The sequence below is a fragment of the Afipia sp. Root123D2 genome (assembly GCF_001425835.1).
GTDB lineage: Bacteria > Pseudomonadota > Alphaproteobacteria > Rhizobiales > Xanthobacteraceae > Afipia.
This window is the reverse complement of record NZ_LMDP01000001.1, coordinates 57,672-114,161: the sequence shown is the minus strand read 5'-3', so window position 1 is coordinate 114,161 and position 56,490 is coordinate 57,672. Positions and strand designations below refer to the sequence as shown.

Sequence of the window (56,490 nt, the reverse complement as noted above, 5' to 3'; positions counted from 1 at the left end):
CCCGCGAGATCGAGGCACTTGCCGGTAACAGCAAGCTCGCCGTGCTCTGTCTCGACCTCGACCGCTTCAAGGAAATCAACGACCTGTTCGGCCATGCCGCAGGCGACAAGGTGCTGCAGACGGTTGCGACCCGGATCAGCGCCCTGCTTGACGAGGGCCAGATCATGGCGCGTCTCGGCGGCGACGAATTCGCCATCCTGTTGCCCGGCGTGCCGGACGTGAACGCGGCGCGGCGCTTCGCCGATCGCGTTCTCGGCGCGCTGCGCGTCCAGGGCGACACGCCGGAAACCGACAGCATCTCATGCAGCGTCGGCATCGCGATGTATCCCGATGACGCCGACGACCGCGAAACCCTCCTGACCCATGCCGACACCGCGCTCTACCGCGCCAAGACCGACGGACGGAACACCTATCGCGTGTTCGAAGCCAAAATGGGCGCGGCGGTCCGCGAGCGGCGGCTGATCGAGCACGATCTGCGCCACGCGATCGCGCGCGGCGAAATGCGGCTGGTCTATCAGCCCCAGAAGGATCTCAAGACCGGCGACGTCAGCGGGTTCGAGGCCCTGCTGCGCTGGAAGCACGCCACCCGCGGCGACATCTCGCCGACGATCTTCATTCCGATCGCCGAGGAAGCCGGCGCGATCCTCAACATCGGCGAGTGGGTGCTGCGAACCGCTTGCCAGGAAGCCGCAACGTGGCCGCAGCCGCTGACCATCGCGGTCAACGTCTCGACGCTGCAGATCTACGATGCCAGTTTCGCGCAGACGGTTCACGGTATTCTGCTCGAGACCGGCCTTCCGCCGAGCCGCCTCGAACTCGAGATCACCGAAACCGCACTGGTGCGCGATCTCAATCGCGCCCTTGCGACCCTGCGCCAGATCAAGGCGCTCGGCGTCCGTATCGCGATGGATGATTTCGGCACCGGCTATTCGTCGCTGTCCAACCTGCGCGCCTTCCCGTTCGACAAGATCAAGATCGACGGCTCGTTCATCAAGTCGGTGGACAGCAACGAGCAGGCAGCGGCGATCGTACGCACGGTGCTCGGCCTCGGACGCGGACTCGGTCTTCCGGTGCTCGCCGAGGGCGTCGAGACACCCGGCGAAATGCAGTTCCTGCGCGAGCAGGACTGCGACGAGATTCAGGGCTATCTGATCGGGCGTCCGGCGGCGATCGAGAAATTCCGCGACCTGACCCATGACGGCGACTGGTCGGCGCTCGATGTCGATGACACCGTGATCGAGATGAAAATCGCGTGAGGACAGCCGGTTTTGGCCACGAGTGATCAAAGGCGATCAAGGGTGGTACAGTTGGGTGGGCTCGAACCACCGACCTCCGGATCCACAATCCGGCGCTCTAACCAACTGAGCTACAACTGCATGTTCTGGCGCCCGCTGAGGGGCTGCCCGAATTCGCGGGAAACTAGGTGCAACGCCGCGCTTTGGCAAGACCGCTAAGCCGGTTTCAGCCCGGTGCTTCCACCGTCATTTCGGATATCCGGCCAATAAAAAATCCGGGCCACCCGGCCCGGATTTCAGTATCTGCGAACCGCCGTCAGGCGACGGTCGTGAACATCTTCGACGCGCTGGCCTTGATCGGCTCGACCGCTTCGGCCGCGACCTTCTGGCCGAATTCGGCGAGGTCGGTCGATTGCGCCGTCAGGACCTCGAATTGCTTGCGGGCGTGGCTGTTCACCAGCTCGAAAGCCTCCGGCAGCGACGTCACGCCGAACAGGGACTGCGCGAAATCGAACGCCGAGGTGGTGTTGACCCGGGCGATCTCGACCAGCTTGGCGGTCAGATCGGCCGCGCCCCTGGTGGCGGAGGAACAGGCGGCCTCGATGGCCTCATTGTTGGCTTCAGCGGCAAATTTGAGTTTCTGGTAGCCGTCGCGCGCCTGCGTCACGCCCTGCTCCGCGAATGCCCGAACCTGCTCGGGAACCTGGAGCGGGACGACGGTGGAAAACGGATCGGTGCTCATGATTGGCTTCCTCTGAAGGGTTCAGATGGGCTGATCCGGGCCGGCGGATCACCGCCCGGAATCGATCACGGCACCTCGGGTACCGCACGGAAGACCGGATTATAGGTCCGGACTTGTGCGACGCAACATAATCTGCGGCCCAATAGCGCATGGCTAATACGCAGATACCGTTGGAACTTTTCCAGATGACCACCAAGGGCGGCTGGCGGCCAACCCGGGCTATTTCAGCTTGGTCGAATCCAGCGCCGCCTTGGTGACGGCCTGCCCCATTTCGCTGGCCTGCTCGGCCAGGGCCCGCATCTGAGCCTGCACATATTCGGTGTGGAGACGCATTACCTCGGTCAGGTCCTTGGCGTGGATCAGCTGCTGGGCGTAGGCCAGCGAGGCCTGCACATTCTTCTCGGCGAACGAAATCGCCTTGGTACTGATGTCCCGTGCACTGGCGCGGGCCGCCTCGCCGGTACCGCCGAACGAACTCGCGGTCTGCTGGGCGCTGCCGATGAAGCTCTCAAATGCCTTGCGGGCCTGGTCGAAGCTGGCCTCAGCCATGGAGCGCATTTCCTTGGGGATTTCGAAGCGGTCGTTGCCTTCAGCCATTTGAGCACTCCTGTTGATGTCCGGTGAGGTCGCCGCGGCATTCCGCCGAATCCGCCCTGCCTGCGTCAGCATGGCCTGTCGCGATGACAGTTCCCATGATGCCTATCGTGACCTTTTGAATTTCTTTTGCAACACGGCCAACGCCGCAGCGCGCGTTAAGGTTCACAGCACCGCGCCGAATTAAGGTTATCTGGGGTTTCAGCGGCATGGCTGGCGTAACCCCGTGGACCCGCTGGCAGCCGCCCCATAATAATCATTTGTTAAGGCTGTCGCCCCTTATGGCCGCCGGTATCCGGTGCCAATGAAAGCGACAGCGCGGGAAGTAAAACGGCATGACCGACCTCGACTTTCAACTGCTGGCGATCCGCGACCCGCGACTGGCGGTTCATGCGGCGAGCGCCCTGCCGGCATGGCTGTGGTCGACGGACGGCGCGCGCATCCTGTGGGCCAATCCCGTCGCGGCCCGCCTGTTCGGCGCGCCCAATACCAGCGTCCTTGCCGCGAAACCGGTCGGGCCGGCCGATCCGCACCGCCGTCAGGTGATGCGGCTGGCCGGACGGCTGTCGCCCTCGGGCGCGACACGGCTGGAGCGCCTGAGCGGATTCGGCGCGACGCTTGGCCGCCTCGTCACTTGCGCTTGTGCCCGGCTTACCTTTGACGGAGACGCGGCCGTTTTGGTCGTGGCCACCGAATTCGCCGGACGGACGATGCCGCTGGCGGAACGCCTCACGCGTCTGGTCGAGGCGTTCGAGACTCCAGCCGTGGCATTTTCCGGCGATGGTGCATTCGCCGGCGCGAGCGACAGCTCAAAAGCCCTGCCGAATGTTTTCAACGCGACCGCCGATCTTGTCACCGACAGCGTCCGCCGCGAGGTGATGACCGAAGGCCGCGCCGACATGCGCAGCGACCTCGGACGGATCGCCCTGCATCGCGTCGGCATCGGCGCCGATACCGGCATCGTCGCACTGATTTCGCCGGTGATCGTTGTACCGCCGCTGGTGATCGAGCCCGCGCCGGAGACGCTGGTCGAGCAGCCCGAACTGCCGCCGGAGATCGCGCCGGTCGTGGCGGCGAGGGCGCCTGCCGAAGCAAGCGCGCCACCCGACGACCTGCCCGCCGCGACACTCGATCCGCCCGAACCGGACCAGACCATCGCGCTGCTCGCCGACGCACCGGAGGGCGATGCGTTGCCGGACATCAGCGCCGCCGATGTCGAGGGTATCGGCGATGACGTTCCAGTCGTTGCGCAGTTCTCAACGGACGTGGCGCAGCCGGTGCACGCCGGGCAGACGGACGACAGCGCGGATGCAGACGTCGAGTCGCCATCAGATTCCGCCGCAGCGGAAACGCCTGCGGATGACATTCCGGCGGCGCCCACCGCGATCGAGCCCTCTGTAACGCCTGACGCGCCGGAGCCCGCCCCCGACGCGCATCAATCCCCCGAACATCTTCTCGCCAACGAGCCGCCGCTGTCGCCGCGACGCCATCCGCTGCGCTTCATGTGGCAGATGGACGAGCATGGCCGCTTCTCGTTCGGCTCCGACGAATTCACCCGCCTGATCGGCATCCACACCGCAGCGGCGTTCGGACGGCTGTGGAGCGAGATCAACGATGTGCTGGGCCTCGATCCCGAAGGCAAGGTGGCGGCGGCCATCGCGACCCGCGATACCTGGAGTGGCATCACGCTCGATTGGCCGGTCGACGGAACGGGCGCGCGATTGCCGGTCGAACTGTCCGGCCTGCCGATCAACGATCGCAACCAGCAGTTCCGGGGCTATCGCGGATTCGGCGTCTGCCGCGATGTCGACGGCCTGGCGCAGCTCGCCGCGCAGCGGCGTGACGATCTTTTGTACGGTACACAGCAATCCACAGGGCCGGCCCCGGCCCACGAGACAGCGGCGGACAACCATGCGACGGTCCAACCGGAACGGGAAACTGACACCGTGACCGAACCCACATCACCACCAGACGAGCCGGACCGCGCCGTGGAACCACCGATCAATGTCGTGCCGTTCCGCCCCGCGGGCGACGCGAAATCGCCCACCCTGACGCCGGTCGAAAACAACGCCTTCGCCGAGATCGCGCGGCAATTGTCGGCGCGCCTCGAGGGCGACAACACCAACGCGGCGCCCGCCGCGCCGGATATCGCCGCCGACGACCTCGATGCGGCAATGGAGATCAACACCGACGAAGCCCCGGCCGCGCCACAGCCCGACACGCCGCCGGACGTCGAAGCTGCCGCCCTGATGCAAGACCCGCCCGCAGATCAGGTCGGTGCCGACGAACTGTCGGCAATCCTCGACACCGCCGCCGAAGGCATCCTGATTTTCGACGGCGAAGGAAAAATCCATTCCTGCAACCGCAGCGCCGAAGCGCTGTTCGGCCTCAGCGACAGCGAGATCAACAGGCGTCCTCTCGCCGATCTGTTCGCGCCGGAAAGCCAGCCCGCCATTCTCGACTATCTGCACGCTGTCCGGGATGCCAGCGTTGCGAGCCTGCTCGATCATGGCCGCGACGTGCTGGCCCATGCCCGCGACGGTGGCGCCATTCCCCTCTCGGTGACGATAGGGCGGACGCGCGCTGACGGCGCGCGCTACTTCGCGATCTTCCGCGATCGGGCTCCGCTACGGCCGAACGAAAGCGACGTTCTGCAAACCCGGCGATCGCGCGAACGCATCGCGACCGCCAAGGCCGACGTGCTGGCGCGGATAAGCCACGAGGTCCGCACTCCGCTCAACGCCATCATCGGCTTCGCCGAGGTGATGATCGAGGAGCGTTTCGGCACGCTCGGCAACGAACGCTATGTCGACTACATGAAAGACATTCGCGCATCCGGCGAGCGCGTGATCGCGATCATCGACGACCTGCTCAACCTGTCGCGGATCGAATCCGGCAAGCTCGACCTTTCGTTCGCGAGCCAGGATCTCAACGGCATGCTTGAGCAGTGTGTTGCCGCGATGCAGGCCCACGCCAACCGCGAGCGCATCATCATTCGCACCTCGCTGGCGCACGCACTGCCCAGCATCAACGCCGATGCCCGCGCGCTGCGCCAGATCGCGCTCAACCTTATCGGCAATTCGATCCATCTCGCCAATGCCGGCGGACAGGTGATCGTCTCCACCGCCGTCACCGATCACGGCGACGTGGTGCTGCGGGTGCGCGACACCGGCCATGGCATGAACGACAACGAGATCGCGGCGGCGATGGCGCCGTTCCGCACCCCGGCGGCGGCCGACCTGATCGACGACAATTCAGGATCGAACCTGTCGCTGACCAAGGCGCTGGTCGAAGCCAATCGCGCCCAATTCCACATCAAGAGCGCGCCGAACTCGGGCACGCTGATCGAGATCGTGTTCTCGCGCGCGGCAGCGATCGCATGATCGGCGCTTCGTCGTCCTGACATTGGAATAACTCTAAATCACACGCATCGCGACAACGCGCCGCGCAAGCGCACCGTATGCGCTGCGCTACGACTGAGCTTCGCGCCATCGTCTTTGCCGGAGCACATCATATGTCCCGATTCCGCACCGTTGCTGCCCTCATTGCGCTCGCAACGCCGTTATCCGCTCACGAAGCGCTGGCCCAAGCCGGCGAGGTCAACGTCTACACCTATCGTGAGACCAGGCTGGTGCAGCCGCTGTTCGACGCCTTCACCAAGGACACCGGCATCAAGGTCAATGTCGTGTCGGCAAGTTCGGGTCTTGAACAGCGCATCAAGGCCGAGGGCACCAACAGCCCGGCCGACGTGCTGCTGACGGTCGACATCGGCCGCATCGACGAAGCGGTGCAGGCCGGCGTAACCCAGCCGATCACCTCCGGTGTCATCGACAGCACCGTACCCGCGCAGTATCGCGATCCCAACGGCCATTGGGCCGGCATCTCGATGCGCGCACGCGTGATCTACGCCTCGAAGGATCGCGTCAAGCAGGACGCGATCACCTACGAAGAACTCGCCGATCCGAAATGGAAGGGCAAGATCTGCATCCGCTCCGGACAGCACATCTACAACAACGCGTTGTTCGCGGCTTACGTCGCCCATCACGGTGAAGCGAAAGCCGAGGAGTGGCTACGCGGCGTCAAGGCCAATCTCGCGCAGAAGCCGTCGGGCGGCGACCGTGAAACCGCGCGCGATGTCGCGGCGGGCAAATGCGATCTCGGCATCGGCAACACCTATTACTGGGCGCTGATGATGAAGGACCCGGACAAGAAGGCATGGGCCGAAGCGACCAAGGTCATCCTGCCGACCTTCGCCGGCGGCGGCACCCACGTGAACCTGTCCGGCGTGCTGCTGGCGAAGAACGCGCCGAACAAGGCCAACGGCATCAAGCTGATCGAATGGCTCGCCGGCGAACACGCCCAGCAACTTTATGCCGACGCCAATTATGAATATCCGGTCCGCGCCGGCGTCGCGGTCAATCCCGTGATCGCCGGGTACGGCAAACTGAATGCCGACGCGCTGCCGGTCAGCAAGATTGCCACAAGCCGCAAAACAGCGTCTACGCTGGTCGACAAGGTCGGGTTCGATCAGTGAGCCACAGATAGAAGTTCGTCATGCCCGGCCTTGTGCCGGGCATCCACGTCTTTCCGTATCCAACGCGAAGAAAACATGGATGGCCGGGACATGGGCGAGCGAAGCGACGCCGTTCTTCGAGCGGCTACGCCCGGTCATGACAGGAAGATTGTCCATCATCCTGTCTCACTCCCCGCAAACGGGGCGTGGGAGCGATCCAGTATGACCCGCGCGCGCGGCGCGGAGCCGCTTGTCGCTGCCATCGCACTTCTCACTGCGGCCGCCGTTGCGTTGCCGGTCATTGCGATCGTCATTCTCGCGCTGCAACCGGTAGCGGATCTGTGGCCGCATCTCGTCGCCTATGTATTGCCGCAGGCGATTGTCGATACTGCACTGCTGCTGGCAGGAGTCGGTGTGATCACGTTGCTGCTCGGCGCCGGCACCGCATGGCTGATCTCGTTGCACGACTTTCCCGGCCGCGCCATGCTGGTGTGGCTGATGCCGCTGCCGCTGGCGATTCCGACCTACATCGCGGCCTACGTCTATGCCGATCTGTTCGAGCCGCTCGGCCTCGCCCACCGCGCATTGACGTCGTGGCTTTCGCCCACCGAGGCCATGGCGGCACTGCCGCGATTGCGCTCGCTGCCCGGCGCGGTGTTCGTGTTCGGCATCGTGCTCTACCCTTATGTCTATCTGTCGGCGCGGGCGATGTTCCAGTTGCAAAGCGCGGAGTTCACGGAAGCCGCGAAAACCCTCGGCGCCAATCTCTGGGATCGGCTGTGGCGTATCTCGCTGCCGATGGCGCGCCCGGCGCTTGCGGTCGGGCTTGCGCTGGTGTCGCTGGAAACGCTGAACGACATCGGCGCCAGCGAATATCTCGGCGTCCGCACCCTGACGCTGTCGATCTTCACCACTTGGCTCAATCGCGGCAGTCTCGCCGGCGCGGCGCAACTGTCCTGCCTCCTGCTCGTCATCGCGGCCGGGCTGATCGCAATCGAACGTTACGGCCGCCGCAATGCCATCACCGAATTTTCCGCCGAAAGCCCGCGGCTGATGCCGCGCACCACGTTTCATGGCCTCAAAGGCTGGGCGGCGACGGCCGCCTGTCTTGTGCCGGTGCTGCTCGGCTTTCTCGTGCCGCTGCTGTTTCTGACCCGGCAAAGCCTGCAACGCGGGCTGTTCGCGCACTTCGACAATGCGCTGTGGCACAATACGCTGCATTCCGTCACCTTCGCTGTTCTCGCCACGCTGATCGCGCTCGGACTGGGCTTCGCCACCACGCTCGCCGTCCGGTGGCGGCCCACACCGTTGACGTCGTTCGCGTCGCATGTCGCGCAGACCGGCTACGCCCTGCCCGGACTGGTGCTTGCGCTCGGGCTGCTGACGCCGGTGCTCGCGTTCGACAACGCATTGAACGCCGTCGCCGGAGGGCTTGGCGCCCCACTGCCCGGCCTCGTGGTGATGGGCTCAGGTGCGGCGCTGGTGATCGCCTATGTCATCCGGTTTCTCGCGATCCCGACCGGATTCATCAGGGCCGGCTTCGAGCGTATTCCACGCGACTACGACGACAGCGCCCGTGCGGCGGGCGCGAGCCAAATGACGTCGATGCGGCGCATCTATCTGCCATTGCTCCGCCCGGCGCTGCTCGGCGCAGTCATCGTGGTCTTCGTCGATTGCCTGAAGGAGCTGCCGGCGACGCTGCTGCTGCGGCCGCTCAATGTCGAGACGCTGGCGACGTCGATCTACCAGCACGCCAGCCGCGGCAGTTTCGAGGACGGCGCACTCGCAGCGTTGCTAATCGTCGCCGTCAGCATCGGGCCGGTGATCTGGCTGACGCGATTTTCGGACATGCCGCAGGGGCCGGCCTAGGCGTCGGCAGAACACCTCTGCGGCGATCAGGCCGTTCCGGGTTGATCGTTCTTCCGCGATACCGAAAAAATGTCCCACACCGTGATGAACATCGCAGCGATGACCGGGCCGATGACGAAGCCGTTGAGTCCGAAAACTTCGATACCGCCCAGCGTCGAGATCAGCACCACATAATCCGGCAGCTTGGTGTCCTTGCCCACCAGCATCGGGCGAAGCAGATTGTCGACCAGCCCGATGACCAGAAAGCCGTAGGCAATCAGGATCACGCCATAAAGGAACGACCCCGTGGCCAGCAAGTAAAGCGCGACTGGCATCCAGACCAGCCCCGCGCCGATCGCCGGCAACAGCGACAGAAATGCCATCAGCACCGCCCACAGCAACGCCGCGTTGATGCCAAGCAACCAGAAGATCAGTCCGCCGAGCGCGCCCTGCGCCAGGGCAACCAGAAGACTGCCCTTCACCGTGGCGCGGATCACGACGGTGAATTTCTCCAGCAGCGCATCGCGCAACTCGGCGCGCAGCGGAATGCTGTCCTTGATGCGCCGCGACAGCGCGTTGCCGTCGCGGAACAGGAAGAACAGCAGATACAGCATGATCGTGACGCTGACGATGAATTCGAACGTGCTCTGGCCGATGTTCAGCGCCTGGGCGGCGATCTGCTGGCTGCCCTTGAGCAGCCCGGCGGAAATCTTCTCCTGCATTCCGCCAAGGCTGGCGACGCCGAAGTGATCGAGCATGCCGCTCATCCATTGCGGCAGCGCATCGAGAATCTGCTGAAACAGTTTGACGAAATCGAGCTCGCCGGACTGCACCTTTCCGAATACGGCGGCCGCCTGCTGCGTCAACGACGCGGCGATCAGCGTCAGCGGCAGGATAACGATCATGATCACAAGCACGACCATGGCCAGCGCCGCCAGGGTCGGCCGCTGCGGAATCTTCCGCAGCAGCTGCCGGTACAACGGCGCGAACAGGATGGCGATGACGACGCCCCAGAGGATCGCCCCGTAGAACGACCTGAGAATCCAGCCAAAGGCCAGTGACACCACGACGATCAGTATCAAGAAGGCCTTGTCTTCAATACGATCGCGCATGTGGCTGTCCTTGTTCGATCCGATACCGACCCGTCCGGGATAAAAACGCAAGAGCCTCAATGTGGGCAAAGCGAGAACGCCAGCGGAAGGCAGTAGTTTCCCGACAACGTATGCCGGTTGAAACAACCCAGACCGCCATGTCGCGCGCAAGCGCTGCTGCGCAGCGTCCGGGGCACATATACCCAGCCTCATGGTGAGCCAGGAACCATCATGGCCGGATTCATTCCGGCCATCCCGCTTGGGGACGCACCGTGCCAATGAACTGAAATGCCCGGCACAAGGCCGGGCATTTCACATTGAAACGACAGGGATGAAGCTCAGGCGTTCTTCAGCGCGACGCGGAAGGTCGCCTCGGTCTTGGCCTTGACCTCGTCGAGGGTGACACCGTCGGCGAGTTCGATCAGCGCCATGCCGTCCTTGCCGTGCTTGTCGATGGTGAATACCGCAAGATCGGTGACGACCATGTCGACGACCTTCTCGCCGGTCAGCGGCAGATTGCAGCGATGCAAGAGCTTGGCGCCGTCCTTGGCGGTGTGCTCCATCACCACGACGACGCGCTTGACGCCGGCGACGAGATCCATCGCGCCGCCCATGCCCTTCACCATCTTGCCGGGGATCATCCAGTTGGCGAGATCGCCGTTTTCCGCCACCTGCATCGCGCCGAGGATCGACAGATCAATGTGCCCGCCACGCACCATCGCGAACGAATCCGCGCTGGAGAAATAGGCTGTGGTCGGCAGTTCGGTGACGGTCTGCTTGCCGGCGTTGATGAGGTCGGGATCTTCCTCGCCCTCATAGGGGAACGGTCCCATGCCGAGCATGCCGTTCTCGCTCTGCAGGACGACGTCGACGCCGTCCGGAATGAAATTCGACACCAGCGTCGGAATTCCGATGCCGAGATTGACGTAGAAGCCGTCGCGCAATTCCTTGGCGGCGCGGGCGGCCATCTGTTCGCGGGTCCAGGCCATGTGGCTCTCCTGTGATTATCGGTTAGGCGCGCTTGCGCAGGGTGCGCTGCTCGATCCGCTTCAGCTTCGGATCGACCTGGATGATGCGCTTTACGAAAATGCCAGGGGTATGGATGTGATCGGGATCGATCTCGCCGGCCGGTACCAGGTGCTCAACCTCGGCGATGGTGACCTTCGCGGCGGTCGCCATCATCGGGTTAAAGTTGCGCGCGGTCTTGCGGTAGACGAGGTTGCCGGCGGTGTCGCCCTTCCAGGCGTGAACGATCGCGAGGTCGCCGACGAGGCCGGTTTCCATCACGTACTTCTCGCCGTTGAACTCGCGGATTTCCTTGCCTTCGGCGATCAGCGTGCCGACGCCGGTCTTGGTGAAGAATGCCGGGATGCCCGCGCCGCCGGCGCGGATGCGCTCGGCCAGCGTGCCTTGCGGATTGAATTCGAGTTCCAGTTCGCCGGCGAGGAACTGCTGGGCGAACAGCTTGTTCTCGCCGACATAGGACGAGATCATTTTCTTGATCTGCCGGGTTTCGAGCAGGCGGCTGAGGCCGATGCCGTCGACGCCCGCATTATTCGACACCACGGTCAGGTTCTTCACGCCGGATTCGCGCAACGCATCCGACAACGTTTCGGCGATGCCGCACAGGCCGAAGCCGCCCGACATCACCATCATGCCGTCCTTGAGGACACCGGCGAGCGCCGATTTCGCGTCGGGATAGACCTTGTTCATAGCGTGACAAACCTGGTGAGGGAGGAGGGGCGAACGCGACCGTTCGCGGAGGATCGACGGAGTATTAGGCGAAATCGCAAAGAGCCGTCAATCGGACCCACAACGGCAGCCGTACCCTGCCGCCAAACCTTTGATACCCCTTGTGGAACGGCAACGGCCTTGAAAGCGTCAAGAAAATTGATCAAGTTGCGGCCAGACGGCAGCAGCGGGATACCCGCCTGCCCCTCCAGCCCCGTTGCGACCGGATAACCAGTTGACGATAGCCCAAGGGATAAAGCGCCTGGGGATGCCCATTGCGGCATTTCTTGGAATATTGTTGATCGGGCTGTTCGCGGTGTCCTGGCTGGTCGACCGCGACGCCGTCCGGCAGGCTGTGGAAGCGCAGATTCGTGCCGCTACCGGGCTCGATCTGGCGGTCCACGGCGCCACCGAGATTTCGGTTTTTCCGGCAAGCTACGTCCGGCTGCATCAGGTGTCGCTCAAGGGCGGCGCCACCGACAGTGCGCTGACGGTCGACGACCTGACCGCGAATTTGCGCCTGCTGCCGCTTCTGGCGCAGCGTTTCCAGATCGCCGACATCACCCTGACCAGTCCCCGGATCAATGTGACGCGCGATGCCGAAGGAAACAGCAACTGGGCACCGATCATCGAAACGCTGGCGCGGACCCTGAAGCCCGGAGCCGACAGCCCGGTATCGTTCTCCGAAATCCGCATCAAGGACGGCCTGCTCACCTACAAGGATAGCGGACATCACATCGACGAAACCATCGACAGCATCGATCTGTCGCTGGCCTGGCCGTCGATCTCGCGCTCATTCGCGGCCACCGGGCAATTCGGCTGGCGCGGCGAACGCGTCGACGGCAGCGTCAGCGTCGCGGATTTCGTCTCGGCGATTTCCGGCGAGCGCTCCGGCTTCAAGACGCGCATTTCCAGCGCGCCGCTGAAATTCGCCTTCGACGGCGCGATCGCCAACCGCACCAGCCTGATGCTGGAAGGCACGGTGACAGCGGACAGTCCGGCGCTGCGCAACGCTTTGCGATGGGCCGGGCAGAAACCGCCGGGCAGCAGCGGCTTCGGACGCTTCGCGCTCAAGGCGCGCGCCAACGTGGTCGGACAGTCGGTCGCGCTCACCAACGTCAATGTCGAACTTGACGGCAATATCGCCGAAGGTGTGCTGACCTACGACAACAACGGCCGGCAGACGCTGCAGGGCACGCTTGCCGCCGACCAGCTCGATCTCACGCCTTACGTCAGCACGGTCCGCCTGCTCGCGACCGGCGCGCGCGACTGGAACCGGCAGTTGTTCGACCTGCGCAGTCTCTCCACCACCGATCTCGACATCCGGCTGTCCGCCGCCAAGGCGACGCTCGGCCAGTCCCGGCTCGGGCGCACCGCGCTCGGCGCCAATCTGCGCGACGGCACGCTGGCGCTCAGCGTCGGCGAGGCGCAGATTTACGGCGGCATCGTCAAGGGCACGTTCAACGTGGCGACTGCCAATGCGGTCGCCGATATCCGCGCTCAGTTCCAGTTCACCGATGTCGATCTCGAAGCGGCGGCGTCCGAACTGTTCGGCTATCGCAAGCTGACCGGGCGCGGCAACGTCAACGTCGCGCTGGAAGCCAATGGCGGCAGCGCATTCGCGCTGGCGCAATCGGTCGACGGCACCGCGACGCTGCGCGCCCATGACGGCACGCTGGCCGGCTTCAACGTGGAGCGGCTATTGAAGCGGCTGGAACGCCGCCCTCTGTCCGGCGCCGGGAGCCTGCGCAGCGGCTCGACACCGTTCGACCGGATGGACGTCGCGCTGCGCATCAACGATGGCATCGCCACCGCCGAGAAAATCGAGATCAACAGCCCGGCCACGCGCCTGACGATGACCGGCACCGCGTCCGTTCCCGCCCGCGAATACGATCTGAAGGGCATCGCCAGCCTGGTGTCAGCGCCAGGCACGCCGCCGTCGTTCCAGCTGCCGTTCGTCGTGCAAGGCCCGTGGGACGATCCGCTGATCTTCCCGGATTCCGACATCCTGATCCGGCGCTCGACCTTCACCGCGCCGCTGCTCAATTCGCTGAAGGACCAGAAGACCCGCGACAAGGTGCAGTCGGTGATCGACCGTCTCACCGGGGCGAAGAAGCCCGCCGCTCCGGCCGGCAACGGATCGGAAGCCGCCGTGGAAACGCCCACCGACACGCCGGCGGCCAAGCCATCGGCGGCGACCCCGCCTGCGGCATCTCCGCCCACCGCGGCCACGCAGGGCCAGAGAACGAAGACGTCGAACTAGAGTGGCGCGGCGCTTTCGCCCTGCGCGCGCGACAGCTTCGAAGCCAGTGACGCCGCGACAATCACCATCGCCACCGCAGCCACCACCAGCGTGCAGATCGCGTTAATCTCCGGCTTCACGCCGAGACGCACTTCCGAATAAATCCGGATCGGCAGCGTGGCGGAGCCCGGGCCGGTGGTGAAACTCGCGATCACCAGATCGTCCAGCGACAGCGTGAACGCCAGCAGCCAGCCCGCTGCGATCGACGGCCAGATCAGCGGCAGTGTTACCGAGGCGAAAGCGCGCACCGGGCCGCAGCCGAGATCCATCGCCGCCTCCTCTATGCTGCGATCGAGCCCGCCCAGCCGCGACTGCACCACCACCGCGACGAAGCACATCGTCAGCGTGGTATGGGCGATAGTGACGGTCCAGAAGCCGCGCTCCGCCTCGATGGCGACGAACAGCAGCAGCAGCGACAGCCCGGTGATGACTTCCGGCATCACCAGCGGCGCGTAGAGCATCCCGGAAAACAGCGTGCGTCCGGCGAAATTCCGGCCGCGCGACAACGCCACCGCGGCGAGCGTGCCGAGAACCGCCGCTGCCGTCGCCGACACCGCCGCGACCCGCAGGCTGATCCACGCCGCCGACAACATCGCGCTGTCGTTGAAAAACTCCGTGTACCACCGCAGCGACCAGCCGCCCCACACCGTCACGAGTTGCGAGGCGTTGAACGAATAGATCACCAGAATGAGGATCGGCAGGTAGAGAAACGCAACGCCGAGCGCCAGCGACACGGCGTTGAACGGCGAGACCTTGGTGACAGCGCGTGTGCTCATGCGCGCTCTCCGTCGAGCTGACGGCGTTGCAGCTTCTCGTAGATCAGAAGCGGCACCAGCAGCAGTACCAGCAGCACGGCGGCGGTGGCGGACGCCACCGGCCAGTCGCGGTTGGTGAAGAATTCGAGCCACAGCGTCTGGCCGATCATCATCCGGTCCGAGCCTGCGAGCAAATCGGGAATCACGAATTCGCCGACGATCGGGATGAAACACAGCAACGCGCCCGCGCCGATGCCCGGCAACGACAGCGGAAACGTCACCAGCCAGAATGCCTTGAGCCGCGAACAGCCGAGATCGGCGGCCGCTTCGAGCAAGGACGCATCCGATTTCGCCAGCGTCGCGTACAGCGGGAGGATCATGAACGGCAGATACGAATAGACGATGCCGAGATACATCGCCGCATCGGTCGCGAGCCACACCACCGGCTTGTCGACGATACCGAGCGCCAGCAGCACGGTGTTGAGCAGCCCGTCATGCTGCAGAATATTGATCCAGGCGTAGATGCGGATCAGGAACGAAGTCCAGAATGGGATGATGACCAACATCATCGCGATGGGCTGCCAGCGCTGCGGCAGCCGCGCCATGCCGTAAGCGATCGGATAGCCGATGACGAGCAGCATCGCGGTCGAGGCCAGCGCCACGGTGACGCTGCGCACGTAGGACATGAAATAGAGATCGTCCGACGCCAGCAGCCGGAAATTGTCGAGCGACAATTGCGCGGCGGCAACCTTGATCGCCTCCCACCCGGCAGCGATGTCGAACACCGGCACGTAAGGCGGCTGCGCAATCGCCGTCTGCGACAACGCGATCTTCAGCACGAAGCCGAACGGCACCAGAAAGAACAGCACCATCCACAGATAGGGTGCCAGTGCCGCAAGGCGCGCCGGACGCGTGAACAGCCCGCGCGCGCTCATGATTCGAGCACCACACAATCGGCTGGCGCGAACGACGCCGTGATGCGCTGGCCGGATGCAAAAGTCTCGACATCGGTCCGGGTCGCGTTGGCGACGGCAACACGCAACACCGCACCGCCGTCGAGCTGGACCCTGATCGTCGACGTGCCACCGAGATAACTGATGTCGAGCAGCGTTCCCCTCAACGCATTGACGCCACCCGCCGCGTCCTCGTCGGCGCGGGACAGCGCGATCTTCTCCGGCCGGATCGCAATACAGACCGACGGCGCCGATGCCGAGCCTGCCACGACGATCTTGCCGGCATCGGCTGCCGCAACCGTGATGCAGCCGCCGTCGCTCGACGTCACTTGGCCTTCGATCATGTTGATGTTGCCGACAAAGCCCGCAACCCAGCGCGAGTTCGGCGCCTCGTACAGCGCGCGCGGCGTCGCCACCTGCACCAGTCGTCCCTGATTCATCACGCCGATCCGATCGGCGACGGTCATCGCCTCCTCCTGATCGTGGGTGACGATGATGAAGGTCATGCCGAGCCTACGCTGCACTTCGAGCAATTCCGCCTGGGTCGTCTCGCGCAGTTTCTTGTCGAGCGCGGCAAGCGGCTCGTCGAGCAGCAACATCCGCGGCCGCGGGGCCAGAGAACGCGCCAGCGCAACGCGCTGCCGTTGTCCGCCGGACAGCTGATCGGGACGTCGCGCCTCCATGCCTTGCAGCCGGGCCAGCGCGACCATCTCTTCGACCCGCGCGTCGATGTCCGGCTTCGGCAATCCCGCGCGCTTCAGCCCGAACGCGATGTTGTCCGCGACAGTGAGATGCGGAAACAGCGCATAGTTCTGGAACATCATGTTGACGGGCCGCTGATGCGGCGCGACTTGTGCGATGCTGCTGCCGTCGAGCAGGATATCGCCGGCATCCGGCGTCTCGAAACCCGCCAGCATCCGCAACAGCGTCGTCTTTCCGCAGCCGCTCGGGCCGAGCAACGCGAAAAACTCGCCGGGCACGATGTCGAGCGACAGATCATCGACCGCCGTGAAGCCGCCGAAGCGTTTGGTCACGTTTGCGACGCGCAGCAACGGCGACGATGCGCCGCGCGAGTTCCCCAGATTGTCCGTCATTGCCTCCCGCCCGAATTCGCTACTCAGTATAGCAGCGCTTTCGCCGGCGTCATGAACGCGCCGGCACGGCTCCGTGCGGCCTGTGGCCGAACGGGCGCGGTGATGAACCCGGATTTGGGGCGAAATGCAAGGGCGCAGGCAGCGACCTTGCGCCGCGCGGCTTCAGCCGCGCTTACGGACCTGCACGGCGTCGACCCGCGCGTCGCGGCCGACCCAGGCGTCGTATTGCGCGATCGGCGCAGGCTTGCCGAGGAAATAGCCCTGCACCTGGTCGCAAGCTTCGACGGCAAGGAAGCTCAGTTGTTCCTGGGTCTCGACGCCTTCAGCGACGATGGAAATATCTAGGCCGTGGCCGAGCCCGATCATCGCGCGAATGATCGCCGCGGACTGCGGATTGCGGCCGAGATTCATCACGAACGCCCGGTCGATCTTGATCTTGTCGAACGGGAACGCCTGCAGATAGGTCAGCGACGAGTAGCCACTGCCGAAATCGTCCATCGCGATGCGTACGCCGAGCGCCTTCAGCCGCCGCAGCAATGACAGGCCGCGGTCGAAATCCTCGATCAGCACGCCTTCGGTGATTTCAAGCTCCAGCCGCCCCGGCGTCAGGCCGGTTTCCAGCAGGATCGAATGGACGAGGCCGACGAGATCGCCGTGCATGAACTGCGCCGGCGACAGGTTGACGGCGATCTGCAGATGCTTTGGCCACGACGACGCCTCGCGGCAGGCCATGCGCAGGATCCACTCGCCCATCTCGACGATCAGGCCGCTTTCCTCTGCCAGCGGAATGAAGTCGCCGGGCGGAATGAAGCCGCGGGTCGGATGAATCCACCGCGCCAGCGCCTCGAAGCCGATAACATCATCGCCGGTGACGGTGTGTCTCGCATGGGTCTGCGGCTGATAGTGCAGCGACAATTCGCCGTTGCGGATCGCGTTGGACAGATCCTGATGCAGTGCCCGGCGATCGCGGATCTGCTGGTCGGTCGCGGCATCGAAGAAGTTGACCGAACCGCGCGACTTGTCCTTGGCGCGAAACAGCGCGGCGTCCGCGTTGGCGAGCAGCGACGCCCCGTCCTTGCCGTTGTGCGGGAAAATAGCGACACCGACGGTGGCGCCGACGTGAACGGCCTTGCCGTCGATCAGGAACTCCTCACGCATCGACTCGATCAGGCGCTGCGCCACGATCCGCGCGGCCTCCGGCTGAATGCCATCGATGATCAGGCCGTATTCGTCGCCGCTGAGCCGCGCCACCACGCCGCCATGCGCGGCTTTCTCGATCCGCTTGGCGACCTCGATCAGCAGCTTGTCGCCGACGGCGTGCCCGAACACGTCGTTGATTTCCTTCAGCCGGTCGAGGTCGACCGAAACCACCGCGAATTCCTCATCGGTCCCGCCGCAGGCATCGATCAACTGGGTCAGCGCCTGCAGGAATGCGGCCCGGTTCGGAAGGCCGGTCAGGATATCGTGATAGGCCATGTGGGCCATGCGCGATTCCGTTTCGCGCCGATCGGTGATGTCTTCGCTGGTCTTGATGAGATATTGCGGCTTGCCTGAATCGTCGGTGACCGTCACCCGCCGCGTCGTGAACAGCCGCAGCCCGACATCGGTCGGAACCGGATGCTCCTCGGTGACAAGACCGCCCTTGAGGATCGCGGCATTGTCGCGCATTCCCACGAAACGTGCAGCGGCCTCCGGATGAACGTCCTCGACGGTATAGCCGATCACGTCTTCGCGGCGGCGATTCAGGATCGTTTCCGCGGCACGATTGGCCAGAACGTACCTGCCGTCGTCGACCCGCTTGACCACCAGCGCCGCCGGAATGTTGTCGACGATCAATTCGAGGAATTTTTTGGTTCTCTGAAGCTCAAGCGACATCTCGCGATGGCCGGTGACGTCCTCGAACAACGCGACCAGATACTCCGGCCTGCCGTTCTCGCCGCGCGCGATCACGCGATTGCTGGCGAGAATGCGGTCGCCCCTGCCGAGTTCGATGATGAACTCGGTGCGGACCTCACCGTTCGGGGATTCCATCACGGCGCGGTCGTTTTCGGCGATGGTCTTCGCCGTCCTGGCCGTGAAGATTTCCTCGGCCCGATGTCCGACGATACGCTCGCGCGGAATGTTGGAGAACTGCTCGAAAGCGCGGTTGGCGAGGATGTAACGGCCGTCCTCGATGTTCTTGGCGGCGACGCACACCGGGATGTTGTCGATGACGGATTCGAGGAAGGTCTTGGCGCGCGCCAGTTCCTTCGACATCTTGCGCTGCTCGGTGCAATCTTCATGGGTCGCGACCACACCGCCATTCGGCAGATAGGTGTGCTTGATGTGGATCGCGCGCCCATCCTCGAGTTCGGCAATGTAACCGTTCGCCGCCGCGGCATTCCTGTAATAGGCCTCGATGTCGCAGCCGAGCGTCCCGCGCGCATGACGCAATTCAGCGAGTTCGCGGCCAGTTATGCCCCTGCGAATATCGGCGCGCGTCAGCCCGTAAAGTTCAAGATAACGATTGTTGCAATAGGTGACGCGCCGCTGGGCGTTCACCATGAGAATGCCCTGGGACAGATTGTTCAGCGCCGATGTGACGAACGTCTCGCGGCGCATGTTTGCGCGGCGCGTCCGGCGCAACGCCGCGACGATCCAGAGAATGATCGATGTCAGGAATGCCACGACGATAAAGCCGCTAACCAGCATCTGCCATATCATCGCCTTCTTTTCGATAGCGTATTGAGCAGTGACTGGAGTGCCATCTGTCGCGCCAGCAGCTTGAGCGACAGCCTGCCCGCACGTGGCAGCAATGACGACAAGGCACGCCACGGCCATCACGCACGTCGCGGTCTTCTTCCCAGCCTGCTTCTGCCAGCCTGTCATCATTACCTACGGAATTCTTCGCAGATACTGTCTGGCTGCAGCCGTTTGAATCGGGTAAACGCCTACCCGGCCCCCTCAGGATTATGACTTAAATTCGGGCAATTGGTCGGTCATGCTTAATGAAGCCCTAACAAGCTCGCGCGCGCGGCGCCCGTCTGCCTTCCAAATAATCACCCGCCCCGATCGCTTCCCGTTCCGGACTGCCCATGGATCGCATTGACTGTATTGTTGTCGGCGCCGGCGTGGTCGGTCTGGCGATCGCGCGCAAGCTTGCGCAGGCGGGACGCGAGGTGATCGTGCTGGAAAGCGCCGAGGACATCGGCACCGGTACCTCATCGCGCAACAGCGAAGTTATCCATGCCGGCATCTACTATGCGGCCGGCAGCCTGATGGCGCGGATGTGCGTCGATGGCAAAAAGGCACTGTACGACTATTGCGCCGATCACGGCGTGCCGCACAAACGCTGCGGCAAGCTGATCGTCGCCACCACCGAGGCCGAGAGCGAGAAGCTCGCTTCGATCAAGGTCCGCGCCGCCGCCAACGGGGTGTTCGATCTGCAGCCGCTGAGCGGCGCCGAGGCATGCGCGCTGGAACCGGCGCTGAACTGCGTCGGCGCGCTGCTGTCGCCGTCGACCGGAATCATCGACAGCCACGCCTACATGCTGGCACTGCGCGGCGATGCCGAAAGCGCCGGTGCGGCTCTCGCCTTCCATGCACCGCTGCTGCGCGCGACAGTGACGGCCGACGGCATTGTCGCCGAGGTTGGTGGCGAAGCGCCGATGACCATGGCATGCGGGCTTCTCGTCAACGCCGCCGGTCTCTACGCACCCGCGCTCGCCCGTGCGATCGACGGCATGCCAGCGGATCGCATTCCCGCGAACTATCTTGCCAAAGGCAATTACTTCAGTTGCAGCGCGCGTGCGCCGTTCTCGCACCTGATCTATCCGGTGCCCGAGCCGGGCGGCCTCGGCGTCCATCTCACTCTCGACATGGCGGGGCAGGCTCGCTTCGGCCCCGACGTCGAATGGATCGAGGCGATCGATTATGCCGTCGATCCGTCACGCGCGGAGCGGTTCTATCCAGCGATCCGGCGTTACTGGCCGACGCTGCCGGACAACGCGCTGCTGCCGAGCTATTCGGGAATCCGGCCCAAGATCGTGCCGCCCGCCGTCGCCGTGCAGGACTTCATGATCCAGGGGCCGCAGGACCACGGCGTCACCGGACTGATCAACCTGTTCGGGATCGAATCCCCCGGCCTGACCTCGTCGCTCGCCATCGCCGACTATGTCGGCGAGTTCGCGGCCTGAGACAAAACATCACAGGATGGCATCGCAACCCGCGAGACATGGTGCATCACCGCACCAATCCCGGTTGCAGGACGCATAGCCTCGCAGTCGGTGAAAACCGTTGCGCCGACGAGATGTCAGGTGAAGGATTGCGTCAGTGAACTGTCGCGCTCGACGATTGTTTGATGCGTTCGATTTCGTCTTTGAGAAAGAGTTTGCGGCGTTTCAGTTCGATGATCTGCAGATCGTCAATGGAGAGATGGAGCAGAGCCTCGTGCAATTCGTTTTCCAGGGTGCGGTGTTTCCGTTCCAGTTCAACGAGATGCGCCTCAATCGCCATAATGAAGTCTCCTCTTTCAGTGGACCTCAGACTTGGATCTGGACAGTTGAGTTTACACGACAGGCATCATCTGTCGATGTCGTTCGCAGACGGCCCGTTGAAATTTTGGTGTTAGGTGAAACGAATTGTGATGGAGCGAATATCCGATTAACGATACGTCGGTCCCGATACCGCCGCTGGAACTGTCCGCTATTTTCTGCGAAGAGAATGAGGCTGTGAACGGATCGGCCTGATCGGCAGGTCTCGCGTCTCGAAGTAAATCTCGGCGGTCATGACGGAACAGGACAACAACGAGTTCGCTCTGGAGCTTGCAAAGTTGCAACAGGAGCACCGTGACCTCGATGCAGCAATCGACGCGCTGCATCATTCTCCGGCGCCGGATCTTCTGCGATTGCAACGGTTGAAAAAGCGCAAGCTGCAATTGCGTGACCGCATTTCCTTCCTCGAAGATCAGATCACGCCCGACATCATCGCCTGAGGAGACCCTGATCGGCGATCGACCTGCGGCATTCGACCGCCAACGAAAGACGTATGCCGGCCGGTCGATGACATCCTTGGAACCCGCCTTGACCGTAATTGCATCACCAACGCCTGTTGCCCCGCTGCATATGTCCCGTTCAAAACAATCCGTCCCCGGCTGCCTTTTTCGAACAAATTCGCTTGCACTCGGCCGCTTTGATCATGAAAGGTGAGCCGTTCCCGGCCGGTTGCCAGCCAAAAGGCCACCCTTATAATCCGGCCTCTTTGCGCATGGTTTGAAGCATCGTCATGAGTCCCCCCGTCGCCATTATCATGGGAAGCCAGTCTGACTGGGAGACCATGCGCCACGCCGCCGAGACGCTGACCGCGCTGGGCGTGACCCACGAGAAGCTGATCGTATCGGCCCACCGTACGCCGGAACGGCTGTTCAAATTCGCCAAGGGCGCCAAGGCCGCCGGCTTTAAGGTGGTGATCGCGGGCGCCGGCGGGGCCGCCCATCTTCCGGGCATGACCGCCTCGTTGACGGAACTTCCGGTGTTCGGCGTGCCTGTGGAATCGAAGGCGCTGGCCGGCGTCGATTCGCTCTATTCGATCGTCCAGATGCCCGCGGGCATTCCGGTCGGCACATTGGCGATCGGCAAGCCCGGCGCCATCAACGCGGCATTGCTGGCCGCCAGCGTGCTGGCGCTCAACGATGCCGGTCTTGCGACAAGGCTTGCCGCATGGCGCAAGCAACAGACCGAGGCCGTCAGCGAGCGGCCGGAGGGAACGGCGTGACATCATCGCAGTGGGTGCCGCTCAAGCCGGGCGACACCATCGGAATTCTCGGCGGCGGACAGCTGGGCCGGATGCTGGCGCTGGCAGCGGCGCGCCTCGGCCTGAGGGCGCAGGTGTTTTCGCCTGACCCGGATTCGCCGGCGTTCGATGTGGTGCAGAACGCGACCTGCGCCGAATACGCCGATGTCGAGGCGCTGGAGCTGTTCGCCTCCGACGTCAGCGTCATCACCTATGAATTCGAAAACGTGCCGTCCGCGACCGCGATGATCCTCGCCGCGCGCCGCCCGGTGCTGCCGGACCCGAAGGTGCTGGAAACCACGCAGGACCGCCTCGCCGAGAAGGACTTCGTCAGCAAGCTCGGAATCCCGACAGCTCGTTACGCCGACGTCAATTCCGCCGCCACACTGCGTGCCGCGATCGGCAAGATCGGCCTTCCCGCCGTGATCAAGACGCGACGCTTCGGCTATGACGGCAAGGGCCAGGCGATCATCCGCGAGGGCGACGATCCCGACGCGATCTGGGCCGACCTCGAAACCAAGGCCGCGATCCTCGAGGCCTTCGTGCCGTTCGAGCGCGAGATTTCGGTGATCGCCGCGCGCGGCTCCGGCGGCGAGGTCGTCTGCTACGACGTCACCGAGAACGAACATCAGGACCACATCCTGAAATTCTCCTACGCCCCGGCCCGGATTCCCGAGACGCTGGCCGAACAGGCGCGGACCATCACCAAGACCATCGCCACCGCCCTCGGCTATGTCGGGGTGCTGGCGGTGGAGATGTTCGTGGTCCCCGGCGCTGACGGCCCTACTTTGCTGGTCAACGAGATCGCCCCCCGGGTGCACAATTCGGGCCACTGGACGCTGGACGGCGCCTCGGTGTCGCAGTTCGAGCAGCATATCCGGGCGATCGCCGGCTGGCCGCTGGCCCATCCGGTGCGCCACGGGACAGTCACTATGACCAATTTGATCGGGGACGAGATCCTCGATCACGGCAAATGGCTGACGGTTCCCGGCGCCACGGTCCATTTATACGGTAAAGGGGCACCGCGCCCGGGCCGCAAAATGGGCCATGTGACCGAGGTCAAACCGGCCGGTCCGGCAGCGAAATAAGCCGGGAAATAGCTATTCGCGCGGCCTGAAATCCCGCCCCGCTGGTGGACATTCCCGGTTTGATCTGGTACATCCGCGCCCTTGAACGTCCGGGGGTATGGCCTTGCCGGCCCCTTGGCGACGACAGAATTCCAAACCGATAGAAAAGAGGATGCCGCGTGCAGGTTCTCGTCCGCGATAACAATGTCGACCAGGCTCTCAAGGCGCTGAAGAAGAAGATGCAGCGCGAGGGCATTTTCCGCGAGATGAAGCTCCGCGGCCATTACGAAAAGCCGTCCGAAAAGAAGGCCCGCGAGAAGGCGGAAGCCGTTCGCCGCGCCCGCAAGCTGGCGCGCAAGAAGCTGCAGCGCGAAGGCCTGCTACCGATGAAGCCGAAGCCCGTGTTCGGCGCCGACCGCGGCGCGCGTGGCGCCGGCGCTGGCGCCCCGGGTGCTGGTCCGCGCGGACCGCGCTAAGCAATCAAACGAATTCAGATAAAGAAAACGCGGGCCTCACGGTCCGCGTTTTAGTTTTGAGCATCTCCGGGAGGAGACAATGCTCAGACGTTCTGGCTCAGACGTTCTGGCTCAGACGTTCTGGCTCAGACGTTCAGATTCATCCACACCGCTTTCGGCTCGGTGAAATTCTCGATCGCGGCGGTGCCGTGTTCACGGCCCAGACCTGAATCGCGCTCACCGCCCCACGGCAACCGCACATCGGTGTAGCCGTAAGTGTTGATCCAAACCGTGCCGGCACGAACCTTCCTGGCGAAACGCTGGACACGGCCGATGTCGCGGCTCCAGACGCCGGCGGCGAGGCTGTACGCCGTGCCGTTGGCGATCCGCAGCGCGTCCGCTTCATCCTTGAACTTGATGACGCTAACGACGGGGCCGAAGATCTCCTCCTGCGAAATCCGCATCTCGTGTTTGACGTTGGCGAACACCGCGGGGCTGATGAAGTAGCCGCGCTCGCCGATGCGCTTGCCACCAGTAGTCAGCGTCGCGCCTTCGTTCCGGCCGATATCGACATAGTCGAGAATGCTCTTCATCTGCTTCTCGGAAATCACCGGACCGAGCGCGGTGGCGCGATCTGCCGGATCGCCCATGCGAATCGACTTCGCGCGCGCGGTCAGCCGTTCGACCACTTCGTCATAGACCTTCTCGTGCGCGAGCACGCGCGACCCCGCCGAACAGACCTGGCCGGCGTTGAAAAAGATGCCGGAAGCCGCGGCCTTGGTCGCGGCATCGAGATCGGCATCGTCGAAAATCACGTTGGCCGACTTGCCGCCAAGCTCCAGCGACACGCGTTTGAAGTTGCCGGCGGCGCCGCGCATGATTCCGCGCCCCACCCCGGGCGAGCCGGTGAAGGTGATCTTGTCGATGTCCGGGTGATTGACCATCGCGTCGCCGACGACGCGACCCGGACCGGTGACGATGTTGAGCACGCCCGGTGGCAATCCGGCCTCGAGCGCCAGTTCGCCGATCAGCAGCGCCGACAGCGACGTGAGTTCGGCAGGCTTCATGACAATGGTACAGCCGCAGGCGAGCGCCGGCGCGAGTTTCCACATCCCGATCATCAGCGGGAAATTCCACGGCACGATGGCACCCACGACACCGACCGGCTCGCGCATCGTATAGGTCAGCGCGTCGCTGCGGGTGGACACCACCTCGCCGTGAATCTTGTCGGCCCATCCGGCGTAATAGGTCAGCGTGTCGATAGCGGCGGGAAGATCCTGCCGCAGCACACCGGCGATCGGCTTGCCGGCGTCGCGGCTCTCCAGGTCGGCGATTTCATCGGCGTGCTGCTTCATCAATTCGGCAAGCCTGAACAGGATGTGGCCGCGCTCGGCGGCGCGCATCGTCCGCCACGGTCCCTCGAAGGCGCGGCGTGCCGCGGCGACGGCGCGATCAACGTCGACCTCGTCGCCTTCCGCGACGGTGGCGATCACCTCGCCGGTCGCCGGGTTCAGGGTCTTGAAGAAGCGCCCGGACGCAGGCTCGACGTGGCGTCCGTCGATCAGCAGCAGCTTGTGCTCGACAACGGCCGGGACGGATGTGGTTTGGTCATCGTCATATGCAATTGACATCATATTTCCTCCGCATCTCATCCTAAAATGGGTATTGAATATGCCAGAGTAAATATGAAAAGATGTGAGATAAACCGCCTCTAATATGAAATCAATTTCATAATATGGTGCCCGATGCATATTGAAATCGAGACCATCTGGCGTTTCCATAAGGATGGCAGTCCGCAGACCGCCATCGTCATGCTCGGCATTCTCAATGAGATCCGGAAAACCGGAAAACTCACCAGCGCGGCCGATCACGCCCACCTGTCCTATCGGCACGTGTGGAATCTGATCGAGCAGTGGTCGGACTTTTTTGGCGTGCCGCTGGTCGAGCGTCATCGCGGCAAGGGCACAACGCTCACCGCCTTTGGTGAAAAACTGGTCTGGGCCGGCCAGCGCCTCGAAGCGCGTCTCGGCCCGCAGCTCCAGAACCTGTCACAGGAACTCGTCACCGAGATCAAACCGTTCCTGCATCAGCATCCATCCGTGATCCGCGTTCACGCCAGCCACGGTTTCGCGGTGCCCAAGCTGCGCGAATTGCTCGACCGCACACCCGGCATCGGCGTCGATCTGCGCTATGTCTCCAACCAGAATTCCCTGATCTCGCTGGCGCAGGACGCCTGCGACCTGTCCGGCGTTCATCTGCCGCGCGGCAAGCTGCGCCATGAGGCCGTGACCGACTGCAAGGAATGGCTCGACCTGCGCGAGCATCGCGTGATCAGCTTCGTGACCCGCGAGATGGGACTGATGGTGAAGCCCGGCAATCCGCTCGGCATCACGTCGCTGAAGGAGCTGGTCGAGTGCAAGGCGCGCTTCGTCAACCGCGATCCCGATTCAGGCACGCGCCAGTTGTTCAATCAATTACTCGGTGCCAGCAACATCGAGGAGGGCAAAATCAACGGTGCGCAGCGGATCGAGTTTACCCATGCCGCCGTCGCGGCCTATGTCGCAAGCGACATGGCCGATGTCGCCTTCGGCGTCGAGGCCGCGGCACGACTGTTCGGGCTCGATTTCGTTCGTCTGCTGACCGAGGATTATTTTTTCGTCTGTCGCCGCTCGTTCCTCGAGACCGAGGCGATGCAGCGCGTGCTCGATGTCATGAAGGGCGACGAATTCCACAACGCCGTCGCCGATCTGCCGGGCTATGTGCCTGTCAATATCGGCCAGGTATTCACGGTGCGGGAATTTCTCGACACCGTCGACGTCGAGACCAACACCATCCCCGAGAAGGCCGCGCCGCGCCGGACCTGAGTTCTCGGTGAAAGCGGCAAGCGACCGGTGTGGGCAGCTAGTGCGGCACCATCGCCTGGAACACCGACTCCGCGGCCGACATCACATCCTCCGCGACTGACGTGGAGCGCTCACCCGTCCGGATCGGGACATCCGCCGGCGGCACCAATCGGGGTGAATCGTCCAGCCTCGCAACCGGATCGCTGGCGTATGACGGGATCTGCTGTGGCGGCGGTGCGATGGTCACCGGCGGCGCCATCGGCGGGACGGCCGCTTCCTGCCGCGCGGTCGGTACCGCCGGCAATGCCGGAGCCTGTGTCGCATTGCCGGCCGGTGCGTAGACCACTTTCACCGGCGACCGCTCGGGCTGCGAACGCGCAGCCTCCTCGACACGCGGAGCCTCCGGTGTGCGTGCAACGCCGGCGGGCTTGGGCGGCTCGGTGCTGCCGCGCAGCCGCGCCAGCGCATCGCGGGCGAGGTCATTGGCATCGCGGCCCTCGGCCTCGCGGGCGGGCTCGGCCGGTGCCCTGACGGCTGCCTTCTCCCGGGCCTCGTCCTTCACCTCGCGGACAGGCTGACGATGACGCAGGCTCGCGGCGTCCCCGGACTTCTCCTCTGACTTCTCTGCTTTGTCAGAAAGCTTGTCGGAGGAGCGGCTCGCAGATTTTACCGCCGGCTTTGCCGGCTCGGATTTAGGTTCGGCTTTGGCAATGTCAGTTTTTTTGACGTCAGCCGCCTTCACGTCCGTGTTCTTGGCCAGCTCGGGTACGGCTTTTGCCGGGGCCGAGACCGTCGCCGGCGGCTTATCGGCGTCCGGCTTGTTGTTGATGTAGTGCGTGACGATGTACGCGCCGACCACCGTCGCCACGATCGACGGTATCACTTCCAAAATGTACTTCGATAGAAACTTCTTGATCATTGCCAACCGCACTCCCCCGGTCCAGCGATCAGATGCTGGAACTTTAGGGCCGATTGAGGGATCAATCGCGACGGATCGGTGGCAAACCGACCGATCCATCGCGGTTTTCCATCACAGCAGCTTGAGTGGCCTTGAAGTGGAAGCCGACGGCACCGTCATGTGCCGACCAACGGCCAGACCCGGCCTGAGCCTGTCATCACAATCAGGGCTTCAGCTCGATTTCGAGGAACACGATTTCACTGCCGGTCTCGTTGAGAACGTCGTGTTCGACACCGGCTTTCCGGACATAGGATTGCCCAGTGGTGATCGGCGCCTTCGACCGCGCACCGTCAGGCCCGACGATCGTCATCTCGCCCGTGGTGATCGGAACGATCACGTAGTCCATCTCATGGATATGACGGCCGGTGGCGCTGCCCGGCGCGAGACGCCATTCGGTGACGCGGACCTCGGCCGTATCGTGCTGAACGTTCGATTTTGCAGGGGTCATGTCTCATCCTCCATCACGGAGCGAACACCAGAAAAATGAAAACAGCAAAAACCAGAACATGGACCATCCCGAACAGGATGTTGCTGCGGCCGGTTCCGAGCGTGAGGGTGCTCAGCAGGATCGTCATGATGAGCAGCACCATTTCCTGAGGGCCAAGCCCGAGTACCAGATTTTTGTCGAGCACATAAGCCATCACCGCAACGGCGGGCACGGTCAGGCCGATGGTCGCAAGCGACGAGCCGAGCGCGAGATTGATGCTCTTTTGCAGTTGGTTTTTCCGGGCCGCGGCCACCGCCGCCACGCTCTCCGGCAACAGCACCAGCAGCGCAACGACGATACCCGCGAACGCCGGCGGCGCGCCGATCAGCGCCGCTCCGGCATCGACCACCAGCGAGAATTTCTTGGCCATCATCACCACGGCACCCAGCGAGACCAGCAGCAGCACCAGGCTTACCACCATCATTCGCGAATTCGCCGGGGCGTGAGCATCATCGTCATCGCTCTCGACGATGAAGAAATCGCGATGGAGAATCGTCTGGGTATAGAGAAACACGCCGTAGAGAATGATCGTCACCACGCTGACGAAAGCCAGCTGAAGCTGGGAATAGACCGGACCTGGCGTGGTCAGGGTGTAGTTCGGCAGGATCAGCGTGATGGTCGCGAACACGATGAGAACGCAGAGAAAGACGTTGACGCCGGTGACCTGAAACGTCTGCTCGCGAAACCGCAGGCCGCCCGACAGGATGCAAAGGCCGACGAGGCCGTTGCACACGATCATCACCACTGCGAACACCGTGTCGCGCGCCAGCGTCGGGACGTCCTTCTCGCCGAGCATGATGGTGGCAATCATCGCCACTTCGATGATCGTCACGGCCATCGTCAGCAGCAGCGTGCCATAGGGCTCGCCGATGCGGTGCGCGATCACCTCGGCATGATAGACTGCGGCGAACACCGTGCCGAACAGGATCACCAGCAGCACGGCCGCGAACACGAGCCCGGCAGGCGAATTCGTGAAGCCAATGCCGAGCGACGGGATCAGGGTCGCCGTCACAAGCAAAACGGCCAGCATGGGAAATATCCATGCTGACCGCGGGACATGTGTTTGTGCGCTCATACGCTCAACACTAATGGCACGATCGCAAAAGGCATAGGGGCCTGGCTAGCGCAGAGGAAATTTGCACCCGGGAGCGGGATGCCTTAACCAAAAGAACTATTTTTGGAAGGAAGCGCAAAAATGTTCTCACACGTCATGATCGGGACGAACGATCTCGACAAAGCCAAAGCATTTTACGACAAACTGCTGGGCACGCTTGGGGTGCCACCGGGGGCTGTCGATCGCCATCGTGTCTTTTATCGCACCAAAACCGGCACGTTTTCCGTATCGAAGCCGATCGACGGCAAACCTGCCACTCCTGCCAATGGCGGCACCATCGGCTTTCTTGCGAACTCGCCGGAAGACGCCAATGCCTGGCATGCAACGGGGATCGCGAATGGTGCCACAACATGCGAGGATCCGCCCGGCATCCGCGAGATGAACGGCGTCAAGATGCATCTTGCCTATCTGCGCGACCTGGACGGCAACAAGATTTGCGCACTGTACCGGGTACCAAAGGCGTAACAAAAAGAGGCCGTGCGCTGTGCACGGCCTCTTTTACTTCCGCGAGTAAAAGGCGGGGTTAGTTTACATTCCCTTGACGATGTTCTCGGCCATCTTCTTGGCATCGCCCAGCAGCATCATCGTGTTGTCACGATAGAACAGCGGGTTATCGACGCCGGCATAGCCGGACGCCAGCGAGCGCTTGATGAACATCACTGTGCCGGCCTTCCAGACCTGAAGAACCGGCATGCCGTAGATCGGCGACTTCGGATCTTCTTCCGCCGCCGGGTTGGTGACGTCGTTGGCGCCGATGACGAAGGCGACGTCGGCCTGGGCAAACTCCGAGTTGATATCCTCGAGTTCGAACACCTCGTCGTAAGGCACGTTGGCTTCGGCGAGCAGCACGTTCATGTGTCCGGGCATACGGCCCGCGACCGGATGAATCGCGTACTTCACCTCGACGCCTTCCTTCTTCAGCGTGTCGGCCATTTCACGAAGGGCATGCTGGGCCTGCGCCACCGCCATGCCGTATCCCGGCACGATGATAACCTTCTGCGCGTTCTTCATGATGAAGGCCGCGTCGTCCGCCGAGCCGAGCTTGACCGGCCTCGCTTCGCCGCCGGCGGCCGCGGCAGGGCCGCCGCTCTCGCCGCCGAAGCCGCCGAGGATCACCGAGATGAAGGAGCGGTTCATCGCGTGGCACATGATATAGGACAGGATCGCGCCCGACGAGCCGACCAGCGCGCCGGTAATGATCAGCGCCGAGTTGCCCAACGTGAAGCCGATACCGGCCGCCGCCCAGCCCGAATACGAGTTGAGCATCGAGATCACGACCGGCATGTCGGCGCCGCCGATCGGGATAATCAGCAGGCCGCCGAGCACCAGCGCGATAACGGTGATCAACCAGAAGTCGACCTGGCTCTGCGACGACACCAGCCCGTAGATGAAGAACACCAGCGCCAGCGCCAGCACGATGTTGATGATGTGACGCGCCGGCAGGATGATCGGTGCGCCGCTCATCCGGCCCGACAGCTTGAGGAACGCGATCACCGAACCGGTGAAGGTCAGAGCGCCGATGGCGACGCCGAGCGACATTTCAACGAGGCTGGAGGCGTGGATGTTGCCGCGCGTGCCGATGTCGAATGCCGCGGGTGCGTAGAACGCACCGGCCGCGACCAGCACCGCCGCCATGCCGACCAGCGAGTGGAAGGCGGCGACCAGTTCGGGCATCGAGGTCATCGGCACCCGGCGGGCGATCACCGCGCCGATGCCGCCGCCGATCGCAATGCCGAGGATCACGAGGATCCAGCCCGTCGCACTGGCCGGCGGATGCGCGGCGAGCGTGGTGCCCACCGCGATCGCCATGCCGATCATGCCGAAGAAATTGCCCTGACGGCTGGAAGCCGGGCTCGACAGCCCGCGCAGAGACATAATGAAAAGGACGCCTGCGACCAGATAGAGCAGCGCCGAGATATTCGCGTTCATGTGCCCTGCCCCGTCACTTCTGCTTCTTCTTGTACATCGCCAGCATGCGCTGGGTGACAAGGAAACCGCCAAAGATATTTACGCACGCGAAGATCAGCGCGACAAAACCGAACGCGCGGGCCCATAGCGGACCTTCGTCGCTGCCGACGAGGGCGACACCGACGGCCAGCAGCGCGCCGACCACGATGACCGACGAAATCGCGTTGGTCACCGACATCAGCGGTGTGTGCAGCGCGGGCGTCACCGACCACACCACGAAATAGCCGACGAAAACGGCGAGTACGAAAATCGACAACCGAAAGACAAACGGATCGACAGCCTCAATCCCGTGCATGGCGCTCTCCTATGCTTTCGGCAGGAAGTTCGGATGAATGACGGCGCCATCCCTGGTCAGCGCCGTGGCTTTCACGAGTTCGTCGTCCCATTTCACCGCGAGCGACTTGCTCTCCTTGTCGAACATCGTTTCGATGAACGACAGCAGGTTGCGCGCATAAAGGCTCGAGGCCGACGTCGCGACCCGGCCCGCGAGGTTCGGGAAGCCGACGATCTTGACGCCATCGACGCTGGTGACTTCGCCGGACTTGACGCCCTCGACGTTGCCGCCGCGTTCGACCGCGAGATCGACCAGCACGGAGCCGGGCTTCATGGATTTCACCATCTCGGCGCTGACCAGCTTCGGCGCGGGCCGGCCCGGAATCAAAGCCGTGGTGATGATGATGTCCTGCTTCTTGATGTGCTCTGCCGTCAGGGCGGCTTGCTTGGCCTGATACTCTTTCGACATTTCCTTGGCGTAGCCGCCGGCGGTCTCCGCCTGCTTGAACTCCTCGTCCTCGACAGCGAGGAATTTAGCGCCGAGCGATTCGACCTGCTCTTTCACGGCGGGGCGAACGTCGGTCGCGGTGACCACGGCGCCGAGGCGGCGGGCGGTTGCGATCGCCTGCAGGCCGGCAACGCCGACGCCCATCACGAACACCTTGGCGGCGGGCACGGTACCGGCCGCGGTCATCATCATCGGGAAAGCACGGCCGAATTCTTCCGCGGCCTCGATCACCGCGCGATAGCCGGCGAGGTTGGCCTGCGACGACAGCACGTCCATCACCTGCGCGCGGGTGATGCGCGGCATCAGCTCCATCGCGAACGCGGAGACGCCGGCGTCGGCCATCACTTTAAGCGCGGCGTCGTTGCCATACGGGTCCATGATCGCGATGACGAGCGCGCCCTTCTTGTATTTGGCAAGCTCGGCGGCCTCGGGCCGCTTCACCTTGATCACGATGTCCGCGTCCTTGACCGCATCGGCGCTGACAACAGCACCGGCGGCGGTGAAATCCGCATCGAGGAGGCCGGACTTGATGCCGGCTCCCGGTTCAATGGCGACATCGATTCCGAGCGCCTTGAATTTCTTCACGGTATCGGGCGTCGCCGCGACGCGCGGCTCGCCGGCGTCGACTTCTTTCGCGATAGCAATTTTCATAAGTCCTCCCGCGACCCGTCAGCCGCGCATGACTAAAGCACCGGCAGCGTCGCCGGCGAACAACGATTCATTGTTCAGAGAAGAAAAAGCGCCATCAGGGCGACGACCGCGATCACCGCCAGCGAGCTGTATTTAATCAGCGCAAGGAATCCCTCATAAGTCTGCTCGTGCGCGGGGTAATCCATGCCATCCGCTGTGGTGTAAGCGACTTCTTTATGCTCAGCCATTCATGCCTCCAGAGTCCCGATTGGACGCGGAATTACCTTAATTGGCCGGTCAGGGCAACGGCACGAAATCGCCGGTCACCGGCGTTGGGCCAAGGAAATCGACGGCCCGACTGCCGGAAAATGCGCCGATTGCAAACCTTCAAAAAACACGCGCAGGCTGCATTATCGCCTATTAGCCTTTAGTCTAAGATAATGAGAATGCGGGAATTTCTCCCGAAATGTAAGGGCTCCCGGTGGGTGCGCTGATTTGGCGCACCCCCGCCTTTCTGATTGTGGCTTTTGTGAAGCGGCCTCACACTCAGCGCAACAACAAGAAAATTACAAACAGCAAAAAAGCTTGGGAGGTCAAAAATGAAAACCGACACCAAAACACCGACGACCCGCCGCGCCCTTCTGGGAGGAGCCGCAGTCGCTGGAGCCGCGATCGTCAGTTCGCCCTACATCCGCAACGCGGAGGCGGCCGAAACCACGACATGGAAAGTGCAGACGTCCTGGCCCGCCGGTGTAGGCCTCAACACTTTCAAGGAATGGTGCAACAGCATCAAGGAAAAGACCGGCGGCGAACTTGAGTTCAAGCCATTCGCCGCGAAGGAGGTCGTCGGCGACTTCGAGCTTCTCGACGGCGTGAAGAACGGCGTGCTCGAAGCGATGAACTCGTTCACGGTGTACTGGGTCGGCAAGATCCCGGCGACCGCGTTCCTGTCGTCATATCTGATGGGCCTGCGTTATCCGCACGAATGGGACGTGTTTTTCTACAGCGGCGGCGGCCTGAAAATGGCGCGGGAGATCTTCGCCAAGCAGGGCCTGATGTATGTCGGCCGCATCCATCACGGCGCCAACATCATCCACTCCAAGAAGCCAATTCGCTCGATCGAGGATTTCAAGGGTCTGAAGCTGCGCGTCCCCGGCGGCATGATTGCCGAAGGCTTCGCGGCGATCGGCGCCAAGACGACGCTGCTTCCGGGCGGCGAAGTGTTCTCTGCGCTCGAAAAGGGAACGATCGAAGCCGCCGACTACACCGGTCCGGCGGTGAACTGGGATCTCGGCTTCCAGCAGGTCTCGAAATTCATCTGGATGGGCCCTCCCGGCCTTATGTCAGTGTATCAGCCGGTCGACTTGATGGACTTCTGCGTCGGCATAAACCACTGGAACAAGCTGAACCCCAAGATGAAGCTGTGGGTGGAGAACGAAGTTCAGTCCTATTCCGCTGTTCATCACGGCGCGATCCAGAAGGCCGACATGGAAGCATGGCCGAAGTTCCTCAAGGCCGGCACCACGATCAACCGGTTGCCTACGGAGGATCTTGAAAAATTCCAGAAGGTGGCCGTGCCGATCTGGTTCAAGTGGGCCAACAAGGACAAGGACGCCGCCCGCGTGTTCAAGGCGCAGCTCGATATCATGGAATCTCCGAGCATCGGCTACGTCACGCCGGATATGTACAAAGGCCAGAAACTGGATCTCTGAGCCGCTCCGGCCGGAATCGATGAGGGAGATGCCACGCGGCATCTCCCTCCATTGTCCGCAGGCACCCACCGACTCTCCCGTTCGAGGCGTCAATGCCGAACTTATATTTTGTGCTGCCCCATTGGCTTTACTGGGGCACGTTAATCGTGTTTCCGCTGATCGCCATCTATCTGGTGAACCGTCAGCTCCAGCGGGGCGTTCCGCGGGGTCCGTCGGTGTTCATCGCCTACATGTTCTGGCTCTTCGCCGGATTTATGGGCTTGCACCGCTTCTATCTGAAAAGCCGGTGGGGCTTCGCGTTCGTGCCGGTCTTCCTGGCGCTCCTTTACGTCAACGGCCTGATCGGCGACCGGCGCGAGGATGTCTCGCGCACCCGCGCCGCGGTCGAGACCTCGCACATCGAAATATCGCGTGCCAGAATTTCTCCGAACGAGACGGCGACGCCGGAAGCAACCGAGCGCCTTGCCAAGGCCACCGCTGCCGGCAAGGACGCGGAAGCACAGTTCAAGGTCGAGGAACAGCGGCTCGACGACACCTACGGTTATTCGCGCTGGCTCGCGATTCTGATGGCCGCGATGATGGTCGTGGACGCGATCCTGCTGCCGGGGCTCGTGCGGCGCACGGCAGCCCGGGAAGCGAGCGAAAGCCAGATAGAGTTGGCGGAAATTCCGGACATCCCAGCGCAAGGCACCGGCGAGGACCCCGCCAAGGAGGTCCATACCTGGCTGACTGACAAGATCGAATGGGTGAACGTCCGCACCGGCGAATTCGTCGCCTACTGGGCGGTGATTTCGGTGTTCGTCTACTACTACGAAGTCATCGCACGCTATGCCTTCAACTCCCCGACCAACTGGGTGCACGAGAGCATGTTCCTGATGTACGGCATGCAGTACATGCTTGCGGGCGCCTACGCCTACCGCGAAGACCAGCATGTCAGGGTCGATGTGTTCTACACGAAGTTCTCGCCACGCGGCAAAGCGATGGCCGATATCTTCACATCCATCTTCTTCTTCATCTTCATCGGCGTGATGTTCTGGACGAGCTGGCGGTTCGCGGCCGATTCGGTCGCCAACGGCGAGCGCTCTTTCACCGAGTGGCAAGTGCAGTACTGGCCGATCAAGCTGATGATGCCGATCGGCGCCGGGCTGCTGCTTCTGCAAGGTGTCGCGAAGCTTATCAAAGACATTGTATTTCTGACGCGCGGGAGAGCCTGAGCCATGGGCTGGGAAATCGATATCGCATGGCTGACCGTCCTGATGTTCGGATCGTTGGCCGTCCTGCTGGCGCTCGGCTTGCCGATGGCGTTCTGCACAGGAAGCCTCGCAACCATCTTCCTGTTCCTGTTCGGCAATTCCGCCATCCTGAACATGATGCCGTCGCGCATCTTCCCGTTCATGACCGACTATCAGCTGTCGGCGGTGCCATTGTTCATCTTCATGGCGGCGATGCTGGAGAAAGCCGGCATCATCGAGGAGTTGTTCGACGCGGTTTATAAGTGGCTGGGATCGCTCAAGGGCGGACTTGCCTCGGCGACCGTGATCGCCTGCACGGCGCTCGCCGCCATGGTCGGTGTCGTCGGCGCGACCGAAGTGACGATGGGCATGATCGCCCTGCCGGCAATGCTCAAGCGCGGATATGACCAGAAGCTCGCTTGCGGCGCGCTATTGGCGGGCGGCACGCTCGGCATCCTGATTCCGCCCTCGGTCATGGCGATCGTCTATGCGGTGGTCGCCCAGCAGTCGCTCGGCGAACTGCTGGTCGGCTCGATCTTCCCCGGCTTCCTGCTGTCGGGCATGTATATCGCCTACATCACGATCCGCTGCTACATCGACCCAAGCCTCGGCCCGGCATTGCCGCTCAAGGACCGGGTGGATGGACGCGAAAAACTGCGGTTGCTCAAGAATACGATCGCGCCGCTGCTGCTCATCACCCTCGTGCTCGGCGTCATCTTCCTCGGCATCGCAACGCCGGTGGAGGCGGCCGGCATCGGCACCTTCGGCGCCTTGTTCGTATCGGCGCTGCATCGCAGGCTGACCTGGCCGGCGATTCAGGAAGCCGCACTGGCGACCTTGAAGGCCACCGCGATGGTGATGTGGATCTTCTTCGGCGCGACGATGTTTGTCGGCTTCTTCATCATCAAGGGCGGCCAGCAATTCGTGTCGGAATCGATCTTGGGGACGGGCCTGCCGCCCTACGGCATCCTGTTCCTGATGATGTTCATCCTGTTCGTGCTCGGAATGTTCATCGACTGGGTCGGCATCCTGCTGCTGACCGTGCCGATCTTCCTTCCGATCATGCAGGGCTTGGAATGGAACGGCGTATTCGGCCTGCCCGGCGTCAAGTCGAGCGACGTCGCGCTGTGGTACGGCGTGATCTTCATGATCAACATGCAGATGGCGTTCCTCAGTCCGCCATTCGGCTACTCGCTGTTCTATCTGAAGAGCGTCGCGCCCCCCGAGGTCAGCATGGCCACGATCTTCCGCGGCGCGGTGCAGTTCATGGTGCTGCAGGCCTTGGGTCTGGCGGTTTGCATCATCTTCCCGCAGATCATTCTCTGGCTGCCGGGGTTGCTGTACGCGCGCTAGCGGGCGGCACACAGCTTTAAAACAAAAAGACCGGCCGCAAGGCCGGTCTTTTCTTTTCTGCGATCCCTTGCCCGCCCTCGCGGGCGGCGGCTTATCCCATCGCCTCCAGTTCGGCGATCAGGCTCTCGATCACCGACAGGCCCCCGTCCCAGAATGTCGGGTCCTTGGCGTCGAGTCCGAACGGCTGAAGCAACAACTCGGAATAATGCTTGGTGCCGCCGGCGGCGAGCATCTCCAGATAACGCTCCGCGAAACCGGCGGATGCGTTCTCGTACACCGCGTACAGCGAGTTCACGAGGCAATCGCCGAACGCATAGGCATAGACGTAGAACGGCGAATGGATGAAGTGCGGGATGTACATCCAGAACGTCTCGTAGCCCGGCTTGATCTCGATTGCCGGTCCGAGGCTTTCACCCTGCACGCTGAGCCAGATCTCGCCGATGCGCTGCGCGGTGAGTTCGCCATTGCGGCGCTCGGTGTGGATCGCGCGCTCGAACGAATAGAACGCGATCTGGCGCACCACCGTATTGATCATGTCCTCGACCTTGCCGGCGAGCAGCGCCTGACGCTGCTTGACGTTCTTGGTCTCGGCCAGGAGGCGCTTGAAGGTCAGCATCTCGCCGAACACGCTGGCGGTCTCCGCCAGCGTCAGCGGCGTCGGCGCCATCAGCGCGCCCTGCTTCGCGGCGAGAACCTGATGGACGCCGTGGCCGAGTTCATGGGCGAGCGTCATCACGTCGCGCGGCTTGCCCTGATAATTCATCAGCACATAGGGATGCGCCGACGGCGTGGTCGGATGCGAGAACGCACCCGGCGCCTTGCCCGGCCGCACCGGCGCATCGATCCAGCGGTCGTCAAAGAAGCGCCTGGCGATGGTCGCCATCTCCGGCGAGAAGTCGCCATAGGCTTTCAGGATCGTGCTCTTGGCATCGCCCCACGCGATGCTGCCTGTGGCCGCGAACGGCAGCGGCGCGTTGCGGTCCCAGTGCGCGAGCTTCTTCTTTTTGAACCAGCTCGCCTTCAGCGCGTAATAGCGATGCGAGATCCGCGGATAGGCAGCGCGCACCGAGGCGACCAGCGCATCGACGACTTCACGCTCGACCCGGTTCGCAAGATGGCGCGAATCCGCGACATCCTCGAAGCCGCGCCAGCGGTCGGAGATTTCCTTGTCCTTGGCGAGCGTATTGGTGACCAGCGCGAAGGTGCGCTCGTTGGCCTTGAAGGTTTTCGCCAGCGCCTGCGCCGCCGCCTTGCGCTTGTCGGGCGAACGGTCCTGCAGCAGGTTCAGCGTCGGCTCGATCGCCAGCTCCTTGCCGCCGACCTTGAAGCGCAGCCCCGAAATGGTCTGGTCGAACTGCCGGTTCCAGGCGGCATAGCCGCTGATCGATTTTTCATGGAAAAGCTGCTCGACGCGATCCTCGAGCTGGTAGGGCTTGTCCTTGCGGATGTCCTCGAGCCACGGCCGGTAATGGCCCAGCGACGGCGTCTGCATCGCCCGCTCGATCACCGCATCGTCGACCCGGTTGAGTTCGAGAGTGAAGAACAAAAGGTGGAGCGATGCCGCGGTAATGCGCTCCGACACGTCACCGTAGAATTTCGAGATCGCCGGATCGACGGTGTCGCCCGCGTGGATCAGGCCGGCATAGGACACAAGCCGCCCGGCGAGATCGTCGATCGCCTCATAGCTTTTCACCGCGCCGGCAAGCCATTCGCCGCCGCTCGGCTTCGCCACTTCTTCCGCAATCCGGCCCTTGTAGGAGGTTTCGAACGCGACGCAGTCGGCATCGAGCTTGTCGAGATCGCGCGCGATCTCCGGCGCGTCGATCGAGGGATAAAGATCGGCCAGATTCCACTCGGGCAGCTTCATCGCCTTCGGTGCTGCCTTGGCCTTCGGTTTGGCAGCCGGTTTCGACTTAGCTGAAGATTTAGCTGTGGACGATTTACGAAGAGCGGAAGACGAGCGAGCAGCCATTACTGTTCCAACCTGTGTTTGTGCGCTTCAGCCACCATGCAGCGATAACGTGACCGCAGCCAGACGCCAACCCTTAAGAGCTCGTTAATCGGCATCGGCGAGAGTGCCCCGATTCGACACAGATAGTTGTGTTTTCCGGGGAATGCCATGCCTGCCACTGTTCTGATCGCCGATGATGATGCCGTCCAGCGGCGTCTGGTGGAGAACATGGTGCATCGCTGCGGGTACGATGCCGTGGTCGTCGACAGCGGCGATGCCGCGCTGGCGGCGCTGATCGACCCCGATGCGAAACAAATCGACGCCGTCGTGCTCGACCTCGTGATGCCCGGCCTCGACGGCATGGGCGTGCTGGAAAAGATGCGCGACGCCGGAATCTCGACCCCGGTGATCGTGCAGACAGCCCATGGCGGCATCGACAACGTGGTGTCGGCGATGCGCGCCGGAGCGCACGACTTCGTGGTGAAGCCGGTCGGCATCGAGCGTTTGCAGGTGTCGTTGCGCAACGCGCTCAACGCCAGCGCGCTGAAGGGCGAATTGCAGCGCATCCGCCACAGCCGCGAGGGCAAACTCACATTCAGGGACATCGTCACCCGGTCCGAAACAATGGACTCGGTGCTGACGATGGGCCGCAAGGCCGCGGGCTCCGCGATTCCGGTTCTGATCGAAGGCGAATCCGGCGTCGGCAAGGAATTGATCGCCCGCGCCATCCATGGTTCGAGCGACCGCAGCAGCAAGCCGTTCATCACCGTGAATTGCGGCGCGATCCCCGACAATCTGGTTGAATCCATCCTGTTCGGTCACGAGAAGGGCGCGTTCACGGGCGCCACCGAACGCCACGCCGGCAAGTTCGTCGAAGCCTCAGGCGGCACGCTGTTTCTCGACGAGGTCAGCGAGTTGCCGCTGGCCGCGCAAGTCAAACTGCTGCGCGCGTTGCAGGAAGGTGAAGTCGAAGCCGTCGGCGGCCGCAAGCCGGTGAAAGTCGATGTCCGGATCATTTCCGCGACCAATCGCAAGCTGCTCGACCGCGTCAAGGAAAGGCATTTCCGCGAGGATCTGTTCTACCGCCTGCACGTGCTGCCGCTGACCATTCCGCCGCTGCGCGCCCGCCGCGAGGACATTCCGCATCTGCTGCGGCATTTTCTGGCGCGATTCTGCGCCGAGGAAAATCGCCCGATCACCAGCATCAGCGGCGATGCGATGGCTCATCTCACCCGCGCCGACTGGCCGGGCAACGTCCGCCAGCTGGAAAACGCCGTTTATCGCGCCGTCGTCATGAGCGAGGGCGACCAACTCGGCGTCAACGATTTCCCGCACGCCGCCCTCCATGCGCCGGCATCCGCAGTGGGAACAAACGACCCGCTGGTGATCGCCTCGCCATCCACCGTCGGGCCGGAGCCGGCCTCGCTTTCAGGTATTGAAATACCTATAGCGCCAACCGCCGCGCCCGTCAGCGCAACCGTCCCCCATGGTGTGTTGCCGATGCTGGCCAACGACGGCGAAATGCGGTCGCTGGATGAACTGGAAATCGAAATCATCCAGTTCGCGATCACCCATTATCGCGGCCAGATGTCCGAGGTCGCCCGGCGGCTGAAGATCGGCCGCTCGACGCTCTATCGCAAGCTCGACGACATGACAGAGAACGCGCAGTCGGCGGGAACTTCCTCCCGGAAAACCTGATCTGGAATCGGTTTAGGAATTTCGCGGCGGTTGAACCGTTGCGGCGCGGTGACAGACCCAAAGAAAACATGCGGCAATGTGCGCAACGCGTTGCGAGGGTCGCCAATTGAAGTCAGTTTCCCGTGACTTTGGCAGCGCTGCGCTAGCCGATTCTTCGCGTCGCGTGTTATCTTTTCGCTGAATCGTCCGGATGCGGAATCCGCGGCAAACCGATTTTGCGGTGCGTTTGCCGGCGCTTTTGCAACAAGTTCTGACGGAAGCAACACGAACTGTTCCATCAGGGAGCAGTTTCGCAGAAGGGGTGTGAGAATGCGGAACTACCTGAATCGCCGTTCCGGCTTCGATCGGACGCTGGCGGCGATTGCCGCGACCTTCCTGTCGATCGGCGCAGCGTCGCTGGCCCACGCCGACCCGGCCAAGACCTCGGCCGACCTCGCCATCGACGCCGCAGTGCCGATGCCCGAACCGGCCAACGTTCCGCCTCCAACCGCCGCCGATTTCAACCCCGTTGCGCCCGTCGCATCCGAAGCACCCAAGACCACTGAGGCGCCCAAGACCACTGAGGCACCCAAGACTGCTGAGACGCCTGCCGCCGATACATCGAAGGCTCCGGCGGCGACCGCCACCGCCCCCTCTTCTGCTCCCCCTGCGAACGAAACCGCCACCGCGCCCGCAGCTGCACCGGCAGCGACCCCGTCCGCTGCGGCGTCTCCCGCCGAGGCAACGTCATCGATTGCCGCCGCCGATCAGCCATTCGCCGACAAGCTGCGCGATCTGGTCACCACCAAGAGTGCCAAATATTTCGATCGCAAGGCCGAGCGCGTTGCCGTCGAGGCGTTCTACAAGGATCGCAATTACGCACCGCTGTGGACCGCAGGCAGCGCACCCTCGGCACAGGCCAACGGCGCTATCAGCCGGCTGAAGGACGCCGCTTCTGACGGTCTTGATCCCGCCGATTATCCGGTGCCGAATTTCGCCGCAGCCAACACGCCGGAGGCCCAGGCCGAAGCTGAACTCAAGATCACCGCCAGCATCCTCGACTACGCGCGCCATGCCCAGGCCGGCCGGATGCACTGGTCGCAGGTCAGCGGCGACATCCTGTATCCCGAACACAATCCCGAGCCGGCCGAAGTTCTGGTCAATGTTTCGACCGCGAAAGATGCCTCCGCCGCGCTCGATTCCTACAACCCTCCGAGCCGCGACTATCAGGCGCTGAAGGCGAAGCTCGCCGAATTGCGCGGCGTCACCGAAACGCCCCAGCACAAGTTCGAAGACGGTGCGACGTTGCGCTACGTCAAGCCGCGCAAGGGCTCGGACGCAGAGCCGATGGACGATCCACGCGTGCCGGCGCTGCGCGCCCGGCTCGGCATCACCGAGAATCCGAACGATACGCACTACGACGCCACCGTTGACGCCGCGGTCCGCAAATTTCAGGCCCAGAATGGCCTGAAGGCGGATGGCATCGTCGCGCAGAACACGATCCGCGCGCTGAACGGCGAGCGGAAAGATCGCAAGGTCGACATCGTGCGCGTCAACATGGAGCGCCTGCGCTGGCTGCCGCGTCATCTCGGCGCCAAGTCGCTCGGCGATGCCTATGTCATCCTCAACATTCCGGACTACTCGCTGAAGGTCATGCACAACGGCAAGCAGGCCTGGAAGACCCGCGTCGTGGTCGGCAAGGTCGGCAAACATGCGACCCCGCTGCTGACCGAGACGATGAAGTACATCACGGTCAATCCGACCTGGAACGTGCCGCCGTCGATCATCTACAACGAGTATCTGCCGGCCCTGCAACAGGATCCGACAGTGCTCGACCGCATGGGCCTCAAGATGAGCCGCAACTCCGACGGCAGCATCCGGATTTCGCAGCCGCCTGGCGAAGCGAACGCGCTCGGCCGCATCCGCTTCAACTTCCCGAACAAGTTCCTGGTCTATCAGCACGACACGCCGGACAAGAACCTGTTCGCGAAGGAAACACGCGCCTACAGCCATGGCTGCATGCGCGTGCAGAATCCGGACCAGTACGCCGCGACCCTGCTCGGCATCGCACTGCCGAAGGAAAACTATACGCCCGAGAAGATCCGCAGCATGTACGGCCGCGGCGAGGTCAACATCAACTTGCCGACCCCGATTCCGGTCAACATCGTCTACCAGACCGCTTTCGTCGATGACGCGGGCAAACTGGAATTCCGCAACGACATCTACGGCCGCGACGCCAAGATGATCTCGCTGCTCAACGGATCCGGCAAGAACCTCGAGACGGTCATCGCCCATTCGCAGCCGACCTACACCCGGCCGACCAATGTCCGCGTCCCCGGCGAGAGCTTCGCCGACAGTTCGGGGCCGAACCTGTTCGAAATGCTGTTCGGTGGCGGGCGGCCGCAGCGTGAGGAACCCCAGACCCGCCGCCGGGTCTATCGCTGACCCGCGATCCGGCCGGATCGGCCGGACGAAATTTCCGGTGAATACCGGACCAAAAGGCCCCGCCAACCGACGGGGCCTTTAACATTTTGAAATATATGGGGATTTAGCGCCAAAACAGGCTTCAACGAGTATCAGGGCGCCGTTTGTTAACCTGTCGTCCACCATCGACCGCCGGAACCGGCCAAGAGGCTGTCATCAAGGCGCTTTTTTGCCATACTCGGCGCGTTAGCTCACAGTGCGAGCGGTGCGGGGCCGTAGAAATCCGTTAACCGTCCGGCGTTAAGACCGTATTCATCCTCTTCCGTTGCGTGGGGTTGCGGAAGAGACCTCGACAGACAGACGTCCAAACGGGATTTTAAGTGGCGGGCCGCTTTCCACGCAGCTTTGGTTTTGTGCCGCGGCGCGACTCGTTGCGCGCGGGCCTTGCGACGGCGCTGCTTCTGGCAGGCGCCGGGACCGTGCATGACGCCTCCGCTGTCGGCGACACCCGCACCCTGTCCTTCCACCACACCCATTCCGGCGAAAACCTCACCGTCACCTTCAAGCAGAGCGGCCGCTACGACTCCGATAGCTTGAAAAAGCTCAATCACTTCCTGCGGGACTGGCGCAGCCAGGACTCCACCACGATGGACCCGCATCTGTTCGACATCCTCTGGGAAGTCTATCGCGACGTCGACGCCAAGCAGCCGATCCAGATCATTTCCGCCTACCGCTCCCCCTCAACCAACGCCATGCTACGCCGACGATCGTCCGGCGTCGCGCGATCCAGCCAGCATATGCTCGGCCATGCGATGGACTTCTTCATTCCCGGCGTGCCGCTGGAGCGGATTCGTTTCGCCGGCCTGCGCCTGCAGCGCGGCGGCGTCGGCTTCTACCCGACATCGGGATCGCCGTTCGTCCATCTCGACACCGGCCGCGTGCGCCACTGGCCGCGCATGACCCACGACCAGCTCGCGCGCGTCTTCCCCAACGGCCGCACCGTGCATGTGCCGTCCGACGGCAAGCCGCTGCCGGGCTATGAGATCGCCATGGCCGAAATCGAGCGGCGCAAGAGCGGCGAAACTACTGCCGGCTCCGGCAAGCCGACCTTCCTGGCCTCGCTGTTCAGCCGCAAGCAGCAACCGGCCGCCGTCGAGGATGACGATGAGGGCAATGCGCCTGCCGCCAACACGGCGAAGCCGGGCGTGATCGCCAGGGCCGCCGAGACCATCAAGGACAAGGCCGAGACGATCCGGGAGCGGATCGCCGAAGCTGTGCCGCTGCCGCGCGCCAAGCCCAGATCGCTCGAAGCAAAGGCAACCGCGACCTACCAGACCGCCAGCTATCAGGTCGCCTCCGCCCTGCCGCAGGACGTGACGCCGCCGCCATCGGCGAAGCGGCAGGCTACCAGCGCCAAACAGCCGCTGACGCCCGCCGATATCATCAACACCCGCGCCTTCTGGGATGATTCCATCGCGATGCCCAAGCAGGCCTCGCCCGAGCAGATCGCCGCCCTGCGCGCCCGCACCGCGGTGACCGAGGCCGATCCGCAATCGACCGCCAGCCTGCCGCGCGAGGTCGCACAGGCGCTGGCTTACGCCCCTCCTCATGAGCAGCGCGCTCAGGTCGTTGCCGCCCGCGCGCCGATGCCGATGACTCCGCGCCAGCGCCTCGCCGCCACCCACGCTGCCGTCGAAACCGTCGTCGCAAAGAGCCGGTCCGGACAGCCGAGCGCCATCGCCACCATGGCGCAGGTCACCGCCGCCTCGCAGATGAACCACACGTGGATGCGGGCGATGATGATGACCCCGAACGTCACCACATCGCTGTCGTCCACGATCTGGGGCGATCGCGACATGACGGAGTTGGCCGTCCACTTCATCAAGCCGGATCGCGCGGTGGCGATGACGTTCAACGGCGATCCGCAAATGGGCATCGTCTGCGGACAATTCACCGGCTCGGCGATGGCCACGCTGTCAACGACAACGTTCCTGCAGCGCACCGCGTCGCTGCGCTGATCCGTCCGCCCCTTCCACAATCGTCCGTTTGAAACTGCAGCACGATTGCGCGCGCCGCCGTGCTGACGCAACCTGTCCGCAAGCCACGAACAGGAGAAGCGCACCGTGTCCTTCACCGAGATCAAGTACGACGTCACCGACCGCGTCGCCGTCGTCACCCTCAACCGCCCCGACCAGCTCAATGCCTGGACCGCGGTAATGGGCAAGGAGGTCCGCAAGGCGATGGAGCGGGCCGCAGCGGACGACAATGTGCGGGTGATCGTGCTGACCGGCGCAGGCCGCGGCTTCTGCGCCGGTGCCGACATGAAGCGTCTGTCCGGCATCAGCGCCGCGGGCGGTCTCACGGAAGAGGCCGATCCGCCGTTCGACGCGAATTCGCGGCCGGATTTCCAGCGCAAGAACACTTATTTTCCGGCGATCCCGAAACCGGTGATCGCTGCGGTCAACGGCCCATGCGCCGGACTCGGCATGTGCTTCGCGCTGTTCTGCGACATGCGCTTTGTCGCCGAGGGCGCCGTGTTCACCACCGCCTTCGCACGGCGCGGCCTGATCGCCGAGCACGGCATGAGCTGGACGCTGCCGCGCCTGATCGGCCTGTCGGCGGCGACCGATCTTCTGATGTCGGGACGCAGGGTGGCGGCGGACGAAGCGCTGCGGCTTGGGCTCGCCGATCGCGTCTATCCCGCAGCCGAGCTGATGCCTGCTGTGATGGCCTATGCCAAGGACCTCTCCGAGCTGTCGTCGCCGCGCTCGCTGCGCGTCATCAAGCGGCAGTTGTGGGAAACCCCGATGCAGACGCTGAACGAGGCGATGGATGTCGCCGATCGCGAGATGGCGCTCAGTCTGGCAAGCGACGATTTCAAGGAGGGCGTGAAGCACTTTGTCGAGAAACGCGCGCCGGCCTTCACAGGCAAGTAATGCGATAGAGGCGCCCGGCGCTCTAGTTGTTCAAGGGAACCAGCAGCGTCTCGCCGGTTGCAACAAGAGCCTCTTCGCCGTCGCCGTTGACGGCAAAGAGCTCCGCTCTGGCAAATATCTGCTTACGCCCGGCTTGTATCGTCGTCCCCTTCGCAACGAAGCGATCGCCGACGGCCGGCTTGAGACAATTCATCGAGAAATGAGATGCTGTCACGCCGCCGACAACGGTTGCCGCGGCAAACCCGCAGGCCGTGTCCAGAAGAGCCGCGATCATTCCGGCATGAAGATGACCCGCGTATTGGGTCAGGCCATCGTGCCACATCATCACGATTTCCGCGCTGCCACCGCCTGCAGCGGTCACCTCGAATCCCGCCAGCCTGTTCAGAGCGGCGGACGCGTTTGCATCGGCGAGTTGCTGCATGGTCAATCCGCGCGCGGTCATGGCGACTTCCCTCTCACGCACCGATCGAAACAGGCAGGGCATCGGCAAAAACCGGTGCGCGCTTTTCGAAACCGGCCCTGACTGCTTCCGCATGATTGGGGCTGCGGAGAAGCCTGCTCTGTTCCTCGGTTTCGGCAGCGAGGATCGCCTCGGCGCCGACCGACGCGGCCTGATTGAGCAGCCGTTTCGCAGCACGGATGGCGTCCGGGCTTCGTCCCGCGATCTCGCGCGCAGTCGCCAACGCCGCCGTGCGGGGATCCGCGACCAGCCGCGTGGCAAAGCCGAAGGTCATCGCCTCTTCGGCGGAGAATATCCTGGCGGTATAGGTCAGCTCGCGGATCACATCGTCACGAACAAGCCCGCGCATCAACTGGGTGCCCGCCATATCGGGAACAAGCCCCCATTTGGTTTCGATGATCCCGAGACGCGTGCCGGGCGCGACGTAACGCAGGTCAGCACCGAGAGCGAGTTGAAAGCCTCCGCCCAGGGCAACGCCGTGAACCGCCGCGATCACCGGCACCGGCAGCTCACGCCACGCCCAGACGATATGCTGCACGAAATTGGCAATGCCATGCGTGCGCCTGATCAGACCGGCGAACGGCAGGATGTCTTCACCGCCGGCCGACGCCGCCATCCTCTCGACATCAAGGCCGGCGCAAAAGGCTCCGCCTTCCCCGGAAAGCGCGACCGCGCGCACTGATGGATCTTTTCCGATCGCGGCGACAGTGTCGGCGATCGCTTCGAACATCGCCGGGTCGAGCGCGTTCATCTTGTCGGCGCGATTCAACCGGACATCGGCGACGCCACCGGCAATCGTCAGAAGGACACGATGTGTCATGACACCAACTCCCTTGGTGCGGTGGTCAGCTGCGTAGACGCAACCCGCTCAATGGGCCGGGCTGTCCAGCCGCCAGACGCCGCCAACACGCTCGACCACTGTCGGCACAAATCCGAAGGGTTCAGGCGTCACGCCCCGAATCCACAGTTCCATGCGCTCGATGGTGATCTCGATAAAGATGGCGTTCAAGCGGTCGGCTTCGTTCGGGAAATAGCGGCCATAGGCCTCCTTCCACCGCGACGCGACAACGGCAGGATCGGTGATCTTCGCTGCCCTGCTGGAAAACGTCGCATAGGCCTCGCCGGGCTCGCGCTGGACAATGACGATCACGTTTCCGGCGCGGTCGATCTCCGATGATTTGCGCGAACGACCATCGGTGAGAAAAACCAGCTTCCAGTCGTGATCGCTGTTCTCCAAAGCAACGACCCCCATCGGCCGCGCGGTCACAGTCCGGTCCGGTCGTGTGATCAGCCAGCAATTCCGGACACTTCCGACCAGCGCAGCGGCGCCGGCAAGGAGCCGAGCAACGCCTTCATCGTCACCGTCATATTTTACCGCAGTCATCACGCAAACCTATCAACAGATTTCCGGTATCCGGGGTCATAACACTTGCAGACCGATTAGTCTAGACTATATAGTTTAAAACAATGGGCCGACCGTCTTTCGATAACAACGACTTTTTCACCGCTGCTCGGGAACTTGCGTGCAAGTTCGGCCCGGGCGCGGTGACGGTCGATCTGATCATTCAGCGGCTGAAAGCGCCCAAAGGCTCGTTTTATCATCGCTTCGCGTCCCGAGACGCACTGCTTGGCGAACTCTGGCTTGAGACTGTGCTCGCCTATCAGACAGGATTTGTCGCAGCGATCGAGTCGGGCGACGGACTGGCGGCGGCGCTGCACACGCCGTCATGGGCACGCCGTCACCTCGACGATGCGCGACTGCTGTTGCTGTACAGCCGGCACGACTTCGTACGCGGCGAGTGGCCGGCGGAACTCAAACGCGGTGTGCGGGAACAAGCCGAACGGTTCGAGGGATGCCTCGCAACCTTTGCACGCGCCACCTTCGGCCGGGCGGGTGCCGCGCAATTGCGGCGAGCGACATTCGTGCTCGCGGAAGTACCGATCGCCGCCATCAAGTCTCATCTTGAGCGGCGCGAGCCACCGCCACCGCTCGCCGACGAGTTGATTACGACAACCTACCGGGCGATCGTTGAAAACGGGCGCGGCTAGCGGTTCTCGCTTCTGATAAATCAGAAGCGAAGCTCCAGGCTTTTATTTGACGCGTTTTCTTCAGGCGACCGGTATCCACCCTCGGGTCTAGCCGAGGGCATGCTTCGCTCGAAAACGCTGTAGCGCGCTCACAGCATCCCGAGCGCCTGCATATAGGTTTCGAGGATGGTTTCCTGCTCCTCGCGCTCGTTGGCGTCCTGCTTGCGCATCCGCACGATGGTGCGCAGCGCCTTGACGTCGAAGCCGTTGCCCTTGGCTTCGGCATAAACGTCACGGATGTCGTCGGAGATCGTCTTCTTCTCCTCTTCCAGCCGTTCGATGCGCTCGATGATGGCCTTGAGCTGGTCCTTCGCGAAACGGTGCGCGGTCTCTTCCTGGACGGCGGCGGCAGCAGTGGCCATCGGGTACTCCTGATCAACTATATTTTAGAGGTGAGCGCGGGTTAGAGGCGAGCACGCGCCGGGCCGGAGCGAAACTCCGGCGGCCTGTCGGCAACGTGTCGTCTGAAATTCACACTCGGGAGTGGCGGGCTTGCCGTCAAGACGCGCCCGCACTCATCCACAGCGACCCACAGGGGAAAAATTTTGATGCAACGGCGCCCCCCGAATTGGCTTGCCTGTGCGGTTTGCGTGGTGGCGAGGTTGGCCATTACTGTCACCGCCGGGCATTGCCGTTCGAAGAACGGCGTCGCTTCGCTCGCCTATGTCCCGGTGATCCCGATAAGGCGGGTACCGTGCGTCCCTAGTCGGGATGGCCGGAACAGGTCCGGCCATGACAACGGAGAGGACCGAGCGCGGACGCGCAACCTCCGCCAATCAATGCGAGGGGGCGTTTTTCTTCATCGCGTCGAGCTGCGCCGGGCTCGCCTCGGCCTGATATTTCGCCTTCCAGGTCTCATAAGGCATGCCATAGACGGCCTCGCGGCTTTCGTCCTTGGTCATGGCGAGGCCCTTTTCGTCAGCGGCGTCCTTCATCCAATTCGACAGGCAATTGCGGCAAAAGCCCGCGAGATTCATCATGTCGATGTTCTGCACATCGGTGCGCTCGCGCAGATGTGACACCAGGCGGCGAAACACCGCCGCTTCCAGTTCGGTCCGGGTCTTGTCGTCAATGGCCATGGCGTTCTCTCGCTGCTGTCCAACATTGCGGTGTTTAGTGCCCTATACATGGGGCGGCATGGCGCCGTTGTCACATATTTTGCCATATCACGTGGCAAACAGAGCCTTGGAGGCCAATTTCACCCTCCACGCCGTTGACAGGCCGGACAGGGTTGCGTGAAATCACCAATCGATTGATATACCTTGATTAAATGAAAACAAGCGATTCCCGCCCCTCCCGCCTCTCCCTCCGCTGCATCGCCCCCGCGCTGCTGGCGTGTGTGATCATGGTCACCACGCTGTGCGCGTTCACCGAACCGGCGGCGGCGGATTTCCGGCTCTGCAACAACACATCGAGCCGGGTCGGCATCGCGCTGGGCTACAAGGACAATGAGGGCTGGGTCACCGAAGGCTGGTGGAACGTGTCGTCGCGTGGCTGCGAAACCCTGCTCAAGGGCACGCTGATTGCGCGTTACTATTACATCTACGCCATCGACTACGACCGCGGCGGCGAGTGGTCGGGGCAGGCTTTCATGTGTTCGCGTGACAAGGAATTCACCATCCGGGGGACCGACAACTGCCTTGCGCGCGGGTTCGACCGCACCGGGTATTTCGAGGTCGACACCGGCGAGCAGCGGGCGTGGACTGTGCAATTGACTGAAACCGGCGAACAGACCGTACCGCGCACGCCAGGCTTGCCGGGAATGCCCAATGCACCCGCGACGCCGGGCCAGCCGCCCAGTGTGACGCTTCCGGTGCCGGGGCAGGCGAAATGAGACGTCTGCGCCGTATCAAGATTCTCGCCACCCTCGGCCCGGCATCCTCCGACAGCGCGACCATCCGCAAGCTTTTCGAAGCTGGCGCCGACGTGTTCCGCATCAACATGAGCCACACGCCGCACGACAAGATGCGCGAGCTCATCACTACCATTCGCAACGTCGAGGGCAGCTATGGCCGCCCGATCGGGATTCTGGTCGATCTGCAGGGACCGAAGCTGCGGCTCGGCGCCTTCGCCGAGGGCGCGATCCAGATCAACAATGGCGAGACCATCACGCTGGATCTCGATCCCACGCCCGGTGACAAGACCCGCGTGCAGTTGCCGCATCCGGAAATCCTCAAAGCCCTGCGGCCCGGCCACGCGCTGCTGATCGACGACGGCAAGCTGAGGCTGATTGCCGAGGAAACTTCACCCGATCATGCCGTGGTCCGCGCGGTGGTCGGCGGCCGGATGTCGGATCGTAAAGGCGTGAGCCTGCCGGACACCGACCTGCCGATGTCGGCGATGACGACGAAGGACCGCGCCGACCTCGAGGCAGCGCTCGAAGCCGGCATCGACTGGATCGCACTGTCGTTCGTGCAGCGCGCCGATGACGTGCTGGAGGCCAAAAAGCTGGTGCGCGGCCGCGCCGCGGTGATGTCGAAGATCGAAAAGCCGCAGGCGATCGACCGCCTCGCCGACATCATGGAAGCATCCGATGCACTGATGGTGGCGCGCGGCGATCTCGGCGTCGAATTGCCGGTCGAGCGCGTGCCGGGCCTGCAGAAACAGATGACGCGCATGGCGCGGCGCGCGGGGAAGCCCGTCGTGGTCGCAACGCAAATGCTGGAATCGATGATCCTGTCGCCGGTGCCGACCCGCGCCGAGGTCTCCGACGTCGCAACCGCCGTGTTCGAGGGCGCCGACGCCATCATGTTGTCGGCGGAATCGGCAGCCGGCAAGTTTCCGGTCGAGGCGGTGATGACCATGGATCGCATCGGCGAGGAGGTCGAACGCGACCCGACCTATGCCGGCGTGATCGCCTCACAGCGTCCCGCACCGGAAGCGACTGCCGGCGACGCCATCGCCGACGCCGCAAGGCAGATCGCCGAAACGCTCGATCTGTCCGCGATCATCTGCTGGACCAGTTCGGGCTCGACCGCGATCCGCGTCGCCCGCGAGCGGCCTCGGCCGCCGACAGTGGCGATCACTCCCAATCTCGCAACCGGGCGCAGACTCTCACTGGTCTGGGGCGTGCATTGCGTGATCGCGGAAGACGCCCACGATCAGGACGACATGGTCAGCCGCGCCGGCCGTATCGCGTTCCGCGACGGCTTCGCCAAGGCCGGTCAGCGCGTCATCATCGTCGCGGGCGTCCCGCTCGGCACGCCCGGCACCACCAACATGGTGCGCATCGCCTATGTCGGCCCCGACAGCGACGCGGATATGTGACGCGCCTGGAATCTGCAGCGAAATCCTGATGCCGTTGAAGGCGCGCCTGGACGCGCTTTTGTCACGCTGCATCGCGCCCGGGGCACCATCCTTCAGCAAGCGTTACGCTGCGTTTGCCACGCGCTCGTATCGCAGCACCAGCCAGCCGAACAGCAGCATAGCGGCCAGCACGATGATCGAGCCAACTCCCGCGAACGGTTCGCCGCTGGGACGGCCGCTGTGGATCATCGCCACGCCGACGGTGAGGATCGCGACGCCGGCAACCCAGATGAAGACCTGCAGGCGGGCGATCCGTGCCACGTCCAGCGCCGGATGCAGGCGATAGAAGATTCCGAACAGGAACAGCGACACCCAGCCCAGCAGATTGAGATGGGCGTGGGCGGGCATCGCGGAATGATCCTGCGATATGGCCATATCGATGCCCCACGCCATGCCGACGATGGCCATGGCGATGGCGATCAAAAAACTCAGGGATGATGCTTTCATGATAAAATCTCCGGCGGATCCGATGGAGTCCTGATAAACGCCGGACCTAATCATGAGCCGGATGCGGGAACAATGTGGATATTGTTCACCCGCTGGAGCGCTCCCTGCTCATTGCCGGATTCCGTAGTTAGCAAAGCGCACCCACCGGGGCGCACGCCAACTTTGCGGGGCTTTTAAGGATTCAAACAGCCGGCGATGATCTCAAGCCGCCTGATCAAGGTCAGGCCGTGGGGGGTCGGTCGGAACCGCTTGCTGCACAGTCCGGACGGTCTCCTCGACCGAGCTCTGTGAAATCCGCATCAGCCGCTGCGCTTCCTCGCCGTACTGGGTGAAAGCGTCGAGCCAGAACCGGGCATAGGCCTGCTGCATGTCGGGCACTGACTTGCAGGCATGAAGCGTCTGGAAGAAGCGGTTGTTCTCACCCAGCCGGGTACCGATGAATTCCGCCCATTCCTTTCCGATGGTCTGCACGGTCTCGCTCAACCGCGCGTTGAGTTTCGCCCCTTCCGACAGCATGGTGCCGTTCATTTCGTTCAGTCGTGAGAAATCGAACTGCGAACCAACATTCGCCGGCGCGCGATTGCCGTTTGCCCTGTTATCGTTTGTCGTTGTGCCTGTCATTGCTTCCGACCTTCATTGTGTGAGCCAGAAAAGGACGCGTGAGCCAGAAAAGACGTCCGAGGAATCGCCAGTCGATCATTTGTTGATGGCAGTTCGATGAAGTGCGATGCACCTTGCAGAAAATTTTTCGAGACAACACCTCACCCGCTGTTTTCAAAACGTTAGCTTGCAGCGAAAGCGAGTCAACAAGTCAGCGTCTCTGACCTGATCACCGATGACTCAATCACCTGGCAGCAGCGGCGGCGTTCGATGAAACTTTCGTAATCATCGTTTCGATCTCACGCACGATCAGGTCCGGTGCCGCATATTGCGGCATGTGGCCGACATTCGGCAACACGATCAACTTCGCGCCGGGCACGGCTTCGGCAAATGGCCGTGAATGAATAGCGGTCGACACCGTTCTGTCGGCATCGCCGGCAATGACCACGGCCGGCACCGTGATATCCCGATAATGAGGGGCCTGTTTGATGACCTCGGCTTTCAGAGTCACCAGATCCCACGCGTTGTTGAGATAGGTTCGCGGCCGCAACACCAGCGGAACCTGGGTTTCGCGCCAGAAATTCGCAGGCGATGTTTGCGGACTGAAAACATAATTGATCCCTGACTGGATCAGAAACAAACCGAGCGGCAGCGGCAAGGTATAGGCCAGGACCGGGCCGAGGATCGGAACCGTCGCGAGCTTGTTGAAGGCGCCGACGCCGCCGGACCACGGATAGGCAACAGGCGATAGCATCACGACGCCGGCGACGCGTCTCGGATAACCCAGCGCCAGATCAGGCATCAGCGCTCCGGCCCAGGAATGGCCGACGAAGATCGCCCGTTCGATCCCAAGCTTGACGAGAGCCGCGTTGATCGCCGCGCTGTGGTCGGCAAGACCTGAATCGGTTGCGCGGTCGCGCGTCGACCGGCCGACGCCGGGCCGGTCGATCAGGATAACGCGATGGCTTTTCGCCAGCATCTCTCCGAGCGGATGGTGCATGGTTTCGAGCGACGATGTCGCGCCGTGGATCAGCACCACCGGCAGCCCGGGCGCGTCGCGTGGGCCAATATCCAGAACATGCAGCCGGGCGCCAGGCACATCGATGAATTGCCCGCGCGGCGGATAGAGGCGTTCGAGTACAAATACGCCAATCTGCGTCACCACCGCGAGCAAGAGCAACGCGGTGGCAAGGCCGGTCAATGTCATGAGGGGAATCCGGAGAAACTTACGCACTCCGCAGGTACGCGTGGGCGCATCAGCGGTTTCAGAAAAACGACCAGGCTAAATATCCCGGCCCTCGACCTTCTCGGACAGGCTTTTCACCATCTCGGGAATCTTGTCGAGGTGAGGATTGATGGCGAGCGCCTTGCGGAACGCATCCAGCGCGCGGCGGTCGTCGCCGGTTTCCTGCAGGATCATGCCCAGCCCCGCCAGCGCACCGAAATGGCGCGGTTCGCGGATCAGCACCTGACGGATGTCCTCCATCGAGTGTTCGTAGTCGTTCTGCAGGTAATAAAGCGTCGCGCGCCGGTTCCAGCCTTCGATGTAATCCGGCCGCACCTTGACGATGGCATCGAGCAGTTTCAGCGCGACGTCGTAATCCTTGTTTTCCATGGCGGTGCGGGCGCGCGTCATCAGCAGGGTGGCCGTGTCGCTCGGCGTCGCCGTCCATAGCGCCCAGATCCGGGCCTCGACCGCCTTGGCGCTCTCTTCATCCGGCGCGGCCTTGAGCGCGCCGAAGAGAAAATCGAGATTCCGGGTTCGTGGACCGCGCTGGGGCGGCGTCTTGGCCGGCGGTTCCGGCATCGCTTTCGGACGATCCTGCCGCTCGATCTTCGGATCCTGCGCCGACGCCGGCGGCACGGCGAGCGCCGTGGCTGCGATAGCCGCAGCCAGAATCGTCAAAACCATGGAGCGAGGTGCCATGGACGAAGTCTAGACATGGAAACGCCGCCTGCAAAGCGCGGCGGCGTCAAAGACGTGTGATGATGTCAGCCGGAACAACAGCCGCGACGGTGCCGCGACGCGCCCAGCCGTAACACTTCAGCCCTGGCGGGCCTTGAAGCGGCGCTGGACCTTGTTGATCACGTAAACCCGGCCCTTGCGGCGGACCAGACGGTTGTTGCGGTGACGGCCGCGCAGGGATTTCAGCGAATTACGGACCTTCATGGGACAATGCTCTCTGAAAGGCCGTGCAGCGACAGGCCGAGTTTGCGTTTGTGACCGGTTTGGCAATATCCCGCGGACGCGAGGCCCCTGCGAGACAGGCGGTTTCTATGCCAGACCGGGCCGGAATGTCAATCCAATCAAGGTGTTTTCTCGCACCGGCAGACCGTGGCGGCGATCCGGCCGGAATCGGCACGCTTCAGCTTGAACGCTGAAATCGCAGGGAAAAATCAAGCAATAGCCGTTCCGGATCGGCAAGGGCGGCAGGCAGAGCGCTTTCATCCCCGGCGAAATTTGTTATAGGATATAATCAATTCGCCGAAACCCCGAAGCCGGAACCCGCCGATGCTCAATCTCGACGACGTCCTCGCCATCGACATCCACACTCATGCCGAGGAGCCCTGCGGGCTGCACGCCGACGACGGCTACGACGATTTCCAGGCCCAGATGGCGGACTACTTCAAGTCGCCGAACAAGCATCCGCCGACCGTGCAGGAGACCGCGGCCTATTACCGCGCCAAGAACATCGCCGCGGTGATCTTCCCGGTCGATGCCGAGCGCGAGACCGGCTTCCGCCGCTACAACAATTACGAAATGCTCGAGGTCGCCTCGGAAAACAGCGACGTGCTGATTCCGTTCGTCAGCATCGATCCGCACAAGGGCAAGCTCGGCGTTCGCGAAGCGCGCAAGCTGATCGAGGATTACGGCGTCAAAGGCTTCAAATTCCATCCGACCATGCAGGGATTCTACCCCAACGACCGCATGGCCTACCCGCTCTACGAAGCGATCAATGACGGCGGCGCCATCGCGCTGTTTCACACCGGGCAAACCGGCGTCGGCTCCGGCATGCCCGGCGGCATGGGGATGCGGCTGAAATATTCCAACCCGATGTACATGGACGATGTCGCGGCGGATTTCCCCGACCTCAAGATCATCCTCGCGCATCCTTCCTTCCCATGGCAGGAGGAGGCGCTGTCGGTCGCAACCCACAAACCGAACGTCTACATCGATCTCTCCGGCTGGTCGCCGAAATATTTCCCGCCGATTCTCGTGCGCTACATCAACACCATCCTGCAGGACAAGATGCTGTTCGGTTCGGACTGGCCGGTGATTACACCGGACCGCTGGATGGCCGACTTCGCCAAGCTCGAAATCCGCGATGATGTGCGGCCGAAAGTGTTGAAGGCTAACGCGCGCAAGCTGCTCA

Annotated in this window: 53 protein-coding genes and 1 tRNA gene (2 of these 54 running past the window's edge); 23 read left to right on the top strand and 31 right to left on the bottom strand. The window is 63.1% G+C overall.

Annotated features, from left to right (window positions below; genetic code table 11):
* On the top strand, positions 1–1,256 hold the 3' portion of the coding sequence (locus ASC80_RS00530) for a bifunctional diguanylate cyclase/phosphodiesterase (protein WP_056295379.1). It extends 1,150 nt beyond the left edge of the window; the window shows 1,256 of its 2,406 coding nt (coding positions 1,151–2,406); the start codon falls outside the window, past its left edge; its stop codon occupies positions 1,254–1,256.
* A gap of 43 nt (positions 1,257–1,299) precedes the next feature.
* Here ASC80_RS00530 and ASC80_RS00525 read toward each other — a convergent pair.
* The 4 genes from ASC80_RS00525 to ASC80_RS23420 all read right to left on the bottom strand — a co-directional run bounded on the left by ASC80_RS00525 (position 1,300) and on the right by ASC80_RS23420 (position 2,782).
* Positions 1,300–1,376, bottom strand: a tRNA-His gene (locus ASC80_RS00525).
* Between the two features lie 175 nt (positions 1,377–1,551).
* Positions 1,552–1,977 carry a phasin gene (locus tag ASC80_RS00520; protein WP_056291832.1) on the bottom strand — a complete coding sequence of 142 codons (426 nt, stop codon included), beginning with the start codon at positions 1,975–1,977 and terminating at the stop codon, positions 1,552–1,554.
* A gap of 219 nt (positions 1,978–2,196) precedes the next feature.
* On the bottom strand, positions 2,197–2,574 hold the full coding sequence (locus tag ASC80_RS00515) for a phasin family protein (protein WP_056291828.1): 378 nt from the start codon (positions 2,572–2,574) through the stop codon (positions 2,197–2,199).
* A complete protein-coding gene (locus tag ASC80_RS23420; protein ID WP_156464200.1) occupies positions 2,567–2,782 on the bottom strand; it encodes a hypothetical protein in 216 nt (71 codons plus the stop codon). Before ASC80_RS23420 ends, ASC80_RS00515 begins: the two co-directional genes overlap by 8 nt.
* 124 nt (positions 2,783–2,906) lie before the next feature.
* Between ASC80_RS23420 and ASC80_RS00510 the strand changes: the two genes are divergently transcribed.
* The 3 genes from ASC80_RS00510 (at position 2,907) to ASC80_RS00500 (ending at position 8,953) form a co-directional block, all read left to right on the top strand.
* A complete protein-coding gene (locus ASC80_RS00510; RefSeq protein WP_056291827.1) occupies positions 2,907–5,954 on the top strand; it encodes a PAS domain-containing sensor histidine kinase in 3,048 nt (1,015 codons plus the stop codon).
* Between the two features lie 131 nt (positions 5,955–6,085).
* Positions 6,086–7,105 carry a Fe(3+) ABC transporter substrate-binding protein gene (locus ASC80_RS00505; protein WP_056291818.1) on the top strand — a complete coding sequence of 340 codons (1,020 nt, stop codon included), beginning with the start codon at positions 6,086–6,088 and terminating at the stop codon, positions 7,103–7,105.
* A gap of 201 nt (positions 7,106–7,306) precedes the next feature.
* Positions 7,307–8,953 (top strand): ABC transporter permease, encoded by a 1,647-nt coding sequence (locus ASC80_RS00500; protein WP_056291815.1) that lies wholly within the window; start codon positions 7,307–7,309, stop codon positions 8,951–8,953.
* 26 nt (positions 8,954–8,979) lie between these two features.
* Here ASC80_RS00500 and ASC80_RS00495 read toward each other — a convergent pair whose 3' ends face one another.
* From ASC80_RS00495 to ASC80_RS00485, 3 genes are all read right to left on the bottom strand, one after another.
* Positions 8,980–10,044, bottom strand: coding sequence for an AI-2E family transporter (locus tag ASC80_RS00495; protein ID WP_056295378.1), 1,065 nt, complete (start codon positions 10,042–10,044; stop codon positions 8,980–8,982).
* 317 nt (positions 10,045–10,361) lie between these two features.
* Positions 10,362–11,012 carry a 3-oxoacid CoA-transferase subunit B gene (locus tag ASC80_RS00490; RefSeq protein WP_056291812.1) on the bottom strand — a complete coding sequence of 217 codons (651 nt, stop codon included), beginning with the start codon at positions 11,010–11,012 and terminating at the stop codon, positions 10,362–10,364.
* 22 nt (positions 11,013–11,034) lie between these two features.
* Positions 11,035–11,736 (bottom strand): CoA transferase subunit A, encoded by a 702-nt coding sequence (locus tag ASC80_RS00485; RefSeq protein ID WP_056291811.1) that lies wholly within the window; start codon positions 11,734–11,736, stop codon positions 11,035–11,037.
* 286 nt (positions 11,737–12,022) lie between these two features.
* Between ASC80_RS00485 and ASC80_RS00480 the strand changes: the two genes are divergently transcribed.
* On the top strand, positions 12,023–14,017 hold the full coding sequence (locus tag ASC80_RS00480) for an AsmA family protein (protein ID WP_156464198.1): 1,995 nt from the start codon (positions 12,023–12,025) through the stop codon (positions 14,015–14,017).
* Here ASC80_RS00480 and ASC80_RS00475 read toward each other — a convergent pair.
* The 4 genes from ASC80_RS00475 to ASC80_RS00460 all read right to left on the bottom strand — a co-directional run bounded on the left by ASC80_RS00475 (position 14,014) and on the right by ASC80_RS00460 (position 19,726).
* Positions 14,014–14,832, bottom strand: a complete 819-nt coding sequence (locus ASC80_RS00475) for an ABC transporter permease subunit (RefSeq protein ID WP_056291809.1) — start codon at positions 14,830–14,832, stop codon at positions 14,014–14,016. The two genes, ASC80_RS00480 and ASC80_RS00475, sit on opposite strands and share 4 nt — an antisense overlap.
* Entirely contained in the window at positions 14,829–15,746 is a 918-nt protein-coding gene (locus ASC80_RS00470) for an ABC transporter permease (RefSeq protein WP_056291808.1), read from the bottom strand. Before ASC80_RS00470 ends, ASC80_RS00475 begins: the two co-directional genes overlap by 4 nt.
* A complete protein-coding gene (locus tag ASC80_RS00465; RefSeq protein WP_056291805.1) occupies positions 15,743–16,858 on the bottom strand; it encodes an ABC transporter ATP-binding protein in 1,116 nt (371 codons plus the stop codon). Before ASC80_RS00465 ends, ASC80_RS00470 begins: the two co-directional genes overlap by 4 nt.
* Positions 16,859–17,020: 162 nt before the next feature.
* The gene (locus ASC80_RS00460) at positions 17,021–19,726 is read right to left on the bottom strand and encodes a sensor domain-containing protein (RefSeq protein WP_056295373.1); all 2,706 of its coding nucleotides are present in this window, start codon (positions 19,724–19,726) and stop codon (positions 17,021–17,023) included.
* Positions 19,727–19,932: 206 nt separating this feature from the next.
* On the opposite strand from ASC80_RS00460, the gene ASC80_RS00455 reads away from it, so the two are divergent.
* Entirely contained in the window at positions 19,933–21,033 is a 1,101-nt protein-coding gene (locus ASC80_RS00455) for an NAD(P)/FAD-dependent oxidoreductase (protein WP_056291802.1), read from the top strand.
* A 133-nt stretch (positions 21,034–21,166) separates the two neighbouring features.
* On the opposite strand, the gene ASC80_RS00450 is transcribed toward ASC80_RS00455, so the two are convergent.
* Positions 21,167–21,352, bottom strand: coding sequence for a YdcH family protein (locus tag ASC80_RS00450; protein ID WP_056291800.1), 186 nt, complete (start codon positions 21,350–21,352; stop codon positions 21,167–21,169).
* Positions 21,353–21,623: 271 nt separating this feature from the next.
* On the opposite strand from ASC80_RS00450, the gene ASC80_RS00445 reads away from it, so the two are divergent.
* The 4 genes from ASC80_RS00445 to rpsU all read left to right on the top strand — a co-directional run bounded on the left by ASC80_RS00445 (position 21,624) and on the right by rpsU (position 24,170).
* Positions 21,624–21,830 (top strand): YdcH family protein, encoded by a 207-nt coding sequence (locus tag ASC80_RS00445; protein ID WP_056291798.1) that lies wholly within the window; start codon positions 21,624–21,626, stop codon positions 21,828–21,830.
* A 290-nt stretch (positions 21,831–22,120) separates the two neighbouring features.
* Positions 22,121–22,609, top strand: coding sequence for a 5-(carboxyamino)imidazole ribonucleotide mutase (gene purE, locus ASC80_RS00440; protein ID WP_056291795.1), 489 nt, complete (start codon positions 22,121–22,123; stop codon positions 22,607–22,609).
* On the top strand, positions 22,606–23,715 hold the full coding sequence (locus ASC80_RS00435) for a 5-(carboxyamino)imidazole ribonucleotide synthase (RefSeq protein ID WP_056291793.1): 1,110 nt from the start codon (positions 22,606–22,608) through the stop codon (positions 23,713–23,715). The genes purE and ASC80_RS00435 overlap by 4 nt, the downstream gene beginning before the upstream one ends.
* 158 nt (positions 23,716–23,873) lie before the next feature.
* Entirely contained in the window at positions 23,874–24,170 is a 297-nt protein-coding gene (gene rpsU, locus ASC80_RS00430) for a 30S ribosomal protein S21 (RefSeq protein ID WP_056291790.1), read from the top strand.
* A 125-nt stretch (positions 24,171–24,295) separates the two neighbouring features.
* On the opposite strand, the gene ASC80_RS00425 is transcribed toward rpsU, so the two are convergent.
* Positions 24,296–25,780: an aldehyde dehydrogenase family protein gene (locus tag ASC80_RS00425; protein ID WP_056295369.1), complete on the bottom strand. Its 1,485-nt coding sequence runs from the start codon at positions 25,778–25,780 to the stop codon at positions 24,296–24,298.
* Positions 25,781–25,894: 114 nt separating this feature from the next.
* Here ASC80_RS00425 and ASC80_RS00420 point away from each other — a divergent pair, with 114 nt between their 5' ends.
* Positions 25,895–27,013: a substrate-binding domain-containing protein gene (locus ASC80_RS00420; RefSeq protein ID WP_056291788.1), complete on the top strand. Its 1,119-nt coding sequence runs from the start codon at positions 25,895–25,897 to the stop codon at positions 27,011–27,013.
* A 37-nt stretch (positions 27,014–27,050) separates the two neighbouring features.
* Here ASC80_RS00420 and ASC80_RS00415 read toward each other — a convergent pair whose 3' ends face one another.
* The 3 genes from ASC80_RS00415 to ASC80_RS00405 form a co-directional block, all read right to left on the bottom strand.
* Positions 27,051–27,911 carry a hypothetical protein gene (locus tag ASC80_RS00415; protein ID WP_056291785.1) on the bottom strand — a complete coding sequence of 287 codons (861 nt, stop codon included), beginning with the start codon at positions 27,909–27,911 and terminating at the stop codon, positions 27,051–27,053.
* Positions 27,912–28,113: 202 nt separating this feature from the next.
* Entirely contained in the window at positions 28,114–28,398 is a 285-nt protein-coding gene (locus ASC80_RS00410) for a cupin domain-containing protein (protein WP_056291783.1), read from the bottom strand.
* Between the two features lie 13 nt (positions 28,399–28,411).
* Positions 28,412–29,512, bottom strand: a complete 1,101-nt coding sequence (locus ASC80_RS00405; RefSeq protein WP_056291780.1) for a calcium:cation antiporter — start codon at positions 29,510–29,512, stop codon at positions 28,412–28,414.
* A 120-nt stretch (positions 29,513–29,632) separates the two neighbouring features.
* On the opposite strand from ASC80_RS00405, the gene ASC80_RS00400 reads away from it, so the two are divergent.
* Positions 29,633–30,016: a VOC family protein gene (locus tag ASC80_RS00400; RefSeq protein ID WP_056291777.1), complete on the top strand. Its 384-nt coding sequence runs from the start codon at positions 29,633–29,635 to the stop codon at positions 30,014–30,016.
* A gap of 63 nt (positions 30,017–30,079) precedes the next feature.
* On the opposite strand, the gene ASC80_RS00395 is transcribed toward ASC80_RS00400, so the two are convergent.
* The 4 genes from ASC80_RS00395 to ASC80_RS00380 form a co-directional block, all read right to left on the bottom strand.
* Positions 30,080–31,480 carry an NAD(P)(+) transhydrogenase (Re/Si-specific) subunit beta gene (locus tag ASC80_RS00395; protein WP_056291775.1) on the bottom strand — a complete coding sequence of 467 codons (1,401 nt, stop codon included), beginning with the start codon at positions 31,478–31,480 and terminating at the stop codon, positions 30,080–30,082.
* 13 nt (positions 31,481–31,493) lie between these two features.
* Complete coding sequence (locus ASC80_RS00390; RefSeq protein WP_056291773.1) at positions 31,494–31,814, bottom strand: proton-translocating transhydrogenase family protein; 321 nt, start codon at positions 31,812–31,814, stop codon at positions 31,494–31,496.
* A gap of 9 nt (positions 31,815–31,823) precedes the next feature.
* Complete coding sequence (locus ASC80_RS00385) at positions 31,824–32,951, bottom strand: Re/Si-specific NAD(P)(+) transhydrogenase subunit alpha (RefSeq protein ID WP_056291770.1); 1,128 nt, start codon at positions 32,949–32,951, stop codon at positions 31,824–31,826.
* A gap of 74 nt (positions 32,952–33,025) precedes the next feature.
* The gene (locus ASC80_RS00380) at positions 33,026–33,178 is read right to left on the bottom strand and encodes an aa3-type cytochrome c oxidase subunit IV (protein WP_056291767.1); all 153 of its coding nucleotides are present in this window, start codon (positions 33,176–33,178) and stop codon (positions 33,026–33,028) included.
* 351 nt (positions 33,179–33,529) lie between these two features.
* Between ASC80_RS00380 and dctP the strand changes: the two genes are divergently transcribed.
* From dctP to ASC80_RS00365, 3 genes are all read left to right on the top strand, one after another.
* A complete protein-coding gene (gene dctP, locus ASC80_RS00375) occupies positions 33,530–34,642 on the top strand; it encodes a TRAP transporter substrate-binding protein DctP (protein ID WP_056291764.1) in 1,113 nt (370 codons plus the stop codon).
* A 92-nt stretch (positions 34,643–34,734) separates the two neighbouring features.
* Entirely contained in the window at positions 34,735–35,856 is a 1,122-nt protein-coding gene (locus ASC80_RS23410; protein WP_056291761.1) for a TRAP transporter small permease subunit, read from the top strand.
* A 3-nt stretch (positions 35,857–35,859) separates the two neighbouring features.
* The gene (locus tag ASC80_RS00365) at positions 35,860–37,227 is read left to right on the top strand and encodes a TRAP transporter large permease (RefSeq protein WP_056291758.1); all 1,368 of its coding nucleotides are present in this window, start codon (positions 35,860–35,862) and stop codon (positions 37,225–37,227) included.
* A 91-nt stretch (positions 37,228–37,318) separates the two neighbouring features.
* Here ASC80_RS00365 and ASC80_RS00360 read toward each other — a convergent pair whose 3' ends face one another.
* Positions 37,319–39,199, bottom strand: a complete 1,881-nt coding sequence (locus ASC80_RS00360) for a M3 family oligoendopeptidase (protein ID WP_056291756.1) — start codon at positions 39,197–39,199, stop codon at positions 37,319–37,321.
* 147 nt (positions 39,200–39,346) lie between these two features.
* Between ASC80_RS00360 and ASC80_RS00355 the strand changes: the two genes are divergently transcribed.
* The 4 genes from ASC80_RS00355 to ASC80_RS00340 all read left to right on the top strand — a co-directional run bounded on the left by ASC80_RS00355 (position 39,347) and on the right by ASC80_RS00340 (position 46,215).
* Entirely contained in the window at positions 39,347–40,876 is a 1,530-nt protein-coding gene (locus ASC80_RS00355; RefSeq protein WP_056291755.1) for a sigma-54-dependent transcriptional regulator, read from the top strand.
* A gap of 309 nt (positions 40,877–41,185) precedes the next feature.
* Positions 41,186–43,300 (top strand): L,D-transpeptidase family protein, encoded by a 2,115-nt coding sequence (locus ASC80_RS00350; RefSeq protein ID WP_056291751.1) that lies wholly within the window; start codon positions 41,186–41,188, stop codon positions 43,298–43,300.
* 359 nt (positions 43,301–43,659) lie between these two features.
* Positions 43,660–45,297, top strand: coding sequence for a peptidoglycan L,D-endopeptidase MepK (mepK, locus tag ASC80_RS00345; protein WP_056291749.1), 1,638 nt, complete (start codon positions 43,660–43,662; stop codon positions 45,295–45,297).
* 105 nt (positions 45,298–45,402) lie between these two features.
* The gene (locus ASC80_RS00340; protein WP_056291748.1) at positions 45,403–46,215 is read left to right on the top strand and encodes an enoyl-CoA hydratase; all 813 of its coding nucleotides are present in this window, start codon (positions 45,403–45,405) and stop codon (positions 46,213–46,215) included.
* 22 nt (positions 46,216–46,237) lie between these two features.
* Here the strand turns inward: ASC80_RS00340 and ASC80_RS00335 are convergent, their stop codons facing one another.
* The 3 genes from ASC80_RS00335 to ASC80_RS00325 are packed head-to-tail and all read right to left on the bottom strand — an operon-like array spanning position 46,238 to position 48,059.
* A complete protein-coding gene (locus ASC80_RS00335; RefSeq protein WP_082512357.1) occupies positions 46,238–46,657 on the bottom strand; it encodes a PaaI family thioesterase in 420 nt (139 codons plus the stop codon).
* 13 nt (positions 46,658–46,670) lie between these two features.
* Positions 46,671–47,495, bottom strand: coding sequence for a crotonase/enoyl-CoA hydratase family protein (locus ASC80_RS00330; protein ID WP_056291745.1), 825 nt, complete (start codon positions 47,493–47,495; stop codon positions 46,671–46,673).
* A gap of 48 nt (positions 47,496–47,543) precedes the next feature.
* On the bottom strand, positions 47,544–48,059 hold the full coding sequence (locus ASC80_RS00325; RefSeq protein ID WP_056291743.1) for a pyridoxamine 5'-phosphate oxidase family protein: 516 nt from the start codon (positions 48,057–48,059) through the stop codon (positions 47,544–47,546).
* Positions 48,060–48,142: 83 nt separating this feature from the next.
* On the opposite strand from ASC80_RS00325, the gene ASC80_RS00320 reads away from it, so the two are divergent.
* Positions 48,143–48,724, top strand: a complete 582-nt coding sequence (locus tag ASC80_RS00320) for a TetR/AcrR family transcriptional regulator (RefSeq protein WP_056291742.1) — start codon at positions 48,143–48,145, stop codon at positions 48,722–48,724.
* Between the two features lie 128 nt (positions 48,725–48,852).
* Here the strand turns inward: ASC80_RS00320 and ASC80_RS00315 are convergent, their stop codons facing one another.
* Positions 48,853–49,125 carry a DUF2312 domain-containing protein gene (locus tag ASC80_RS00315; RefSeq protein WP_056291739.1) on the bottom strand — a complete coding sequence of 91 codons (273 nt, stop codon included), beginning with the start codon at positions 49,123–49,125 and terminating at the stop codon, positions 48,853–48,855.
* A 414-nt stretch (positions 49,126–49,539) separates the two neighbouring features.
* On the bottom strand, positions 49,540–49,842 hold the full coding sequence (locus tag ASC80_RS00310; RefSeq protein WP_056291736.1) for a DUF1244 domain-containing protein: 303 nt from the start codon (positions 49,840–49,842) through the stop codon (positions 49,540–49,542).
* A gap of 191 nt (positions 49,843–50,033) precedes the next feature.
* On the opposite strand from ASC80_RS00310, the gene ASC80_RS00305 reads away from it, so the two are divergent.
* The gene (locus ASC80_RS00305) at positions 50,034–50,597 is read left to right on the top strand and encodes a DUF1036 domain-containing protein (RefSeq protein WP_056291734.1); all 564 of its coding nucleotides are present in this window, start codon (positions 50,034–50,036) and stop codon (positions 50,595–50,597) included.
* A complete protein-coding gene (gene pyk, locus ASC80_RS00300) occupies positions 50,594–52,030 on the top strand; it encodes a pyruvate kinase (RefSeq protein WP_056291731.1) in 1,437 nt (478 codons plus the stop codon). The genes ASC80_RS00305 and pyk overlap by 4 nt, the downstream gene beginning before the upstream one ends.
* Positions 52,031–52,132: 102 nt before the next feature.
* Here pyk and ASC80_RS00295 read toward each other — a convergent pair whose 3' ends face one another.
* The 5 genes from ASC80_RS00295 to ykgO form a co-directional block, all read right to left on the bottom strand.
* A complete protein-coding gene (locus ASC80_RS00295) occupies positions 52,133–52,516 on the bottom strand; it encodes a hypothetical protein (protein WP_056295363.1) in 384 nt (127 codons plus the stop codon).
* Between the two features lie 201 nt (positions 52,517–52,717).
* Positions 52,718–53,137 carry a phasin family protein gene (locus ASC80_RS00290; RefSeq protein WP_056291728.1) on the bottom strand — a complete coding sequence of 140 codons (420 nt, stop codon included), beginning with the start codon at positions 53,135–53,137 and terminating at the stop codon, positions 52,718–52,720.
* Positions 53,138–53,360: 223 nt separating this feature from the next.
* Entirely contained in the window at positions 53,361–54,323 is a 963-nt protein-coding gene (locus ASC80_RS00285; RefSeq protein WP_056291725.1) for an alpha/beta fold hydrolase, read from the bottom strand.
* A gap of 75 nt (positions 54,324–54,398) precedes the next feature.
* Entirely contained in the window at positions 54,399–55,043 is a 645-nt protein-coding gene (locus ASC80_RS00280; protein WP_056291723.1) for a tetratricopeptide repeat protein, read from the bottom strand.
* Positions 55,044–55,160: 117 nt separating this feature from the next.
* On the bottom strand, positions 55,161–55,286 hold the full coding sequence (gene ykgO, locus ASC80_RS00275; protein WP_002718645.1) for a type B 50S ribosomal protein L36: 126 nt from the start codon (positions 55,284–55,286) through the stop codon (positions 55,161–55,163).
* Positions 55,287–55,628: 342 nt separating this feature from the next.
* Here ykgO and ASC80_RS00270 point away from each other — a divergent pair, with 342 nt between their 5' ends.
* On the top strand, positions 55,629–56,490 hold the 5' portion of the coding sequence (locus tag ASC80_RS00270; RefSeq protein WP_056291719.1) for an amidohydrolase family protein. The gene runs 8 nt beyond the window's last position; 862 of the gene's 870 nt are visible here — the first part of the coding sequence; the start codon lies at positions 55,629–55,631; its stop codon lies beyond the right edge, outside the window.

Bases quoted from the DNA above. Each gene is read 5' to 3' on its own strand.
- ASC80_RS00520 (WP_056291832.1), bottom strand. From the start codon at position 1,977: ATGAGCACCGATCCGTTTTCCACCGTCGTCCCGCTCCAGGTTCCCGAG.
- ASC80_RS00515 (WP_056291828.1), bottom strand. From the start codon at position 2,574: ATGGCTGAAGGCAACGACCGCTTCGAAATCCCCAAGGAAATGCGCTCC.
- ASC80_RS23420 (WP_156464200.1), bottom strand. From the start codon at position 2,782: ATGCCGCTGAAACCCCAGATAACCTTAATTCGGCGCGGTGCTGTGAAC.
- ASC80_RS00510 (WP_056291827.1), top strand. From the start codon at position 2,907: ATGACCGACCTCGACTTTCAACTGCTGGCGATCCGCGACCCGCGACTG.
- ASC80_RS00505 (WP_056291818.1), top strand. From the start codon at position 6,086: ATGTCCCGATTCCGCACCGTTGCTGCCCTCATTGCGCTCGCAACGCCG.
- ASC80_RS00500 (WP_056291815.1), top strand. From the start codon at position 7,307: ATGACCCGCGCGCGCGGCGCGGAGCCGCTTGTCGCTGCCATCGCACTT.
- ASC80_RS00495 (WP_056295378.1), bottom strand. From the start codon at position 10,044: ATGCGCGATCGTATTGAAGACAAGGCCTTCTTGATACTGATCGTCGTG.
- ASC80_RS00490 (WP_056291812.1), bottom strand. From the start codon at position 11,012: ATGGCCTGGACCCGCGAACAGATGGCCGCCCGCGCCGCCAAGGAATTG.
- ASC80_RS00485 (WP_056291811.1), bottom strand. From the start codon at position 11,736: ATGAACAAGGTCTATCCCGACGCGAAATCGGCGCTCGCCGGTGTCCTC.
- ASC80_RS00480 (WP_156464198.1), top strand. From the start codon at position 12,023: ATGCCCATTGCGGCATTTCTTGGAATATTGTTGATCGGGCTGTTCGCG.
- ASC80_RS00475 (WP_056291809.1), bottom strand. From the start codon at position 14,832: ATGAGCACACGCGCTGTCACCAAGGTCTCGCCGTTCAACGCCGTGTCG.
- ASC80_RS00470 (WP_056291808.1), bottom strand. From the start codon at position 15,746: ATGAGCGCGCGCGGGCTGTTCACGCGTCCGGCGCGCCTTGCGGCACTG.
- ASC80_RS00465 (WP_056291805.1), bottom strand. From the start codon at position 16,858: ATGACGGACAATCTGGGGAACTCGCGCGGCGCATCGTCGCCGTTGCTG.
- ASC80_RS00460 (WP_056295373.1), bottom strand. From the start codon at position 19,726: ATGACAGGCTGGCAGAAGCAGGCTGGGAAGAAGACCGCGACGTGCGTG.
- ASC80_RS00455 (WP_056291802.1), top strand. From the start codon at position 19,933: ATGGATCGCATTGACTGTATTGTTGTCGGCGCCGGCGTGGTCGGTCTG.
- ASC80_RS00450 (WP_056291800.1), bottom strand. From the start codon at position 21,352: ATGGCGATTGAGGCGCATCTCGTTGAACTGGAACGGAAACACCGCACC.
- ASC80_RS00445 (WP_056291798.1), top strand. From the start codon at position 21,624: ATGACGGAACAGGACAACAACGAGTTCGCTCTGGAGCTTGCAAAGTTG.
- purE (WP_056291795.1), top strand. From the start codon at position 22,121: ATGAGTCCCCCCGTCGCCATTATCATGGGAAGCCAGTCTGACTGGGAG.
- ASC80_RS00425 (WP_056295369.1), bottom strand. From the start codon at position 25,780: ATGTCAATTGCATATGACGATGACCAAACCACATCCGTCCCGGCCGTT.
- ASC80_RS00420 (WP_056291788.1), top strand. From the start codon at position 25,895: ATGCATATTGAAATCGAGACCATCTGGCGTTTCCATAAGGATGGCAGT.
- ASC80_RS00415 (WP_056291785.1), bottom strand. From the start codon at position 27,911: ATGATCAAGAAGTTTCTATCGAAGTACATTTTGGAAGTGATACCGTCG.
- ASC80_RS00410 (WP_056291783.1), bottom strand. From the start codon at position 28,398: ATGACCCCTGCAAAATCGAACGTTCAGCACGATACGGCCGAGGTCCGC.
- ASC80_RS00405 (WP_056291780.1), bottom strand. From the start codon at position 29,512: ATGAGCGCACAAACACATGTCCCGCGGTCAGCATGGATATTTCCCATG.
- ASC80_RS00400 (WP_056291777.1), top strand. From the start codon at position 29,633: ATGTTCTCACACGTCATGATCGGGACGAACGATCTCGACAAAGCCAAA.
- ASC80_RS00395 (WP_056291775.1), bottom strand. From the start codon at position 31,480: ATGAACGCGAATATCTCGGCGCTGCTCTATCTGGTCGCAGGCGTCCTT.
- ASC80_RS00390 (WP_056291773.1), bottom strand. From the start codon at position 31,814: ATGCACGGGATTGAGGCTGTCGATCCGTTTGTCTTTCGGTTGTCGATT.
- ASC80_RS00385 (WP_056291770.1), bottom strand. From the start codon at position 32,951: ATGAAAATTGCTATCGCGAAAGAAGTCGACGCCGGCGAGCCGCGCGTC.
- ASC80_RS00380 (WP_056291767.1), bottom strand. From the start codon at position 33,178: ATGGCTGAGCATAAAGAAGTCGCTTACACCACAGCGGATGGCATGGAT.
- dctP (WP_056291764.1), top strand. From the start codon at position 33,530: ATGAAAACCGACACCAAAACACCGACGACCCGCCGCGCCCTTCTGGGA.
- ASC80_RS23410 (WP_056291761.1), top strand. From the start codon at position 34,735: ATGCCGAACTTATATTTTGTGCTGCCCCATTGGCTTTACTGGGGCACG.
- ASC80_RS00365 (WP_056291758.1), top strand. From the start codon at position 35,860: ATGGGCTGGGAAATCGATATCGCATGGCTGACCGTCCTGATGTTCGGA.
- ASC80_RS00360 (WP_056291756.1), bottom strand. From the start codon at position 39,199: ATGGCTGCTCGCTCGTCTTCCGCTCTTCGTAAATCGTCCACAGCTAAA.
- ASC80_RS00355 (WP_056291755.1), top strand. From the start codon at position 39,347: ATGCCTGCCACTGTTCTGATCGCCGATGATGATGCCGTCCAGCGGCGT.
- ASC80_RS00350 (WP_056291751.1), top strand. From the start codon at position 41,186: ATGCGGAACTACCTGAATCGCCGTTCCGGCTTCGATCGGACGCTGGCG.
- ASC80_RS00335 (WP_082512357.1), bottom strand. From the start codon at position 46,657: ATGACCGCGCGCGGATTGACCATGCAGCAACTCGCCGATGCAAACGCG.
- ASC80_RS00330 (WP_056291745.1), bottom strand. From the start codon at position 47,495: ATGACACATCGTGTCCTTCTGACGATTGCCGGTGGCGTCGCCGATGTC.
- ASC80_RS00325 (WP_056291743.1), bottom strand. From the start codon at position 48,059: ATGACTGCGGTAAAATATGACGGTGACGATGAAGGCGTTGCTCGGCTC.
- ASC80_RS00320 (WP_056291742.1), top strand. From the start codon at position 48,143: ATGGGCCGACCGTCTTTCGATAACAACGACTTTTTCACCGCTGCTCGG.
- ASC80_RS00315 (WP_056291739.1), bottom strand. From the start codon at position 49,125: ATGGCCACTGCTGCCGCCGCCGTCCAGGAAGAGACCGCGCACCGTTTC.
- ASC80_RS00310 (WP_056291736.1), bottom strand. From the start codon at position 49,842: ATGGCCATTGACGACAAGACCCGGACCGAACTGGAAGCGGCGGTGTTT.
- ASC80_RS00305 (WP_056291734.1), top strand. From the start codon at position 50,034: ATGAAAACAAGCGATTCCCGCCCCTCCCGCCTCTCCCTCCGCTGCATC.
- pyk (WP_056291731.1), top strand. From the start codon at position 50,594: ATGAGACGTCTGCGCCGTATCAAGATTCTCGCCACCCTCGGCCCGGCA.
- ASC80_RS00295 (WP_056295363.1), bottom strand. From the start codon at position 52,516: ATGAAAGCATCATCCCTGAGTTTTTTGATCGCCATCGCCATGGCCATC.
- ASC80_RS00290 (WP_056291728.1), bottom strand. From the start codon at position 53,137: ATGACAGGCACAACGACAAACGATAACAGGGCAAACGGCAATCGCGCG.
- ASC80_RS00285 (WP_056291725.1), bottom strand. From the start codon at position 54,323: ATGACATTGACCGGCCTTGCCACCGCGTTGCTCTTGCTCGCGGTGGTG.
- ASC80_RS00280 (WP_056291723.1), bottom strand. From the start codon at position 55,043: ATGGCACCTCGCTCCATGGTTTTGACGATTCTGGCTGCGGCTATCGCA.
- ykgO (WP_002718645.1), bottom strand. From the start codon at position 55,286: ATGAAGGTCCGTAATTCGCTGAAATCCCTGCGCGGCCGTCACCGCAAC.